This is a genomic window from Vibrio rotiferianus CAIM 577 = LMG 21460 (genome assembly GCF_002741985.1).
Lineage (GTDB): Bacteria > Pseudomonadota > Gammaproteobacteria > Enterobacterales > Vibrionaceae > Vibrio > Vibrio rotiferianus.
The window spans coordinates 1-57,671 of record NZ_APHW01000028.1 but is presented as its reverse complement, the minus strand read 5'-3'; the positions used below and the strand labels follow the sequence as shown (position 1 = coordinate 57,671).

Below are 57,671 nucleotides of genomic sequence, written 5' to 3'. Positions count from 1 at the left end.
ATTGCGTGGAGTGTAGTGACAATTTTGGTGTCGTTGGCCATTATTGTCACCACATTACGTATAGCGCTGCCACAACTTAATCACTTTCAAGATGAAATCAAAACCTGGGTCAAGCAGGGCACAGGTTTTGATTTTTCTATCGCTAGCGTGAGTGGCGCATGGCGAAACAGCCACCCTTCAATCGCTCTGCAAGGTCTTCAGGCTAATCTGCCAAACAACCAAGATGCAAGTTTCGCTGTTGATGAGATTCAAATTGAGTTTGACCTTATCCAATCACTCTTGTCACTTAAGCCAGTTGTCGCTGACCTAACTATTCGAGATTTGGCGTTAGATATCCGAAATATTGACTTTCTATCAATAGAAGAGCGTCCAACGGTACCTACAAAACCTGAATTAAGAAGTAATGAGTCGACTCTTATTGATAAGTTAGATTCGTTACTATTACGCCAATTTGAAGATTTTACTATTACCACATCTCAAGTTTGGTATAAGTCCATCTCAGGTGAAACTCGTCGTTTAGATATCGAACAACTCCGCTGGAGTAACCAAGGTAAGCATCACTTAGCCGAAGGTACAGTGAGCATTGCCGACGCGAGTCTCAACTCATTGTTAGTGCGCGCTAACTTCACAGATCACGGATCGTTGCGTGATGTCTCCGGCGAGTTTTATGTGAGTGCTCAAGAGGTTTCTGTGACACCTTGGCTAACGACTTACATGCAAAATGAATCTGGCGTGGAGTCAGGTAAAGTCAGCCTCAACACTTGGCTCACACTCAGACATAGTCAACCGAGTTACGCTTACGTCGATCTGCAGCCATCTGAGCTGGTGTGGAATGAGAAAGGTCGCCACGAATTGCTCCTAGAGTCGGGTATTTTCAAGCTTTCACCAGATAAAAAGGGTTGGAAAGTAAATGGTCACTCACTAAAAGTCCGCACGGATGACAGGCCATGGCCTGAATTGGATGTGGCTTTTGATTGGCAGCCAGATGGTTGGTTACTCAACCTTTCTCAATTGGATATTGAAGCGCTAACACCTTTGGTGAAATTGGCGCCAAAGTCTGAATCTACTACCGATTTCCTCGATAAGCTCGCGCCAAAGGGGCGAGTGGAAGACATTCGTCTAGCAATGAATGGTGGTTTAGATACGCTGCGTTACTCTGCTGAAGTGGATGAGCTAGGTTTAACCCAATGGGAACTGCTTCCGGGTTTCAATCATGTGCAAGGTAAGGTGGCGGGTAACCTAGATCAAGCAAAAGCAAAAGTCACGGTGATAGATGATGTTTTCCCGTATGGTGATGTGTTTCAAGCCCCTTTGAATATTAAGCAAGGTGAAGTGGACATCATTTGGCAGCAAGATGAAGAGGGCTGGCGTCTGTGGTCGGACAAAGTGACCGCGGCGACACCGGATCTACAGGTGCTTGGCGCGTTCCGTTTGGATTTTCCAAAAGAGCAAAGTCCATTCCTGTCGTTTTATGCCGAAGCGGACCTCTATAATGCGGGCGAAACTTGGCGTTATCTACCGACGCTGGCACTTGGACAAGATCTGACAGATTATCTATCTACCGCGATTCAAGGTGGTAAGGTCAATACCGCAAAGCTACTTTGGTATGGCGAACTGGGTGATTTTCCATACAAAGAGCACAATGGCATGTTCCAAGCTTGGGTTGGGCTAAAGGATGCAAAGTTCAGTTTTGATACTGCGTGGCCAACCATTACCAACTTACAACTGGATCTGCTATTTGAAAATGATGCGATGTATTTGGATTCCAAATCGGCGACATTGAATGGTGTTAAAGCCAAACGTATCACAGGGCGCATTCCCGAATTGGCTGAAGGTGGTCACATCGAAATTGAAGCCAAAGCAAGCGCGTCAGGTAATGAAGTTCGCGATTACATGATGGCAACCCCATTGGTTGACTCTGTTGGGGCTGCATTGACGGCATTGCAAGTGAGTGGTCCGGTTTATTCAGAGTTTCAGTTAAATATTCCATTTGATATGGAAAAAGATGCGCGAGCTTGGGGGTACGCGGATCTTAAAAATAATCGTGTTGATATTGATGCGCCACCAATGCGACTAGAAAGTGCGACAGGGCGAATCAAGTTTGATAACGATGTTGTGACGACATCGGGCTTATCTGCCAAGTTGTTAAACCAACCCATCTCTCTCGATTTTCGTGGGGAGAATGCTGAGCAAGGCTATAACGTGACTATTAACACCTTGGGGGATTGGGAAGTCGACCCGCTAAAACCTTACTTAGGTGAACGTTGGCTAAATTTAGTTTCTGGTCATGCGCCTTGGCAGATGGATGTTGAGCTTCAACTCAATGATGTTGGTTTTACTTACCAAGTGGATGTCATTGCGAAGCTGAACCAATTAGCAAGCGAATACCCATATCCATTAGCTAAGGCGACTGGAGAAGCAGGCACAGCAAAGTTACAAGCTTCAGGTAATCAAGAAGTAATTTCTGCTCGTTTGCAATTACCAAGTGCGAAATATCAAACTGAAATCGATATTACTGGTAACGTTCCTGAGCTTACTGCGACCAATCTTGTGATCGGGAATGGCGGCTTTAGAATGAATCCAATTGTTGGTCACCATGCTTCAATTCGCTTGGATGAACTGAGCATCGACCGCTGGGCTGAACTGATGCATGTTCCTGTAAGTGACCAGCCATCTGTGCTCTCTGAGATGGCGACGCCGGCTATCCCTAAACCAACTAATATAGATTTAGACGTACAAACACTTCAATTGGCTGGTATTGAATTTCACGATGTCGATCTAACTGCTCGTAAGAAGAACTTAAGCTGGCTATTGGATGTGGATAGCCAGGAGGTAAAAGGGAAAGCGAACTACTTCAAGCCTTATGATTTATCGGTTTCACTTGAACACTTGCACCTTTATATTCCTGGCTTCGATGAGATGACAAAAGAGCGCAACTCGCTGTTTGCCAGTGAAGATCAAGCTGCACCGCTTATCTCAAATTTTGATCGCAAGTTCCATGCTGAGATGCCGAACTTGACCTTGAATATTGATGACTTCTGGTTGCAAGGTTACAAGGTCGGTAAGGTTAACGTAGATCTTGAACGTCGTGATAACCGCCTTGAGTGGAAAAATGTTACCTTCAGTAGTGGCCAGAACCGAGTCGATATGAATGGCTGGTGGGAGCTAACCAAAGAGCGCAGTCACTCGAATCTGACCATGAAGGTTCAAGGTGAAAATAACAGTGACTTAATGGAGCGTTTTGGTATTACTTCTGGCATACAACAGGCTCCATTCGAAATTGATGCACAATTAGATTGGGATGGTGCTCCGTGGGCAATGAAAACGCAGAGCTTGCAAGGAGAGGTTTCTAGTGAGTTTGGCAAAGGCGTGATCTCTGAAGTCAGCGGTGCTGCGCGATTGTTAGGTCTGTTTAGTCTCGATTCTATCATTCGTAAGATGCAGCTCGACTTTACCGATGTATTCGACAAAGGCATGGCTTTTAACTCAATTACGGGCACAGGCAAAATCCAAGACGGTGTGTTTATCACCAACGATATTGTGATGGATGCCTTGGCTGGTGAAATGCAGATCCGCGGTATTGCTGATATGAACACACGTTTGGTTGATGCGGAAGTGAAGTTCACTCCAGACATTACATCAGGTATTCCAATGCTGACAGCATTTGCAGTCGCCCCTCAAACAGCGCTGTATGTACTGGCGATTTCGACGGTGATTTCTCCTGTAGTAGAGGTCTTCACGCAAGTAAACTATGAAGTGAAAGGTCCACTGGATTCACCTACTGTAAAAGAGATTTCACGAAGCAAAGGCGAATACAAGTTGCCAGAAAAGCTGCGCGAACAAGCGAAATAATCGCGCAGTTACTCTTCTTACGTACAAGGAATAGAGAACATGGAACGTGTTGGCATCATTCAAATGACATCCGGCCCAGATGTCGAGGAGAATCTGGACTTCATTGCCAAGCAATGTTCATTAGCTGCTGAGCAAGGTGTTAAGTTGGTTGTGACGCCAGAAAATGCTACGCAGTTTGCCAACCGAGAGGCGTATCATCAGAAGGCGGAAGGTTTGGCTGATGGTCCGATTCAGCAGCGTTTATCTGATATCGCACAGCACAACCAACTGACTTTGATCGTGGGCAGTATGCCGATTCGTACTGAGCAAGGTGTTACCACTACAACGTTGGTTTTCTCACCGCAAGGCGAGTGTATTGCTCACTACGATAAGCTGCATATGTTTGATGTGGATGTCGCCGATGGACATGGCAGTTATCGTGAGTCGGATACCTTTACCGCTGGCAATCGCATCGTGACGGCAGAGACCAATATTGGTACGGTAGGCTTAAGTATTTGCTACGACGTACGCTTTCCTGAATTGTTTAAAGCGCTACGCTTAGCAGGCGCTCAAGTGATCATTGTGCCGGCAGCTTTTACCGCTGTCACGGGTGAAGCGCATTGGGAAATACTGCTAAGAGCACGAGCGATAGAAACCCAGTGCTGGGTTCTTGCCTGTGGGCAAACGGGGACGCATCCTTGTGGTCGCCAAACTTGGGGGCACTCCATGGTGATTGACCCTTGGGGAAGCGTTCACCAACAATTGAATGACCAAGTAGGATTGCTGGTGGCGGAGATAGATTTGTCACACAACCAGCAAGTAAGGCAGAATATGCCGCTGACTCAACACAGTCGCTTTCAAAATGAATTGAAACGGAAATAAAAGAGCTAACTATGAGCATAAACCAAATAGAACAGGCACTCCTTGCCCCAAACGGTCTGACAGAGCAAGACATCGCTGACACACTAGCGAGCATTGCGACGCGCCAGATCGATTATGCGGACATTTACTTTCAGTCCAGCTGGCACGAGTCTCTGGTTCTAGAAGACAGCATCATTAAAGATGGCTCTTTCAATATTGACTGTGGTGTCGGTGTACGAGCAGTCACAGGCGAGAAAACCGGTTTCGCCTATTCAGACCAAATTCAACTAGAAGGTTTGAAGCAAAGTGCAATTGCAGCGCGTGGTATTGCGCAGCAAGGTCAAAACGGCAAAGTGCACGCGTTCAAGCGTTCTGATAACCAAGCTTACTACGATGCGGTAAACCCACTAGCAAGCTGGGAAAAGCAACAAAAAACCGAACTGTTGTTGTCTCTGGATGCATACATCCGTACCAAAGAGCCAATGATCAAAGAAGTGTCGATCAGCATCAGTGGTGTGCATGAGCAAATGCTAGTGGCAGCAACCGACGGTACCTACGCTGGTGATATTCGTCCGCTTGTCCGTCTATCAATCAGTGTTCTTGCTGAAAAAGGCGATCGCCGTGAACGCGGCAGTGCTGGTGGCGGTGGTCGTTTCGGTTACGACTTCTTCCTGTCTGAAGCAGACGGCGTGAAACAAGCCTTCCAATTTGCTGATGAAGCGGTTCGTATGGCGCTGGTGAACCTAGAAGCGGAAGCCGCTCCTGCAGGCATGATGCCTGTAGTACTTGGCTCTGGCTGGCCGGGCGTATTGCTGCACGAAGCGGTAGGCCACGGTTTAGAGGGAGACTTCAACCGTAAAGAGTCGTCAGTGTTCTCTGGCAAAATGGGTGAGCAAGTGACGTCTCCACTCTGTACGATCGTGGATGATGGCACACTGAAAGATCTTCGCGGTTCATTGAACGTCGATGATGAAGGTGTGAACGGCCAATACAACACACTGATCGAAAATGGTGTGCTTAAGGGCTACATGCAAGATAAGTTGAATGCACGCCTAATGGGTGTAAACCCAACAGGTAACGGTCGTCGTGAGTCTTACGCGCATTTGCCAATGCCACGTATGACTAACACTTACATGCTACCGGGTGAGCACACGCCAGAAGAGATCATCTCTACGGTGAAGAAAGGTCTGTACGCACCAAACTTTGGTGGCGGTCAGGTGGACATCACTTCTGGTAAATTCGTGTTCTCTGCATCGGAAGCGTACTTGATTGAAGATGGCAAAATTACACGTCCAGTGAAAGGCGCAACGCTTATCGGCTCTGGCATTGAGGCGATGCAGCAAGTTTCTATGGTGGGCAACGACCTAAGCATCGACAGAGGTGTTGGTGTGTGTGGTAAGGCGGGTCAAAGCGTACCGGTTGGTGTTGGTCAGCCAACATTGAAGCTAGATTCCATTACCGTTGGTGGTACTGAGTAAGCTTTATCTGAAGCAATATTAAAAAGAGCGCTCATTGAGCGCTCTTTTGGTTTTAGGTGACCTGTCCTAAGTGAAGAGTCCTAAGCGAACGGCTTTAGATGACTAGGTAGATCGCTACAAGTTCTCTTCCGCAAACTCTGCCAAGCGACTGCGCACCACACCGTTGAGGTGAATGTTGGCGCTGCCTTCAAAGTTCTTGAAGCGTTCAACCATATAAGTCAAACCAGACGTCACAGGTGTGAGGTAATGGGAGTCAATTTGTGCCAAGTTACCCGAACACACAATCTTAGTGCCTTCACCACAACGGGTGATGATGGTTTTGATTTGTGAAGCGGTTAAGTTCTGACACTCATCGAGCAGAACAAATGCATTCTGGATCGAGCGACCACGCATAAAGTTAATTGACTTAAACTGAATGTTGGCTTTATCACAGATGTACTTCATGGATCCTTCGGTGCAGTGGTCGTTCTTATGCAGAGCTTCCAAAGTATCGGTCACCGCTGCCAACCACGGCATCATTTTCTCTTCTTCCGAGCCTGGCAAGAAACCAATCGACTCACCAATGTCTGGCGTGTTGCGCGTTACGATGATCTTATCGAACATGCCTTTTTCAATGGTTTGTTCCAGTGCAGCTGCCATAGCAAGGAGCGTTTTACCACTACCTGCGGCACCAGTCAGAATCACCAAATCAATGTCTGGATCGAGTAGGGCATCCATTGCCATGCCTTGATAGATATTTTTCGGTGTAATGTCCCAAGCACGTCGATGCATCATGCGCTCACGACTGAGATCGAGTAGCGTGACTTTATCTTCATTTATGGTTTCTACTCGCCCTACAAAATCACTTTCTTCATCAATCATATATTGATTAATAAAGGTCGGTTCGAACGGTTCGCGGCTGAGTTTATGGAACGTTTTTCCACCCAGTGCGTAGCTCTCAACTTCATCCACACCGCTCCAAAAATTGCCTTCACGTTGCTGAAAGCCTTTGGTTAGGTATTGGATATCATCAATCAGTTGATCCGTTCGATAGTCTTCAACAAAACGAACGCCAGCGCCTTTGGCACGCAAACGCATATTAATGTCTTTGGTTACGAGCACAACTTCTCGCGGTGCGCGTTTATTTTGCAGGTAAAGCACTGCATTGAGAATGCGATTGTCACCGGCTTTGTCGGCGAAGGCTTTGACGGTTTCCTGCAATTCGAAGTCCGCCAAAATAGAAATGGTGCCTTGGTTAGGCTTGTCTTTGGATACTGGAATACCTTCTGAGATTTCATCCGGTGTCGCGTCTTTAAACAGATCTTCCAAGGCACGAATGGCAACGCGTGCGTCCCTTGCTACATCGCGTTTACTGTCTTTGATTCGGTCGAGTTCTTCTAAAACGGTCATTGGAATGACGACATCGTGTTCTTGGAAAGAGAAGATGGCGAAGGGTTCATGAAGAAGAATGTTGGTATCGAGTACAAACAGTTTCCGATCGGTATCGCCCATAGCGTCTCCTTGCCGCAGCGCGGCTTTGCTGGCTAAAAGTTAAGAAGGAAAACTCTTCCTAACCCTAATTGCTTGCAATAGAGGTTGTCGGGCAATGTCGGTTAGTGTGCAACCGAGTAGCAAGACAACTTACTAGCAAACCCGTGTTGATCCTAATCGTGTACTTAATGCGCTCAAATCATATTTAATGACTCTAAGCGCCCCTCAATAGAAGTATACGTAATATTTACTTCCTACAAGTCAATAATTGTCATGAGTTTTTTACAATTTGATTGCATTCCTAATTCAGGAAAAAAAGTTTGCCCTTAAAGCCGTTTCGACGTGACCTAAATCACAGCTTCAAGTAAGATTAGCGACCTTTTTCTGGGCATAGGCTATGAGAGAATTATTATGCTTAGCTGGCTTAAAAATGTTCAGCAATAGTGGCATGACAAGCTCGATTGGCATAGCAGAAGCCAGAATCAGATCTAAACTATTACCCATGCCTTCGGGTGTGAGTAGACCAACAAGAAATACGAATCAAGAACTAATAACGAGGTAGTCAATTCATGACATTTGCTTTGGGGCAGCGCTGGATTAGCGATACGGAAAGCGATTTAGGTTTAGGTACCGTAGTAGCAATGGATGCTCGTACTGTGACATTGATGTTTGCAGCATCAGAGGAAAACCGAGTTTACGCACGTAACGATGCACCAGTTACCCGAGTAACGTTCAACGTCGGTGATGTCATCGATTGCCAAGAAGGTTGGTCATTAAAAGTTGAAGAAGTACTGGAAGATGAAGGTCTATACACCTATTTCGGTACTCGTGAAGACACGCAAGAAACGGCGATCGTGTTGCGTGAAATCTTCCTAAGCAACCACATTCGTTTTAACAAACCGCAAGACAAGTTGTACGCAGGTCAAATCGACCGCATGGACAACTTCGTACTTCGCTACCGTGCGCTACAAAACCAATTTGAACAACACAAGAGCCCAATGCGTGGTCTGTGTGGTATGCGCGCAGGTTTGATCCCTCATCAGCTTTACATCGCGCACGAAGTCGGTCGTCGTCACGCGCCTCGCGTTTTGCTTGCGGACGAAGTAGGTCTAGGTAAAACCATCGAAGCGGGCATGATCATCCATCAGCAAGTGCTGTCAGGTCGTGCTGAACGTATTCTGATCGTGGTACCAGAGACACTGCAACACCAGTGGCTAGTAGAGATGATGCGTCGTTTTAACCTGCACTTCTCTATCTTCGATGAAGAGCGCTGTATTGAAGCATTCGCAGAAGCAGAAAACCCATTTGATACGCAGCAATACGTGCTGTGTTCACTGGATTTTCTACGCAAGAGCCGCAAGCGTTTCGAACAAGCGCTAGAAGGCGAGTGGGATCTATTGGTTGTCGATGAAGCGCACCACCTTGAGTGGAGCCAAGACAAACCAAGCCGTGAATACCAAGTGGTCGAAGGCTTGGCAGAACGCACTGCAGGTGTACTACTGCTAACCGCAACACCAGAGCAGTTAGGTCGCGAGAGTCACTTTGCTCGTCTACGTCTTCTAGACCCAGATCGTTTCTACGATTACGACGCATTCGTTGAAGAAGAGGAGCAATACGCACCAGTTGCGGATGCTATCACGTCGCTGTTCTCAGGTGAGAAACTGCCTGACGAAGCGAAAAACCAAATTACAGAACTGCTTTCTGAACAAGATGTTGAGCCGCTATTCCGCATTATCGAAAGCGACAGCGATGAAGAAGCGAAAGCGTCAGCGCGCCAAGAGCTGATCGATAACCTGATGGACCGTCACGGTACAGGCCGCGTTCTGTTCCGTAACACGCGTGCTGCAATCAAAGGCTTCCCGAAGCGTAACGTACATCTAATGCCAATGGACATTCCACAGCAGTACACCACTTCAATGCGTGTATCAGGCATGATCGGCGGCAAGATGACACCAGAAGCGCGCGCGGTGAAGAACCTTTACCCAGAAGAAATTTTCCAAGAGTTTGAAGGTGAAGAGTCAAGCTGGTGGCAATTCGACTCACGTGTTAACTGGCTACTTGAGAAAGTAAAAGAGAAACGCAGCGACAAAGTACTGGTTATTGCCTCTCGTGCAAGCACCGCGCTGCAACTTGAGCAAGCATTACGTGAGCGTGAAGGTATCCGTGCCACCGTATTCCACGAAGGTATGTCGATCCTTGAGCGTGACAAAGCCGCTGCGTACTTCGCGCAAGAAGAGGGCGGTGCACAGGTACTAATCTGTAGCGAAATCGGCTCAGAAGGTCGTAACTTCCAGTTTGCTAACCAGCTTGTGATGTTCGATTTGCCGTTTAACCCAGACTTACTAGAGCAGCGTATTGGTCGCCTAGACCGTATCGGTCAAAACCGTGATATTGACATCCATGTGCCTTACCTTAAAGGTACATCGCAAGCGATCCTTGCTCGTTGGTTTGATGAAGGTCTGAACGCGTTCTCTGAAACCTGTCCGACAGGTCGTGCGGTTTACGACAAGTACTCTGATGCACTGATTGAAATGTTGGCATCTGGCGATACTTCAAACCTTGATGAAGTGATTGAAGAATCTGCGAAGATGAACAAAGAGCTGAAATCACAACTTGAGCAAGGCCGTGACCGTCTACTAGAGATGCATTCAAACGGTGGCGAGAAAGCGCAGCAAATTGTTGAAAAGATTTCATCGACAGATGGCGACACAAACCTAGTAACGTTTGCACTGTCTCTGTTTGACACCATTGGCTTAAACCAAGACGACAAAGGCGAGAACGCACTTGTGGTAACGCCGTCTGAACACATGATGGTACCAAGCTACCCAGGTTTGCCATACGAAGGTGCCACCATCACGTTTGACCGTGATACGGCGCTCTCTCGTGAAGATATGAACTTTATCAGCTGGGAACACCCAATGATTCAAGGTGGTATCGATTTGCTGATGAGTGAAGGTGTCGGTACGTCTGCGGTTTCTCTATTGAAGAACAAAGCGCTACCAGTAGGAACTATCTTACTTGAGTTGGTTTACGCGGTGGATGCTCAAGCGCCAAAACGCAGCGGTATTACTCGCTTCCTTCCAAAGACGCCAATTCGCATGATGATGGATGCTCGTGGCAACGATCTGTCTTCTCAGGTTGAGTTTGAAGGCTTTAACCGTCAGCTTAGCCCGGTAAACCGTCACCTTGGTAGTAAGCTTGTTACTTCAGTACAGAAAGATGTTCATCATCTGATTGAGGCGGGCGACGCATTGGTTGAGCAGAAAGTGGAAGAGGTACGTCAGCAAGCGCATCAAGACATGCAGCAAAGCTTGAATGCCGAGCTTGAGCGTCTACAAGCACTGAAAGCGGTTAACCCGAACATCCGTGACGAAGAGATTGAATCGATTGAAGAACAAATCAAAGAGCTAACAGGTTACATCAACCAAGCTCAGGTTCAGCTAGATTCGCTACGTCTGATTGTGGTTAGCCACAACTAGTCAGCGTTCAAACACACAAAAAAAGGTCTTCAATTGAAGACCTTTTTCTTTATCTGAGGGTTGTTTACCTCAGTGGCTCAGTAAATAGCTAATTACATTAGCCACTTCCACCAAATAAACAGTGCTAAGAAGCCGAATAAGTAAATCAAGCCAGCAATCGACAGCCACTTCAATTTACGACCCAGCGCTAATGGCTTAGGTAAGTCTGTTTTGCTTACCAGAATGTAGTTCAATAGCGCGAAAAACGGTGTCGTCATAAACGCCAGCACCATAGCAAAGTTCAGCATTGGTAGCAGTGCTGAAGCCCAGAACACCACAATGCCTAATGCTAATACCGATACCGTTAGCATGATCGCCGACGTCGCTTTTGGATCGGTCTCTGGTTGTGAACGCAGTAAGCGTTGAGAGTCTGAGATCACGCGAGAGTAACCGTCGATCACGGTGATTGTACTGCCGAAGATGCAGAAGAATGCAATCACCGCAATTAGGTAGCGTGACCACTCACCAATAGTCGCAGCGTACAAGCCGACAAGCTGGTGGGAGAAGCCCACGCCAGAGCTCTTAAGCTCAATTCCGGAACCATGCAGCATCAATGCACCTAGCGATACAAATACCAACGCCAATACTGCCGTACCAATGTAGCCTACGTTGAAATCAAACAGGGCTGATTTCGCTGTCACTTCTTGTTGGCTGGTTTGGCGTTTGAGCCACGCAGACGTCAAACAAGAGATCTCGATTGGTGCTGGCATCCAGCCCATGGTTACAACGATAAAGCCGATAGCTGCAATTGACCAAGGAGAGGGGGATTCAAAGTTCGCAACGGGCTCTACCGGATTACCAAATGCAATCGCCACTGCTAGTAATGTCGCAATAGTCAGTACTGTCATGATGACTTTCGAGAGCGTATCCAGCGCTTTGTAATGACCAGCGAATAGGATCACCAAGCACGTGACCAATACAATGATACTGAGTGATGCCATCGACAATGAAAATGGAATGAAGTAGCCCAACAAGCTAGCACTGAACATCAAAAGTGCTGCTGTGTTGATCACCGCAGAAACCGAGCTGAGGAATAAGAACAGCCACAGGTAGGGACGACCAAGCTTAGCGTAGCCTTCAACCAAGGTTTTGCCAGTGCCCATAGTGTATTGTACGCCGGCTCGGAAAAATGGGTACTTAAAAAGGTTCACCAGCAGGATAAGCACGGTGAGTTGCCAGCCATAAATGGCACCAGCTTTCGTTGAAGCAACGAGGTGAGAGCCACCCACCGCCGCAGAAGCCATTAGAATACCGGGACCCAACGAGCGTACAAATTGGGAGATTTTGGATTGGGGTTGATCTGGTACTGCCGATTCCATTTGTTATTGTCCTTGTTCATCAACGATAAACTATAAGTAACATGCCCAGAATGGTTGTCAATTTAAATTTACATCTTGGTTTGAGTTTATTTTTATTGGTAGTTTGACTTGTTGATTTTTGTTATTTCAAAAAGTTATATCGACTCTGATTCGCGATAAAATTAAACGTGTTTTGTGCATGCATCTTGAGGGCTCTTGGGTATAATCAGCGCGTTTTTATTCTGTAGAGATCCTGCCCATGGCAATGCTTGAGTACAATCCACCAACCGATCCTTGGATTGATGTCGTTTTTGAAGATGAGCAAATATTGGCTGTGAATAAGCCATCCGGTCTGCTCTCTGTGCCGGGCCGTCTCGCTGAGCACTATGACAGTATGTGGAGCCGCCTCACTGAGCAGTATCCAGACATTCAAGTGGTACACCGTTTGGATATGTCGACTTCCGGTTTGATGGTTCTGGCGAAGAACAAACATGCAGAAAGTGCTTTAAAGAAGCAGTTTCAATATCGATTGACGCATAAGATCTACTATGCACGAGTTTGGGGGCACGTAGAGCAAGAAGAAGGTGAGATTGACCTACCGCTGATTTGCGATTGGCCTAACCGTCCACTGCAGAAAGTGTGTTTTGAAGATGGCAAACCTTCTAAGACGCTATTCCAAGTGGCGAAGCGAGAAGAGCACCCTGATGGAGCGAAGACGACGATTGTACGTTTACTGCCTATCACTGGTCGCTCACACCAATTGCGTGTCCACATGCAAGCATTAGGTCATCCGATTGTAGGCGATGAATTTTACGCAACTGAAGAGGCGAAAGCTTTCTCCGAACGCCTAGAACTGCACGCTGCTGAGCTGAGCTTCTACCATCCGAAAACCGATTGGGTGCTTAGCATTTTCGTTCCTTGTGATTTTTACCCGGAAGCGGAAGCGATGATCTTTGACTATTTCAACCCAGCGCGTAAATTACCAGATTACAAAACACTGCCACGTCCATAAATTCATCTTTAGGCAGTGAACAAGGAGTTGTTATGTCACTGCCTAAAGTGGTCTTCCTCGACCGCGCGACCATCCCCGTTCAAATTCAGGTGCCCCGCCCGAGCTTTGCCCATGATTGGGTGGAATACGAGCTGACTTCTCCAGAACAAGTGATTGAGCGTCTCACTGATGCGGATATCGTTATCAGTAACAAAGTGGTGCTCGACCAAGCTGTTCTATCTCAGCTTCCTAATCTCAAGATGATTGCCGTGGCGGCCACGGGGTTCAACAACGTCGATATCAACTATTGCGCTGAGCACTACATTGCGGTCGCGAACGTACGTGGTTATGCGACTCGTTCTGTGCCAGAACACGTTATCGCGATGCTGTTTACTTTGCGTCGTAACTTGTTTGGTTATCACCAAGATATCGCAGCGGGCGAGTGGCAACGCAATAAACAGTTCTGTTTCTTTACGCATCCGATTGGAGACGTTGCAGGTAGCACTTTGGGTGTGGTTGGCAGCGGCGCATTAGGTCAAGCAACAGCAAAAATGGCACAAGCGTTAGGGATGAACGTGGTGTTTTCGGAGCGCAAAGGCGTAATGGAGTGCCGAGAAGGTTATGTTTCTTTTGCTGAGGTTCTTGAGCAAGCGGACGCCATCACACTGCATTGTCCACTGAATGATGAAACACGTAATTTGATTGGTGAGGCAGAACTCAAGTTGATGAAGCCTACATCGATCTTGATTAATACCGGACGTGGTGGCTTGGTGGATGAAAAAGCTTTAGTGGACGGCTTAAAGCAAGGTGAGATTGCTGGTGCTGGGGTTGATGTCTTTACCCAAGAGCCCGCCAATGAGAGTAATCCGCTGATTGCCAATATGCACTTGCCGAACCTATTGCTGACGCCACACGTAGCATGGGGCAGTGATTCATCGATTCAACGTTTAGCAGAGATCTTGATTGAGAATATTAACGCCTTTGAGCGCGGTGAAAGTCTCAATCGCTTGGCGTAATAGCAGAAAATAGGCATGAAAAAAGCAGACACAAAGGTCTGCTTTTTACGTTCTTAAGCGTTGAATTACATTTCTTCTTCAAACGCTTTAAGAATTTGGAAGATTTCACGGTAAGATTTTGCTGGTTTACCGGCTTTCTTCTCTTTCGCTGCTTGGCGAGCAAGTTGACGTAGACGTTGACGATCCGCTTCTGGGTACAGTTCCATTACGTCATCAATCGCTTTATCGCCTTCTTCCACAACGCGATCACGCAGTGCTTCGAGCTTGTGCAGAGCGGCTGTCGCTTGTGAGTGCTTGTTGCGGATTTTATCCAGTGCCGCTTGGATTGGTTCTGGATCTTCGTAACGCATTAGTTTACCAATACGTTGTAGCTGACGACGACGCGCTTCGTTTTTAAAGCGTTGTGCATCAGCAACCGCTTCTCGTAGGTCTTCGCTCAATGGAAACTTATCTAGAACAGCTGGCTTTAGGCCTACAAGCTCTTCACCTAGCTTTTGCAGCTCTTCCATGTCTCGCTTCATCTCGGATTTACTTACCCAGATGATCTCTTCTTCTGGTTCCCATGGCGCTTTTTGATTCTTACGTGCCATTTCAGTTGCCTGTGTTTTGATTAATATTATGACTATTTTAACAAGAATCGTGGGGAGAAAGCGAAATTCTTGTTATTCTATTGTACATCGAATACAAGATGTGAAAGACAATGGATATTAAACAGCAGGTTGCTGAGCAACGTACCGAGCTAGAACAAGCCGTTTCACGTGCACTAGAAATCGCTGCGGCGAAGTCTGATGCCGCTGAAGTCGCAATCACCAAGAGCACAGGTTTGAGTGTTTCCACTCGCATGGGTGACGTGGAAAACGTTGAATTCAATAGCGATGGCGCACTGGGTATCACCGTCTACCGTGGTCAACGCAAAGGCAGTGCTTCCACATCTGACTTGAGTGAAGCTGCTATCGAGCAAACGGTCTTAGCAGCACTAGACATTGCTCAATACACATCAGAAGACCCATTCGCAGGTCCTGCTCCAAAAGAATACATGGTGAAAGAGGTACCAGACTTAGACCTTTTCCACCCAGATGCACCCGATCCAGACTACGCAGCGCAAGTCGCGATTGCTGCTGAAAAAGAAGCATTGAACTACAGCGATGCGATTAAGCAAAGCGATGGTGCAAGCTACGATAGCCACTACGGCGTAAAAGTGTACGGTAACAGTCACGGTTTGTTAGCAAGCTACGCATCCAGCCGTCATAGTACCAGCTGTTGTGTGATTGGTGTGGGTCAAAACGGCGAGATGGAACGTGATTACAGCTACACCGTTGCGCGTCATCGTGATGATCTTTGGACACCAGAAACTGTTGGTCGCAACGCTGCAGAGAAAACCATCAGCCGACTTGATGCGCAAAAGCTTAAGACAGGCAAATACCCGGTGATGTTTGCTGCGGATGTAGCAACAGGCTTGATTGGTCACCTAGTGATGGCAATCAGCGGTGGCAACCTATACCGTAAGTCTTCTTTCCTATTGGATCATCTTGGTAAGCAAGTATTGCCTGAGTGGTTCAACATTTCTGAGCGTCCACACGTATTACGTGGTTTGGCTTCAAGTCCATTTGATAGTGAAGGTGTATACACGCAAGATCGTGAAATCATCACCGATGGTGTTTTAGCAACTTACTTGCTAACCAGCTATGCCGCTCGCAAGATGAAGATGGACCCAACGGGTCACGCTGGTGGAATCCACAACTGGTACGTGAAGTCGACAGGTCAAAACTTCGAGCAAATGCTGAAAGAGCTGGGCACTGGTCTACTGGTAACAGAGACCATGGGTCAAGGCGTGAACGTTGTGACTGGCGATTACTCTCGTGGTGCTGCAGGTTTCTGGGTAGAAAACGGTGAAATCCAATACCCAGTATCTGAAATTACTATCGCGGGTAACTTGAAAGACATGTTCAATCAGATTGTGGCTGTGGGTAGCGATGTAGAAACACGCTCACAAATCCAAACGGGTTCTATCTTGTTGGATACCATGAAGGTTGCTGGTGAATAAGCTTGCTAACCGCTAGATACGAAAAAGCCTGATGTGTTCATCAGGCTTTTTTATTGCTTGTTATCAGCGGCTCACTAGAAAGACTAAATCATCAAGGTTGCGAGACCGAGGAAGACCGACAGACCAATCACATCAGTCACTGTGGTTAGCGCCATACCGCCAGCAAGGGCTGGGTCGATGTTCATTTTCTTCAGTAGTATTGGGATAGTTACACCCGCAACACCCGCAACCAGTAGGTTGGTCAGCATGGCGGCGGAGATTATCCCACCAAGCATCCAGTTACCTTTCCAAGCAACCACAATACCACCGATGATCAGTGCCCACATGATGCCGTTCAGCAAGCCGATGGCGGCTTCTTTCATCAAGAGTTCGCGTTTGTTCGAGTCACCGATATGACCGAGCGCTAAGCCACGGATAACAAGCGCTACGGTTTGGTTACCGGCCACACCACCCATTGAAGGTACGATGGTCATCAAAACTGCAATCGCTGCCATTTGGTCTAGAGTCGCTTCAAACATGTTGGAGACAGAAGCAGCGGCTAGTGCAGCAAGTACGTTGGCACCAAGCCAAATACTACGTTTACGAGCAGACTTTACTACAGGCGCGAAGGTATCTTCGTCGTCATCCATACCCGCCATACTCATCATTGAGTGCTCAGCATCTTCGCGGATAACGTCGACCACGTCATCGATGGTGATACGACCAACGAGGTGCTGGTTTTCATCCACAACCGGAGCAGATACCCAGTTACGACGCTCAAACAGGCTTGCTACGTCAGAGTCACTAGTATCAACAGTAATCGCATCATCCGCATCTTCCATCACTTCACTGACTTTGACATCAGGTTGCGTGGTGATCAGCGTCGTGATCGGTAGTTCACCAATCAGTTTGCTCTCATCATCAATGACGTACAGCGCGTCAGTTGCTTCAGGCAGCTCGCCTTTCATACGCAGATAACGCAGGACAACATCCACATCAACGTCACCACGAATGGTGATTACGTCGGTGTTCATCAGTCCACCCGCGGTATCCTCAGGGTAGGATAGGGCGGTTTCCACGCGCAGACGATCGGCAGAGTCCATCTGGGACAGAACTTCACGTGAGACGTCGTCAGGCAAGCTACGCAGTACGTAAGCCACGTCATCGGTGTCCATGCCTTCCGTCGCTTCTGCAAGCGCTTCAGGAGCCATTTTAGACACAAGACTGTCTTTAACGTCTTCGTTCAGCTCGTCAAGAATCTCACCGTAATCTTCTGGATCGGTGAGCTGCCAAAGAACTTCACGGCTCTTACGTGGCGAGGCTTCTAAAAGGTGGGCGATATCCTCAGGTTCCATGTCCTGCAGTTGGCGACGAACATGGACAAAGCGACCGTTTTCTAGTGCTTCTGTGACTTCTTGGAGGGCTTGGTGAGCTTGGTCGAATTCTATTTGCTCTGCCATTCATTCCTCCCAATTCCTGATATTTACAATGCTTTGAATAATAACTTAATTCTAGGCACCTTTTAATAACAACTTATGAAAGTCGACAAAATTATTTATCGGAATTTAAGCAGGAGGTGAAAGTTATACCCAAGTGACTTCAAGATGCAGGATTCAGAGCGTTGTCATTGATTCGAGAGCAAGGAAAACAACGCAGTGTAATAGCCAGCTCTTTCCAAGTTGTTTGACGCAGCAATCGGGTCAATGACACGCTCCCAAAGGGCGAGCTGCCTTGGCTTGTATACTTTGTTGTCGATTCTTGATTTAGACCCACTAAACCTTTAAATCGCCGCCGCGTCTACAAACCAAGTCAGTCTCGCTGAACCTAGCATCTCGAGGTTACTTGGGTATATGTGGGATATCTGGCTAGAGATAATAAAAAAGCGAGTGAATCACTCGCCTTCGTCAAACTTATCTTCAATCAAGTAGCAAACCGCATCAAGAGCTTGCTCGGATTGGTCCCCAGTGGCGTGGATGGTCACGTATTGTCCTTGGGCGGATTCCAACATCAGCAAGCCCATGACGCTGTCTGCAGTTGCAGTTTTGTCTTCTTCGTTATCGATGGTGATCACCGCATCGAAGCTCTGTGCCAGTTCGACCAATTTTACTGCCGCACGAGCGTGCAAGCCTAAGCGGTTTTGGATCAATACTTTACGACTTAGTTCCACCGTTATTCCTTAACATTCTTTTCCAGTGAAGTGTGGCGAATTTGTACTTGGTGTCCTTTATCCGCAAAGTACTCACCGATTTTTTGAGTGAGATAAACCGAGCGATGTTTGCCACCAGTACAACCAATCGCAACGGTCAGGTAGCTGCGGTTGTTTTTCTCTAATAGAGGCAGCCAAGTCTCAATGAAGCTTTCAATCTGGTATTTTAGGTCAAGTACTGACTGATGCTGCTCTAGGAACGCACCGATCGGAGCATCCAAACCAGTAAGAGGGCGCAACGCAGGCTCCCAATGTGGGTTTGGTAAGAAGCGCACATCAAACACGTAATCTGCATCTGATGGCAAGCCGTACTTGAAACCAAATGATTCAAACACCATCACCAAGTCTTTACGCTCGCGCCCTTCAACACGCATACGTACCGTTTCGCTGAGATCATGCAGAGATTGACCGCTACTGTTCAGGACTAAGTCAGCATGCGCTTTTAGTGGCATCAGTATTTCATGCTCAAGCTCAATGGCTTGATCCAGTGATAAAGACTGGCTTCCCAATGATAAGGGATGAATTCGGCGGGTTTCGCTGTAGCGTTTAAGTAGCGTTTCTTTGTTCGCATCTAAGAACAGTACCGTAACGTCCAGCTCAGCCTTTAGCTTTTCTAGCGTGGTGTTTAGTTCTTTGAGTTTCTTAGGGATATTTCGAATATCGATGCTTACTGCAACGTTTTGTTTGCTCTCAGAGACTGATTGAACAAACGCGTCGAGTAAGTTGACTGGTAGGTTGTCTACACAGTAATAACCTAAATCCTCAAGTACGCGTAAGGCAACACTCTTCCCGGCACCAGAGTGCCCGCTAACAACGATTAATCGCATGGTGATTGCCTCGATTACTGATGAATCATAATGTCGTAGAGTTCTTCGTCACTCTGAGCTTTACGCAGCATTTTGAGTACTTGCTTATCACTCAAGCGCTCTGCCATAGAGGAAAGTGTTTTGAGGTGCTCTTTGCACTGTTCTTCGGGAACAAGAAGAGCAAAAAGAAGGTCGACAGGTCGGTTGTCGATAGCGTCAAACTCAATTGCTTCGTCGCATTGTAGTAAAACGGCGATAGCTTTGTCGCTGGATTGCATTCTTGCGTGAGGAATAGCAATACCATTACCGATACCAGTACTCCCCATTTTTTCTCTGCTGAGCATACACTCAAACAGTTGTGTAGAATCTTGGCCCGTGTTTTCAGCGACAATCTGACTGATCATCTCTAGGGCACGTTTCTTACTTGTACAATGGACTGCACTTTTGGTGCAGTCCAGTGACAGTATCTCGCTCAATTGCATGATTAATGACTGTTTAGTTTTTCTTTGTGCTTGTTAAGTTGACGAACTAATTTATCCACCAGCGAATCAATTGCTGCATACATATTTTCGTCATTCGATGACGCATGGATTTCGCCCTGATTTATGTGGAGCGTAGCTTCCGCTATTTGGTTGAGTTTTTCAACTTTTAGTACGACTTGTACTTGATTGATGTGGTCGAAGAACCTTTCGAGCTTCTGAAACTTAGATTGAACATAGTCTTGCATTGAATCGGTAAGATCAACGTGATGGCCTTGAATATTGATTTGCATAGACTTTCCTTTTCAGTTGGTGCCTTAAAGTAGGCGTTTACGCTGACTTGAAGGGGCGATACCCAAGGATTCACGATACTTCGCGATCGTTCGTCTTGCGACTTGAATCCCTTGGTCAGCCAGAAGAGCAGCAATTTTGCTGTCACTCAATGGTTTAGCGGTATTTTCCGCTGCGACCAGTTTTTTTATGAGAGCGCGAATTGCTGTGGACGAACATTCTCCACCATTGTCTGTACTAACATGACTAGAGAAGAAGTACTTCAATTCAAAAATGCCACGTGGGGTATGCATAAACTTCTGTGTAGTCACACGAGAGATCGTTGACTCATGCATGTCCACATCCAATGCTACATCGTTAAGTACCATTGGTTTCATGGCTTCTTCACCATACTCGAAGAAATCTTGTTGATGTTCAACAATACATCTTGCAACTTTGAGAAGCGTCTCGTTTCTGCTTTCTAGGCTCTTGATTAGCCATTTTGCCTCTTGCAAATTGCTGCGAATGTACTGGCTATCCGCACTGTTGCCTTTGCCTAGTTGCGCATATTGTTGATTTACTTTTAGTTTCGGAATGCTGTCAGGGTTTATGGAGACGGTCCATTTACCATGATCTTTAAATACGGACACATCCGGAATGACGTATTCAGTGTCATCGGGTGTGATACGACTACCTGGGCGCGGATCAAGTTGTTGAATCAACTTCAATACTTCACGCAAGTCCGCTTCTTTAAGCTTAGTTTCTTTGATGACCAGCTTGTAGTCGCGATTACCAAGGTGGTCGATATGATCGCTTAACACCATTTTTGCTTCAGCGAGCCACGGCGTGTCTTCAGGGAAGGTCGCCAGTTGCAGTAGCAAGCATTCTTGCAGGTTGCGAGAGGCTACACCAAGTGGGTCAAATTGTTGGATACGCTTACGTACCGCTTCTACTTCATCTAATTCCACTTCTTCGTTATCGAAGCTTTCGTGGATTTCTTCAGGAGAAAGGGTTAGGTAGCCGTAGTCGTCGATGGCATCGATGATCGCGAGGGCGATGGTGCGGTCGGTTTCACTGAAAGGTGTTAAGTCTAACTGCCACATGAGGTAATCGTGCAGCGACTCAGTGGTCTCACCTTGGTAGACTGGCATGTCGTCATCCAGCGCTAGGCCAGTGCTGCCCGTGTTTGCGCTGTATACGTCATCCCAAGTGGTATCAATTTCTAGCTCAGAGCTGATTTCCGATTTTTCAATCACGTCTGAGCTGTCTGGAAGGTCGGGCTCTGAGGCATCGTTGGCTTCGTTCGCACTGTTATCAGCAGATTCAGACGCTGATTTGTCTTCACCGTTTGCTTGAGGCTCTTCGTGGCCTTCTTCAACTTCCAGTAACGGGTTGGAGTCCAACGCTTCTTGGATTTCTTGTTGAAGATCGAGCGTCGACAATTGCAACAAACGAATCGCTTGTTGCAGCTGTGGCGTCATGGCTAACTGTTGACCTAGCTTGAGTTGTAATGAAGGTTTCATTCAGTGTTACTTACCTTGTAATGCTCAGAATCTTACCGTTCCTAATGTAATCATAGACGGAATTGTTCGCCGAGATAAACTTGTTTCACTTGTTCGTTGTTGAGAACTTCGTCCGGAGTCCCAGAAGCGATGAGGTGACCTTGGCTTACGATATAGGCTTTTTCACACACGTCCAAGGTTTCACGTACGTTGTGGTCAGTGATTAATACACCAAGACCGCGATCGCGCAAGTGTTCGATGATTTTCTTGATGTCGTTAACCGAAATTGGGTCAACACCCGCGAACGGTTCATCCAACAAAATGAACTGAGGGTTTGCTGCCAATGCACGAGCAATTTCTACACGGCGGCGTTCACCACCTGATAGTGCCATACCTGCACTGTTTCGTATGTGCTGTATGTGGAATTCTTCCAATAAATCTTCCAGTTTATCTTGGCGCTCTTCTCGTGTTAACTCTTGGCGAGTCTCAAGAACGGCCATGATATTGTCTTCAACAGATAGCTTACGGAAGATTGATGCTTCTTGTGGTAAGTAGCCGATCCCCATACGAGAACGGCTATGCATAGGTAGAATACTAATATCTTGGTCGTCGATAGTGATGATACCTTCATCACGAGGCACCAAGCCTACAATCATGTAAAATGATGTGGTTTTACCTGCACCGTTTGGCCCGAGCAGACCAACAATTTGGCCAGATTCGACTTCTAGACTCACATCAGTCACAACCTTGCGCTTTTTGTAACTTTTCGCAAGGTTCTTTGCGCGTAAAATTGACATTTTATTTTACCTGATTAGGTTGTAAGACCGTTGTTACTCGTTCTGTCTTTGAGCTATCGGCAACTAACTTCTGTTGTTGGATGTGATAGCGAATCGTTGAACCTCGAATAGTATTTCCTTCTTGCTCGAGTTCAGCATTTTTACGCATAACAAGCTGATCTGTTTTGATTATGTAATCAAGTTCGTTTGCTTGGCCATTAAGCGTCTTTCCATCATCCATTAGTTGAGAAAAAGTAGCGGGTTTTCCGTATGCCTCAATTTGGGATATTTCTTGAGTATTCGCATCTCTCGTAACAATTACTTTGTCAGCATTTATGTTAATACTCCCTTGCTTCAGGGATACATCCCCCTGAAAAACAACCTTGTTACTTTTCATATCAACTTGTTGTGTATCAGAGTTAATGTAAACAGGTTGCTCGGTATCTGATTTTAGAGCTAGTGCTGTTGGGGCTGCTAAAATCAATGTTAGTAAGCTAAGGTGTAACAGTTTCATATCGACCTTGAACATCATTTGTTAGAGTTGCAATGTGACTATTTAAGTTTCCGTGCATTGCGCCTCCAGTATTTTCAAACTGTGGTCCAACTAGAATAACTTTCTGATTGGCGTAAAAATCTCGATTATTTAGATTGATTGTCATTTTATCTGTCGCCATGGTGTCGAAGCTAGCGCCAGGTAATAGATTGTGCATTAGAACATCATCGTACAGAGTTAATACTTGGTCATCATCCAAGACTGCTGTTTTAGATGTTACTTTCCACTCTACAATTTCACCACCTTTGTATACGAACAAAATAGGCTGCTCAAAAAGAGTGCTTCCACTTTTAGCAAAGTAGTCTAAATGGTTTGCGACAATGACATAACTTCTAATGCCATCATCTCCGTATGTTGTATTTTCTAACTTGTTACCACTAAACATTGGCAACTCGGTGTTAGGTGCTATCTGGACATCTGAATTTCTTTCAGATGAAAAGATATAATAGCTACACCACGTGATGGAGACTATCAGCATCAAATATATGAAACGAGTAAAACTCATATAATAAAGGCCTTTATTTTAGCTCAGTACTTCCCTGACTATTGCCTTATTTAAATTGGGTGCAGTGCGCAGTACAGTGAGTACTGATCACATTACACCTGCTTTTAACAAATCATGCATATTCAGTGCACCAACAATTTTGTTGTCTTTGCATAAAACTAAAGCGTTGATGTTCTTATCTTGCATTAAATTTAAACCTTCCACTGCAAGCATTTCTGGGTGCGCTGTGGTTGGATTTCTAGTCATTACGTCACCAATCGCAGTCGTGTGGATATCAATACGTTTATCTAGCGTGCGACGCAAATCACCATCGGTGAATATTCCAAGCATAGCATCGTGTTCATCGACGATAGCCGTCATCCCCAAGCCTTTTTCTGAAATCTCGAGTAAGGCGTCACGAATCAGTGCATCCGGTGAAACTTTTGGTAGTGAGTTTCCAAAGTGCATAATATCAGACAGCTTCAACAACAGTTTTCTTCCCAGCGCACCGCCGGGATGAGATAAAGCGAAGTCTTCTGCGGAAAATCCACGTGCCTGAAGTAAAGCTACCGCCAATGCGTCACCCATAACCAAAGTTGCAGTGGTACTACTGGTTGGCGCGAGACCAAGAGGGCAAGCTTCTTTTGGCACGGTGATTTGTAGATGCAGATCAGACAGCTTCGCCATGTTCGACTCTGGCTTGCCTGTCATGCTGATGATTTTGATGTTCAGGCGTTTCAACACAGGGAATAGAGATAGAATCTCATGAGATTCACCCGAGTTTGAAATCGCGATAACGATGTCACCCGCGCTGATCATACCAAGGTCACCATGCGCTGCCTCACCTGGGTGGACAAAAAATGCAGAGGTTCCAGTACTTGCTAGTGTCGCAGCAATCTTATTGCCAATATGACCTGATTTGCCCATCCCCATCACGACAACTTTACCGCTATTGGAAAGAATCAACTTACAAGCTTGTTCAAACTGCTCATTAAAGTATTGGTCTAGCTGTTGTAGAGCTGAAACTTCAATATCAAGAACTTGTTTAGCAGCTGCGCGAAAATCAAATTGAGTGGGCATATCAGAGCTCCAATTCGTGTTTACTTATTTTGTTATTAAGCGGCCATGTTTGCGAATAGGTATACTTGGTAAGCCAAGAAACACACAAACAGAATGGAACCTTCTAGTCGGTTGATACTTCGAGATTTACCAAGACACATCGCTACGAGTAGCAGAGACACGCCTAGCATTACCCAGAAATCACGACCCATTGCATATTCGCTAAGCATCGATGGGTTGATAATGCCTGGTAGGCCCATTACCGCAAGAATATTGAATACGTTTGAACCGATGATGTTACCTACAGCCATGTCGTCTTCGCCTTTAAGAACACCTGCAAGAGAAGCGGCTAGCTCTGGAAGGCTAGTACCAATGGCAATGATAGTTAGACCGATCACAAGGTCGCTCATACCAAAGTATTTAGCGATGATAACAGCATTGTCTACCAGCATGCTCGCTGCTAAGGGAAGCAGTATCAAGCCAATCACGACCCACATAATTGCTTTAGGGTTAGTTACGCCTTCTGGAACTTCAGATTCTTGTTCATCAACAAACGCGTCACCGGCTTTCTGCTCTTTACGGCTGATTTGCAGCATGGCAAATAAGAAACCAGCGAACAGAATGAATAACAAGATGCCTTCATAGAAACCTAAGTGGCTATCCCATAGCAAAATACCGGCAAGCACAGTAACTGCTATCATCAAAGGCAGTTCACGGCGAATCACGGCAGAGCTTATAGAAAGTGGTTTGATAATCGCAGTAATACCTAGGATCAAAGCAATGTTAGCGATGTTTGAACCCAGTACGTTACCAACCGCTGTATCGGTTTTGCCATCCCATGCTGCGGTTGCTGAAACCATCATTTCTGGTGCAGATGAGCCCATTGCTAGAATGGTCATGCCGATCACTAGTGGTGAAATACCGACGTTGCGGGCTAGAGCAGCGGAGCCAAAAACTAACTTATCTGCACTCCAAACAAGTAAAACAAGACCGACGATAAGCAACGCAACGGCTTCGAGCATGATGATTCCTAGGTAATAAATAAGCAAAATGAGTAACCGCTAATTTTGACCTTTTGCGACCAAAAATGGAAGATAAACAATGCATAAATTAAAAGTTAGTAACGAATTTGTGTTTAATTGTTGCTCAATCGCGAATGAAGATAATGCAACCGAGTGTAGGTCAACTCTAAACCGCTCTACACCTTAAAATGTGTGCTCTTTTGAGAATTCTTTGAAATTTTATGGTTTTCTTTAATTGAACAGTGCTTTTAATTCACTTTTAATCCACCGCCGATCTGCTTATGATGACAAGCTTGAGTCGTACTCAAATGATTTTTATTGCCAAGTCAGTTGGCTGAAATGAGTAGCTATTGGAGCAATGGGTATACTTTACTGATTGTCTTTACCTATGAGTAAGAGAAAAATGCTATGCCAAACGATGATTTAGTTACAGTGAACAATCTTACTTTCTCGCGAGGAGAACGTAGGATTTTCGATGGCATTGAGTTACATATCCCGAGAGGGAAAATTACCGCAATTATGGGGCCATCTGGAATAGGTAAAACGACTCTATTGCGCTTAATTGGTGGCCAATTATATCCAGAGCAGGGCGAGATTTGGTTTGACGGTGACAACATCCCTAGATTATCTCGAAAGCACTTATACCATGCTCGTAAAAAGATGAGTATGTTGTTCCAATCAGGCGCTCTGTTTACTGATTTGAACGTTTTCGATAATGTCGCGTTTCCTTTGCGTGAACATACAGATCTCCCCGAAGAATTAATCCGAACCATGGTGCTGCTAAAGCTTGAAGCTGTAGGGTTACGAGGGGCTGCGGAGTTAAAACCAAGCGAGCTCTCTGGTGGTATGGCTCGCCGTGCTGCATTAGCCCGCGCGATAGCGCTCGACCCTGACCTTATCATGTACGACGAACCTTTTGTTGGTCAGGATCCAATAACCATGGGTGTGCTTGTTGAGCTGATCAGTAATTTGAATCGAGCGCTAGGTGTGACCTCCATTATCGTTTCTCATGATGTGCCCGAAGTGATGAGCATTGCCGATTGGGTTTACTTGATGGCTGATGGCAAAGTGATTGCGTTTGGCACACCACAAGAGTTGAGAGACAATCCTGACCCTCGCGTGCAGCAGTTTTTACAAGGCGAAGCGGATGGGCCAGTACCATTCCGCTTCCCAGCTCAAAGTATCGAAAAGGATTTATTTGATGGTCGATAGCTTTATTCAATTTGTCGCTTCTTTAGGAAGACGCACATTAGCCATCTGCGAAGCATTCGGTCGTGCAACCTTGATGCTTGTTGGTGCATTATTGACTCGACCTCAGCCAATTAAAAATTTGCCTTTGCTGGTCAAGCAGCTTTATTCCGTAGGCGTTCAATCGTTGGCTATCATCGTGGTATCTGGTTTGTTCATCGGCATGGTACTTAGCTTGCAAGGCTACGTGGTGTTGGTGGATTACGGTGCAGAGGGCAGCCTTGGTCAAATGGTGGCCTTGTCATTGCTACGTGAACTTGGGCCCGTAGTAACTGCGCTGTTGTTTGCAGGTCGTGCTGGTTCAGCATTAACGGCAGAAATCGGTCTGATGAAAGCTACTGAGCAGTTGTCTAGCTTGGAAATGATGGCGGTTGACCCGCTGAAACGAGTGATAGCGCCACGCTTTTGGGCGGGGGCGATCTCAATGCCTCTACTTGCTATGATCTTTATGGCTGTGGGGATTTGGGGCGCTCAGCTTGTTGGCGTCGATTGGAAAGGCGTAGACCATGGTAGTTTCTGGGCTGCAATGCAGTCTTCGGTCGAATTAGGTCAAGACATCGGTAACAGCATGATCAAGTGTATCGTGTTTGCTATTACCGTTACTTGGATTGCTTTGTTTAATGGCTATGACGCTATTCCGACGTCTGAAGGGATCAGCCGAGCAACGACGCGCACTGTAGTGCATTCTTCTTTAGCAGTACTGGGCTTAGACTTCGTACTGACCGCATTGATGTTTGGGAATTAATCATGCAACAAACACGTAAAACAGAATTATGGGTTGGCAGCTTTGTATTAGCGGGAATTTGCGCGATTCTTGTGATGATTTTTCAGGTTGCTGACGTAAAAAGCATTGGCTCTGGCAATACTTACACCTTGAAAGCCGAGTTCGATAATATTGGTAGTTTAAAAGTTCGCTCACCTGTGAAGGTTGGTGGTGTGGTTATCGGTCGAGTGAGTGATATTACGCTAAATGCGGATAATCTACTGCCAGTAGTGAGCTTGTCGATTAACAGTCAATACAACCAGTTCCCAGAAACCTCGAGTGTGCAAATATTGACATCGGGATTGATTGGTGAACAGTACATAGGCTTAGTGCCTGGTTTTGTTTTTGACGATGAAGAAATGCTTGTAGATGGCGATACCATCGAAGACACCAAGTCAGCATTGGTCTTGGAAGACCTAATCGGGCAGGTTCTATATAGCATTGGTGGCTCAGGCGATACGAGTAAGGAATAACCCATGTTTTCTAGATTATTACTTTCTTTTTTAGCAACGTTCGCAGCATTTGGTGTTGTTGCTGATGAAGTCGATAAAACACAGCCATACCAAATGATGAAGCAAGTTGCGGAAGTGACGTTTGACCGCCTCAAGGCTGAACAGCCGAAGATCAAACAAGACCCTAATTTGTTAAAAACCATCGTTGAAGAAGAGCTGATGCCTTACGTTAACGATCGCTACGCTGCATTGAAATTGCTTGGACCTAACTTAAAAGGGGCAAAGCGTGAAGATGTAGGGGAGTTTATCAAAGCATTTCGGGCTTACTTAGTGACATCTTATGCGCAAGTATTAACGCAATATTCTGATCAACAAATCGCTTTTGGCCCAGAACCAAAATTGGATTCATCTAAACGTATTACGAGCATTAAGGTAGATATTATTGATGCTCCGCGTCCTAACATTAGGCTTGAATTCAAACTGCGCAAAGACAAGAAAACAGGCGAGTGGTTGGCATTTGATATGGTTGCTGAAGGTATTAGCTTACTGTCGAGCAAACAATCTGAATGGAACACGAAAATCCGTCAAGATGGTATTCTTGCGGTAGCAAAAGATCTAGAAAAGCTGGCGGAACAACCGATTCGCTTTGAGGCGGAAAAGTAATGGAACAGTGGCATTTACAGGCTGGTATTCTTAAACTTACAGGAGCGCTGGATCGTGAAACCGTTCCGGCTCTTTGGGTTGAGGCACAGAAGTGGCAACCATCACAAACCGAATTAGAGTGCTCTTTATTGGATATTGAGCGTGTTGACTCTGCAGGAATGGTGATGTTAATCCACTTATTAGAGCATGCAAAAAAGCAAAACTGTCATATAATGCTGAGTTTCGTGCCAGCGCAACTGCGCACTTTGTTTCAACTTAGTAATGTTGAATCCTTAGTGGCAAAACACATACAGAATTATCAGGGGTAAATTGTGGATAGCGCAAAAGTACAACAGCTATTAGAAGAAGCACTAAACCTTCAAGAAGTGCATGTAAAAGGTGAAGGTAGCCATTATGAGGTGGTTGCTGTTGATGCTTGTTTCGATGGAATGAGCCGCGTTAAGAAGCAGCAGTTAATTTACGGTCCTCTGATGGATTACATCCAGCGTAACGACATTCACGCACTATCGATTAAAGCGTTCACTCCAGATGAGTGGGCTCGTGATAAAAAGCTAATGTCGCTATAAGGTTTATAATGGAAAAGTTTCGAGTTATTGGGTCAGATCAGCCGTTGGTTGGTGAAGTGACCATTTCAGGTGCAAAAAACGCAGCACTGCCGATTTTATTTGCGTCAATTTTGGCTGAAGAGCCAGTAGAAGTAGCAAACGTACCACACCTTCGTGATATCGACACAACCATGGAACTGCTAAAGCGCTTGGGCGCTAAAGTCAGCCGCAATGGTTCTGTTCATGTCGATCCAAGCAGTATTAATGAGTACTGTGCGCCTTACGACTTGGTGAAAACCATGCGAGCATCAATTTGGGCACTTGGCCCATTAGTGGCTCGTTTTGGTAAAGGTCAAGTTTCTCTACCTGGCGGTTGTGCGATTGGTGCTCGTCCTGTTGATCTACATATCACAGGTCTAGAGCAGCTTGGTGCAACCATCACACTAGAAGATGGTTACGTTAAAGCGGAAGTAGATGGTCGCCTAAAAGGTGCACACATCGTGATGGACAAAGTAAGTGTTGGTGCAACCATCACTATCATGTGTGCAGCAGCACTTGCTGAGGGCACAACAACGCTAGACAACGCAGCGCGTGAACCTGAAATCGTTGATACGGCAGACTTCCTAAACACGCTAGGCGCGAAAATCTCTGGTGCAGGTACTGATACCATCACTATCGAGGGCGTTGAGCGTCTAGGTGGCGGTAAGCACAACGTTGTGGCTGACCGTATCGAAACCGGTACTTTCCTAGTAGCGGCAGCGGTTTCTGGCGGCAAAGTGGTATGTCGTAATACCAATGCACACCTTCTAGAAGCGGTACTGGCTAAGCTAGAAGAAGCAGGCGCATTGGTAGAAACTGGCGATGACTGGATTTCTGTTGATATGACTGACCGTGAGCTGAAAGCAGTAAGCATCCGCACGGCTCCGCACCCAGGTTTCCCTACTGACATGCAGGCGCAATTCACGCTATTGAACATGATGGCGAAAGGCGGCGGCGTAATCACAGAAACGATCTTTGAAAACCGTTTCATGCACGTACCTGAACTGATGCGTATGGGCGCGAAAGCGGAAATTGAAGGCAATACGGTTATCTGTGGCGATGTAGATTCACTAAGTGGTGCACAAGTAATGGCAACTGACCTACGAGCTTCGGCAAGTTTGGTCATTGCGGGTTGTATTGCGAAAGGTGAAACCATCGTTGATCGTATTTACCACATTGACCGCGGTTACGACAAAATCGAAAATAAACTGGCTGCACTTGGCGCAAATATTGAGCGAGTGAGCGAGGCAAGTTAAACTGCGGTGCAGGTGACTTGGATATGAAGAGAGCCGAAACGTTGGTTTCGGCTTTTTTGTATCGCGCTTTCTTGCATAGTTCATGACTATGTCAAAAGAGACAATAATAGCTGTAGCTGGCGTAAAGCTGGTTCTTGGAGAACAACAATGATTGCACTGTTACGTGTATTTGCTGTCGCAATTTTCGCAATTGTGATGTTTATTGGTGGTTGTGGTTACTGCCTACTAAGCCCTAGAAACCCTAAGCATGTTTTCACTTTCGGCCGTCTATTCGGCAAGATGTCGCGTGTATTTGGTATCAAGCTTGAGCTACGAATTCCAGAAGATGCGTATTCGCGTGGTCAGCATGTTTATATTGCAAACCACCAAAACAACTGGGACCTTTTCACCGTGTCTTCAGCGGTTACACCAAAAGTGGTTACCGTAGGTAAAAAGAGTTTGGCGTGGATGCCTCTATTTGGTCAGCTTTATTGGCTAACTGGCAATATTCTGATCGACCGTGCGAATCGTTCTAAAGCGAAAGGTACCATTGACCAAGTTGTGGATAGCATCAAGAACAGTGATGTTTCAATATGGATGTTCCCAGAAGGTACTCGCTCTCGTGGCCGTGGTTTGCTGCCATTTAAGACTGGTGCGTTTCATGCGGCTATTGGTGCAGAAGTGCCAATCATTCCAATCGTATGCAGTTCGACTGATCATATTAAATTAAATCGTTGGAACAACGGACATGTAATCATTGAGATGCTGCCGCCAGTAAGCTCTGAGGGCTACGGTAAAGAGAGTGTCCGTGAGCTGGCGAACAGCTGTCGTGAGCAAATGAAAGAGAAGCTAGAAGCGTTGGATGAAGAAGTGAAACAGCGCAACGCAGCTTAAGCCTTACTGCGATACAGCAGCAAAAAGACAATAAAAAACGGGTAGCCTGAGCTACCCGTTTTTTTATGCTTGTTAGCAAGTGCAATTATTTGCGAACTGCGATTGCTTCAATCTCGATGCCAACATCTTTAGGCAGACGAGCGACTTCTACACAAGAACGTGCAGGGTAGTTTGCTACTTCGTGTTCATCGAAGAATTTACCGTAAACTTCATTTACTGTACCGAAGTCGTTTAGGTCTTTCACGAATACTGTCATTTTAACGATGTCTGTTACTTTAAGGCCTGACGCTTCAACTACAGCTTTTACGTTTTCTAGAGATTGACGAGCTTGCTCTGCGATGTCGGCAGACACTTCACCTGTCGCTGGGTTTACCGGGATTTGGCCAGAAGTAAGAACCATGTTGCCTAGATCTACGCCTTGAACGTAAGGACCGATTGCTGCTGGTGCAGACTCAGTGTGAAGTACTTTCGTCATTTGAATTGTTCCATCTGTTTAGGGGAATAAAGAGTTTACTCAAGCATTTTGAGTGTTCTTAAGAATAAGCAGTTTGCCTTTAAACATGAAGCACGTAAAGAGCAAAATACCCCGCATGAGCGGGGTATTGGTCAATTTATCGTTAGCAAGAATCGAAGCGAGAAATTAACGCTCAGTGACGATCTCACGTGCGAATACTTTCTCACAGTATTTACACTTTAGACGGATTTCTTCCTTCTTCTCGAACACTTGGAAGCTGCTCGCAACAGGCTCGTTGTGTGTAATACAGTTGCTGTTCGGACACTCAAACACGTTGTTAATTCGCTCAGGCAGTTCTAGTGCAAGCTTCTTAACTACTTCGTAGTTTTCGATTTGGTTTACGGTTGCATGTGGTGCGTAAAGTGCTAGCTTGCTTGCCTGCTCTTCATTGATAAACACGTTTTCAATCTTCAGTAGGTCTTTGTGACCCAGAGCAGAAGAAGGCAAGTTCAGACCGATAGTTACGCGCTGAGAAGAATTATGCATGTCGAACAGTTTCAGCACTTTGATACCAATTTGTGCAGGAATATGGTCGATTACTGTGCCGTTTTTGATTGCCTCTACCTGCAATTGAGTTTCTTTAGTCATGTTTTTTCTCCCTCGATTACAGTGTTTCGTTAAGAACCAATGCCAACAACGCTTGACGAGCGTATACACCGTTCTGTGCTTGTTGGAAGTAGTAGGCGTGTTGAGTTGCATCCACATCCGTGGTGATTTCATCCACGCGAGGTAGTGGGTGGAGTACTTTTAGGTTGTCACGCGCACCCTCCAATAGTGCTGCTGTTAGGATATAAGCGGACTTGATATGTGCGTATTCAGACTCGTCAAAACGCTCTTTTTGTACGCGCGTCATGTAAAGAATATCTAGCTCAGGGACGACACTTTCCATATCAGTGTGCAGGCTGTATTGAATGCCTGCTTCGTCAAGCTCCTCACAGATGTAATCTGGCATTGCCAGTGCGTCTGGTGCGACGAAGAAGAAACGAATGTTGCTGAACTTTGCCAGTGCTTGCGTCAAAGAGTGCACCGTGCGACCGTACTTTAGGTCACCAACAAACGCGACGTTAAGGTTATCCAGACGGCCTTGCGTTTCGGCGATTGTGTATAGATCGAGTAGGGTTTGCGTAGGGTGTTGGTTTGCGCCGTCACCTGCGTTGATGACTGGTACACCGTTAGAGAACTCAGATGCAAGGCGAGCCGCGCCTTCCTGAGGGTGGCGCATCACGAATGCATCAACGTAAGAGGAGATAACTTGTACCGAGTCAGACAGTGTCTCGCCTTTTTTTGCCAGGGAGGTGTTTCCATCATTGTCAAAACCAATCACATCGCCACCGATACGTTGAATCGCAGTCTCGAATGACAAGCGAGTACGTGTGGATGGTTCAAAGAAACAGCTAGCTACGACCTTGTTTTTAATCAGTTCTGGACGAGGTTCTTTTTTTAGTTGACCTGCAGTTTCAACAATCAGTTCCAGTTCTTCACGTGAAAGCTCTGGAATAGAGATGATGTGCTTCTGGTAAAGCGAGTTCGCCATGATCTTCTTCCCTATAACAGTAGTGACTATCTCCAAAATTCACCACGATTGAATTTTGGACATAAAAAAACCTCCCCAAATGGGGAGGTTTTAAAATTCAATAGAATTAACAAAAATAACCGCACGTAAGCGTAGTCGCTTAGCTAGAGCAAATCGCGTTTTTACGTCAGCAATTAGCTTGGTCATTTCGTAATCCTCAGACAAATTGCCGAGCATTATACGCTTAACTTTCGTGAGCGCAAGCGATTACATCATGGTTTTTGTTACCATTTCTAATGCTTTGGTTTAGCTACCTAGTGTCGCTACCATCACGGCTTTAATGGTATGCATTCGGTTCTCAGCTTCATCAAACACGATTGAGTATTCTGATTCAAACACTTCTTCTGTTACCTCTAAACCATTCATGCCGTATTTCTCTGCCACCTCTTTGCCCACCGTTGTTTCGTCGTTGTGGAAAGCTGGCAGGCAGTGCATGAATTTCACGTGAGGATTGCCTGTTTGCTTAATCACGTCCATGTTAATTTGGTATGGCGTCATAAGTGCAACACGCTCGTCCCAAGCATTGGCGGACTCGCCCATGGAAACCCAAACATCGGTGTAGAGGAAGTCGCAACCTTTTACGCCTTCTTCGACACTTTCAGTTAAAGTGATTTTCGCACCGGTTTGTTGAGCAATCGCTTGGCAAGTCGCGACTAATTCTTCTTCTGGCCAGAATGCTTTTGGCGCCACGAGACGAATGTCCATGCCGACTTTGGCGGCTCCGACCATGAGAGAGTTACCCATGTTGTTACGTGCATCACCCAGATAGGCAAAGGTCATCTCATGCAGTTGTTTACCACGTCCGTGTTCTTGCATGGTGAGGAAATCCGCCAGTATTTGTGTAGGGTGAAACTCATCAGTCAAGCCATTCCATACCGGAACACCTGCGTAAGCCCCTAGCTCTTCCACAATAGACTGACCAAATCCGCGGTATTCGATGCCATCATACATGCGACCAAGAACTCGAGCCGTGTCTTTCATTGATTCCTTATGACCGATCTGCGAGCCAGAAGGGCCGATGTAAGAGACTTGAGCGCCTTGATCAAAAGCAGCGACTTCAAACGCACATCGGGTACGAGTAGAAGATTTCTCAAAGATTAGTGCAATGTTTTTGCCTTGAAGTTTCTTCTGCTCTGTCCCTGCATATTTAGCTTTTTTTAGCTCAGCAGACAGTTCGAGCAAAAAGAGAATTTCTTTTGTGGAGAAATCCAATAGCTTCAAAAAGTTGCGATGATGTAGATTGAAAGCCATAGCTCGTCCCTTAGGTCGTTTGGTTGATAAGTAATAAAACCATTAAAGCATGAAAATGCTATATATGTGAATAATTATTTTAAAGTAAGGCAAAAAAAGGTTGATGCATTCACATCAACCTTAGTCTTTATTGGTTTTATTTGGTGAGAGAGATTTCTCAAATATCGTCACGTTCGATTGGGCAACTCATACAACGTGCACCACCACGACCGCGACCAAGCTCGTTACCCGGAATGGTCAGGACTTCAATGCCAGCTTTGTCGTACTTCTCGTTAGTGTAGACGTTACGCTCGTAGCCAATCACAACACCAGGTTTCACCGTCAGTACGTTGTTGGCATCGTTCCATTGCTCTCGCTCAGCTTCGTAGCTGTCACCACCGGTTGTGATGATCTTCAATTGGTCTAAGCCAAGTGCCGATTCAATTGCGTGCAGATAGTTGTGCGATGCTTCGACATGCATTTCCCCATTGCCTTTTGGTGTTAGGCGCCATGTGTCTAAGTCTTTACGCATGATCTCTGGGTATACCGAGAAAGTATCGACATCCATATGCGTCATTACCGTATCAAGGTGCATGCATGAACGGTGTTTCGGTAGGTCGATGGCAATGACTTCTTTCGCCTGACCGGATTTGAATAGGCTCGCCGCTAGGTTTTCTACACCCTGTGGAGTTGTACGCTCAGACATGCCAATCAGAACCGCACCCTTACCGATAACCAGAACATCACCGCCTTCAACGTTGGCATTGTCGTAGTGTTGGTCTTCATCGCCAAAGTAGTTTATGAAGTTTTGCCCAGCAAAGGTTGGGTGCCAACGGTAAATCGCGCGCAGGTGGTTGGTTTCGCGCTGACGTGCAGGCATCATCATTGGGTTGAGTGATACACCACCGTAAACCCAGCATGAAGTATCGCGAGTGAATAGGTGGTTAGGTAAAGGTTCGATAACGAAGTCTAGAGAACGCTTCATTTTCGGTAGCATCGATGAAGATTTGATTGGCAGTTCCGAGTAAGCCAATCCGCCAAGAAGAATGCTGGCCAGGTGTTCATCGTCCATCTCTGCGAAGTACTGGCGCAGGTCGCGAGCGAAAGTCGGACCGTAACGAAAGTCAGAAATCTGAGTGTTTAACAACCATTGTTTTGCTTCTGGAACCGCAAGGGTTTCGACTAGTAGATCATGAAGCAGTAACACCTCAACACCTTGCTCACTTAGAGTTCGAGCGAATGCATCGTGTTCTTCACCTGCAGCTTCGACTGCCAATACGTCATCAAATAGTAATTCATGGCAGTTTGATGGTGTTAAGTGGGTGAGGGCACGCTCTGGGCGATTTAATAGAACTCGTCTAAGTTGACCTACTTCTGATCCAACGTACAGCTTGCTCATTTTGTATCCTTACAAATATTCCAGCCATTAGTTATGACAAGCTTGGTGCTAAGATGCAAGTTCCTTTTGTTGGTTTATATTTTGTAAAAATATCATTTTTTAGCTTTATATTTCGTAAATTTCAATTGGGTGTATTTTAATTCTATATTTTGCAGTTCATTCATAGCTTTTAGAAAGTGCGTTTTTATTCTTTTTAGTTTGGGGAAGAGAGGGTACATCAATAGTGCATAAAACGTGCATAACCATTCTGAAATATGCAGTTTTTAGCTTTTCTTTATTCGTTAGGCCAGAGTAACCGAGCTGTCACTGTATTCACTCCAAGATCATAAACACGCAAACAAGTCTAAAATTACTCGTTTAAGGCTCAATTAGGATCTTCTGAATATTAAAGATTACCCGTTTTTGTTAATTTTTTGTTTCTGTGAGCGGGGTTTAGATTTGCGAGTCAAAATTATCATCAAGAATCACCGTAGTTTGGTGTTTGTTTGTGGCTTTTCATCGCAATCCGTGCCATATTTCACCGCATTAACGTACTCAGTTTAGAGTATAGTGTTTCCATCAAGTAACTAATCTGGAGCCAAAACATGTCTCACGAAGATGAATATCTATCAGTAGAAGAATTAATTGAGATTCAAAAGGAAGAGACTCGCGATATCATTGCAGCATTGCTAGAAGATGGCAGCGATCCAGATTCACTATACGAAATCGAGCACCACCTATTTGCTGAAGACTTTGACACACTAGAGAAAGCGGTTGTTGAAGCGTTTAAGATGGGCTTTGAAGTTCTTGAAGCTGAAGAAACAGAAGATGAAGATGGCAACAAACTACTTTGCTGTGATGCAACAATGGAATCTGCACTAAACGCAGAAGCAATTGATGCACAGGTTGAGAAATTGGTTCATCTTGCAGAAAAATACGACATCATCTACGACGGTTGGGGTACTTACTACGAAGGCGAAGATGCGCTTTACCCTGAAGAAGATGATGAAGACGAAGAGTAATCAGCTCATTTATATTAAGAAGCCAGCGTTTATCGCTGGTTTTTTTGTGCCCTGAAAATGATAACTGCAGGTAACGATAAATAATTCTCATTGAGTTTGTGTGCTTATTATCTCTATAATGCGTGAAAATTGATCTAGCTCAAGGTAACTATGCAACTCTCACTCGCCGGCTTATGGCAAGTCTCTCCACTGACGGACCTTTCTATCCCACAGGATGACATCACTTTCCCTGCGCCTTTGAGTCAGGTATTGCCTGCTGAGCTGACAGAAGAAGCAATTCGTCAGCAAGAGTGGCACCTGATGCATGACATCGAAGTGGATGAATCCATGATGGCATTCCCAGCGGTAGAAATGGTGTTGGGTGGTGTGGATTACCATGCTGAAGTGCGTTTAAACGGAGTTGCATTGTTCGACTGTGATGGCTCACAAAGCGTGTACAAAAAAGATATTCGCCCATTTATGCAGATGGGGCGTAACCGTTTTGAGATTCTATTCCTTGAGGAAGAAGAAGATCTTCTACTCGATGAAGATAAGCCAGAGTTGTGCTCACTTGCGGATCATGAATACCAAAAGAGTGATGAGCGCTTAGGGGTATGGCAAGAGCCTTATCTCCAGTTCATTCGCAATGTGCGTTTAGACCGTGTGGCAACCGAACAGATTTGGCACCACGGTGGTGGTTGTGAGTTTAAAGTAGACTTGTACTATCAAACTTTTGCGCCGGGTCTAGTATCGGCATCGGTTAAGTTTAATGGCATGACTTACCATATTCCTATTGATGTCCGAGCGGATCATGCGAGTGCTTTATTCCAGATCGAAGCGCCAAAGTATGCCGATCTTAACGATCCCGATCCAAAAGATCTCTACGAACTCGTGGTGGAGTTGGATGGGCAACGCCAAGCATTTACAGTGGCGCTTAGCCAAGAGCTCTGTGTTACCCATCTTGTACTTTAAGTTTGGGGATAAAATTCTATAACGTTTTAAGCATCACGACTTCACATGCATCATGCCCTGTTTGTCCTAGCGGGGCATCTAGATGCTCAAAGCCCAGCTTTTCGTACAAACCTACCGCCTCTCTTAGACATTCGGTCGTTTCCAAATAGCACTGCTGATATCCAAACTGTTTCGCCAGTTGTAAGCTCAATGCGACAATGCGCTTGGCTAAACCGTGTCCTCGCGTTTGAGGTAAGAAGTACATCTTTTGCAGCTCACACACATTTGGCTCACCAGCTAAAGGTGCAAAGCCGCCGCCACCCACAATCTCGCCTTGGTATTCGACCACCCAATAAGCCGCACCTTGTTGGTCGTAAACCGAGTACATGTCATCCAGTGTTGGATCAGCCACACCATAACCTTTGTCTGCGGTTAAACCGTATTCTGCAGAGACTTTACGAATTACGTCTGCAACTTGCGAGTTATCTGCTTTGGTAAGAGGTCGAAGAACGTATTCCTCTGCCTGACACACTTTTGTTAGCCCTTTTAGGTAGGCCTCTAGACCAAGTTTGAGTTGCTCTTGCTCGCTGTCATCGAGTTGGGTAAGCAGTTGTTCAAAGAAGCGGTTTTGTTGTTGGTCTAGTTGCGATAATGCCTGCTGACCTTGTTCTGTAAGCCCTGCGAGTTGGCTGCGTTTGTCTTTTGGGTTTTCGATACTCTCAACCAGACCTAATTTGATCAGCCCGGTAACGGTTCGGCTTGCATTGGATTTGTCGACATTAAGCTGCTGTGCCAGTTGATTGATGGTCAACGGCTGCAATTGGATTTCACCTAACGCGTGCGCTTGCACTGGAGTGAGCGCGACATCGCCGCATTGTTTATCGAGCAGACCAAGCAATCGGACGGCTTGGCGGGAATAGTGTCGGAGTTGACGAGCGTTCATTATCACTTACCCTTAAAAATAAAGTTGCGCACCGCAATTAAATTAATTGCGGTGCGCAACTTTGTCAATGGTAAATGTCATTTTGCTTGTTAGGAGGCGTATTGAGCTTCCATGTTTAAGCGTGTTGGTGTAGGCAAAATTGTGGGGCTTGACTATCTGATTTACGCATCCACACTTTCTCGTGGAAGTAGTAAGCCACAGTGTTCAAGCTAGGCTCTAGCATCGCCATAATACCGCCGACAAACGCATCACCTGTTAGCAAGTAAACCACGGTAAAAGCAACACTGAAGTGGATAGTGGCAAAGCTTGCGGTTTTTAATTTGGTCATCCACTGACGAGCTTTAAGCGCTGGGACTTTTGCCCATGCCTTTTCATGAAAGTAGAAAGCGACGGTGTTCACTGAAGGCTCAATCATGGCAATTAAACTACCAATTAGAATGTCGCCAGTAAGCACGTAAGCGACACTAAACGCGATAGTAAAATGGAGTGCTGCAAAGGTTAGTGTCTTTTTCATGATAATTACTCAATCGTTGTGTTGTTTCGATAGGTCTATTATTGAGAATTATTATCATTAAATCTAATGGGCAGTTAAGATTAGTTTGATAGGTAAAAACTATTAAATAGGAGGGAGACTAGGGGAGAAGAGTGAATATCTTTGAAAGCTTTCCGAGTGATAAAATGCAAAAAGGGTTGATGCTTTCACACCAACCCTTTGATTCTTTTATTCTAGCCTTTAGCGATTAAAGTGCAGCGATCGTTGTCTTCTGCTCTTCTAGCTTAGCTAGTGTCTCTTTGTAGCCTTCAAGCTTCTCACGCTCTTTAGCAACAACCGCTTCAGGCGCTTTCGCTACGAAGCCTTCGTTACCTAGTTTGCCTTCGATACGCTTGATTTCGCCGTGAGTCTTCTTGATTTCGCCATCTAGACGAGCAAGCTCTGCATCTTTGTCGATCAGACCTGCCATTGGGATCATCAGCTCAGACTTAGCAACCAATGCTGTCGCACACGCTGGCGTTTCTTCGTCAGCAGCAAGTACGCGTACAGATTCTAGTTTCGCTAGAGACATCAGTACTTGTTTGTTTGCTTCTAGACGAGCTGCGTCTTCTGCGTTTGCAGCTTTCAGCATAACGTCAAGCGGCTTACCTGGGTTGATGTCGTATTCAGCACGTAGGTTACGGATACTTGTAATGAACGCTTTCACCCATTCAATATCGTCTAGCGCTTCTTGGTTGAAGTTTGCTTCGTCGAATTGAGGCAGTGCTTGAAGCATGATTGTCTCACCTTCTACACCTTCAACTAGTGGCTTGATGCTTTGCCAGATAGTTTCAGTGATGTAAGGAATCACTGGGTGAGCTAGACGTAGAGTCTTCTCAAGAACCGTGATTAGTGTACGGCGAGTACCACGCTGTTGCGCTTCTGTACCTTTCCATAGAACTGGTTTAGTTAGCTCTAGGTACCAGTCACAGAATTGGTTCCAGATGAATTCGTAAAGCGTGTTAGACGCCATATCTAGACGGAAGTTGTCGATATGGTTGTTGAACGCTTTCGCCGCTAGTTCAAACTGAGACTCGATCCACTTGTCCGCTAGTGAGTATTCAATCTCACCACCGTTGAAGCCACAATCTTGCTCTTCTGTGTTCATCATTACGTAACGGCTTGCGTTCCATAGTTTGTTACAGAAGTTACGGTAACCTTCAAGACGCTTCATATCCCAGTTGATATCGCGACCTGTTGATGCCATTGCTGCAAGAGTGAAACGTAGTGCGTCTGTACCGTATGCTTCGATACCGTTTTCAAACGTCTTGCGAGTGTTCTTCTCGATCTTCTTCGCTAGCTGAGGCTGCATCATGTTGCCACAACGCTTCTCTACTAGAGACTCTAGGTCGATACCATCGATCATGTCGATTGGGTCAAGTACGTTACCTTTCGACTTAGACATCTTGTCGCCGTTTTCGTCACGGATTAGACCAGTAACGTAAACCGTCTTAAATGGTACTTGTGGTTTGCCGTTTTCGTCTTTCACGAAGTGCATGGTCATCATGATCATGCGTGCAACCCAGAAGAAGATGATGTCGAAACCAGTCACTAGTACGTCTGAAGGGTGGAATACTTTCAGATCGTCAGTTTGCTCTGGCCAACCTTGAGTACCGAACGTCCATAGTGCAGAAGAGAACCATGTATCCAGTACGTCTTCGTCTTGGTGAAGTTCAATAACTGACTCTAGGTTGTTGTTCTTACGAACTTCTTCTTCGTCACGACCTACGTAAACATTACCTTGGTTGTCGTACCAAGCTGGGATGCGGTGACCCCACCATAGCTGACGAGAGATACACCAGTCTTGAACGTCACGCATCCAAGAGAAGTACATGTTTTCGTATTGCTTAGGAACGAATTGGATGTCGCCGTTTTCTACTGCTTCAACCGCTGTTTTCGCTAGAGGTGCAGTACGTACGTACCATTGGTCAGTTAGCATTGGTTCGATAACCACGCCACCACGGTCGCCGTAAGGAACTTGTAGATCGTGATCTTTCACTTCTTCAAGTAGACCTAGCTCGTCGAATTCAGCAACGATAGCTTTACGAGCAGCAAAACGCTCCATACCGTGGTACTTAGCTGGTAGCTCAGTGCTGTATGCGTCGCTTGCTTCGCCGTTAGTGTTGAATACTTCAGAAGCGTCACGGATGTTCGCGTCGAAAGTCAGAATGTTGATCATTGGTAGCTGGTGGCGCTTACCAACTTCGTAGTCGTTGAAGTCGTGCGCAGGTGTGATTTTCACACAGCCAGTACCTTTTTCCATATCTGCGTGCTCATCGCCCACGATTGGGATGCGACGATCAACAATAGGAAGGATGATTTCTTTACCGATAAGATCTTTGTAACGTGGATCTTCTGGGTTAACCGCAACACCAGTATCGCCTAGCATGGTCTCTGGACGAGTGGTTGCAACAACGATGTAGTCTTTGCCATCCGCTGTTTTAACGCCATCCGCTAGTGGGTAGCGGAAGTGCACATGTTGCCTTTGGTGTCTTTGTTCTCTACTTCTAGATCTGAAATCGCTGTGTGTAATTTTGGATCCCAGTTAACTAGACGCTTACCGCGGTAGATTAGGTCGTCTTCGTATAGACGTACGAACACTTCTTGAACCGCGTTAGATAGACCATCGTCCATCGTAAAGCGCTCACGATCCCAGTCTACAGATGCGCCAAGACGACGAAGCTGCTTAGTGATAGTACCGCCAGATTCGCCTTTCCATTCCCAGATTTTGTCGATGAAAGCTTCACGACCGTAATCGTGTTTTGTTTTGCCTTCTTCTGCAGCGATCTTACGCTCAACAACCATCTGAGTTGCGATACCTGCGTGGTCAGTACCTACTTGCCAAAGAGTGTTCTTGCCCTTCATGCGCTCACAACGGATAAGAGTATCCATGATCGTGTCTTGGAACGCGTGGCCCATATGTAGGCTACCAGTGACGTTCGGTGGCGGGATCATGATGCTGTAAGCTTCTTTAGTAGTGTCACCGTGTGGCTTGAAGTAGCCTTTTTCTTCCCAAGTCTGATACAGAGCTTGTTCGATTGAAGTTGGGTTGTATGTCTTTTCCATAGCGCTCTTTTAATGGATACGTTGATGGTTGAATCTAAGTCAATCTTTATAAGTGAACTCTCTGAGTGGAGAGCTTAACTATAAGGATTGACCGTTAAGGATATTGAATTTCGATCGTTTGCAGTTGATAACCTGCCTGACGGTAAATTTTATACCTTTCTCTTGCGAGCTGTTTAGCTTTTTCTTCGCAAGGCACGAAGTCTACCACTTGAGCAAACTTGTTCGCAAAGGTTGTCTCATTTTCCGCCAAATTAATTACTAACTGACGATTCCAATTCGGCTTTACGCCGTTATGGCCGATCTCAATATTGGTGGCGTATTTCGGTCCTTCGCCTACGAGATTATGTGCCATGAACTTATCTGCATCAATTTGCCAAAAGGTTTCGGCGAGTTGTTCAGCGTGCGGTTTATCTTCGCAATTCAAGTACACTTTTGCGCCTTGGCGAGCAAAGTGCTGAGCCAAAAACACGATGTATTCTTCAAAGCCAGCCACGGTTGCTTGCGGGCTATCTTCTTTAATGATGTAGAAAGTTGCAGTTTGCATCATTCTCTCACTTGCCGTTGGTCTCATCCTAAGACCATCATAAGTCCCATTTTCAATTAAGAAAATCGAGGTAATAAAAAAGGGCCTTGCGGCCCTTTGAGATTTTGTTCAGAAATTACTCTTCTGTCTCTTGGCCGCTGCGGTTCAAAAGGAATTGGACAAGCATTGAGACAGGACGGCCCGTTGAGCCTTTCGCTGCGCCTGATTTCCACGCAGTACCTGCGATATCGACGTGTGCCCAGTTGTACTTCTTAGCAAACTTAGACAGGAAGCAACCCGCAGTGATAGTGCCAGCAGGACGACCACCGATATTTGCCATGTCAGCAAATGGGCTCTTCAACTGCTCGTGGTATTCGTCTGCCATTGGTAGACGCCAAGCACGGTCACTCGCTTGCTCAGAAGCGTTTACTAGCTCATGAGAAAGTGGGTTGTGGTTAGAGATTACGCCGCTGATATGGTGGCCTAGTGCGATAACACAAGCACCAGTTAGCGTTGCAACGTCAACTACGCAGTCTGGTTCGAAACGCTCTACGTAAGTCAGTGCGTCACAAAGAACAAGACGACCTTCCGCATCCGTGTTCAGTACTTCTACGGTTTGACCAGACATGGTTGTTAGGATGTCACCAGGACGGTAAGCGTTGCTGCCAGGCATGTTTTCACAGCCTGCTAGGACACCAATAACGTTGATTGGTAGGTTTAGCTTCGCTAGCGCTTTCATTGTACCGAATACAGATGCCGCACCACACATGTCGTACTTCATCTCATCCATACCTTCACCAGGTTTGAGAGAGATACCGCCTGAATCGAACGTCAGACCTTTACCAACTAGTACGATAGGTTTTGCTTCTGACTCTGGGTTACCTTTGTATTCGATGATAGACATCATTGATTCGTTTTTCGAACCACGACCTACTGCTAGGTAAGATGTCATGCCCAGTTTTTCCATCTCTTGTTCACCAATGATCTTGGTGGTTACTGTTTCGTAGTCGTCAGCAAGGCGACGAGCTTGAGATGCAAGGTAAGCTGGGTTTGCAACGTTTGGTGGCATGTTGCCAAGATCTTTTGATGCTTTTACACCAGAAGAAATGGCTAGACCGTGAGTGATTGCTTTCTCACCTAGGTTCAGTTCACGACGTGTCGGTACGTTGAACACTAACTTACGTAGTGGACGACGAGTTTCCGGCTTAACGCTCTTGAACTGGTTAAATGTGTAAAGACCATCTTTAGTCGCTTCAACAGCTTGACGTACTTTCCAGTACGTATCGCGACCTTTAACGTGCAGTTCAGTTAGGAAACATACTGCTTCCATAGAACCTGTTTCATTAAGTGTGCTGATCGTCTTTTGAATGATTTCCTTGTACTGGCGCTCGCCTAGCTCACGTTCTTTACCACAACCTACGAGTAGAACGCGCTCTGACAAAACACCTGGTACTTGATGCAGTAGCAGCATCTGACCAGGTTTACCCTCTAGATCACCACGGCGAAGTAGTGAACTGATGTAACCGTCACTGATTTTATCAAGTTGCTCGGCTACTGGAGAAAGGCGACGTGGTTCAAACACACCAACAACGATACATGCGCTACGTTGTTTCTCTGGACTGCCACTTTTAACACTGAACTCCATGCGTACTCCTACATCCTGAAGACAAATTGCTCTAAATGTTAGATAATGATCGCTTACTTGTTGAATTTAAGCTCAGGTCTTACCAATAGAGCTGATTTAAGCGCTAACATCTAGTTTATAATTTTTAAAAAAATAAATGGTTCAACGGGAAACTATAGTGATTCGACCAAAAAAACAAGTTTTGTATAGGTAATTTGAGCGTGATTATTGTTAGATATTTGATCCGCGAAACACTCAAGAGTCAATTTGCGATCTTTTTCGTACTTTTTTTGGTGTTTGTGAGCCAGAAGTTTATCAGTGTTCTTGCCGATGCTTCAGACGGAGACATCCCAGCAGGATTAATTTTTTCTATTGTTGGCTTAAACATGCCAGCGATGGGGTTATTAATGCTGCCTTTGAGTTTGTATATCGGCATATTGATCACTTTTGGCCGCTTATACGCAGAGAGTGAAATTGTGGTAATGAATGCGACGGGGATTGGGAATAAATTTTTGATCCAGGCCGCCTTGTCTTTAGCTGTCATTACGTCAAGCGTTGCTGCTTTTAACTCGTTGTGGTTGTCCCCTTGGTCTCAAGACAAAGTAGAGTCTCTCCTAGAACAAGTTGCTTCTGAAAATAGCGTTGATTTGCTCAAGAAAGGACAATTCCAAGGTACACCTGATGGGTCTTCAGTTGTTTTTATTGATGATATAAGAGACAACGAGCTTAAGCATGTGTTCGTGGCTCAAATGCGTCCAAGAGACTCGATCTTACCAAGCGTGATTTTTTCGACCTCAGGGGTTGTGAAAGAGCTATCAGATGGCCGTCAGGTTATTACAATGCAAGATGGGACGCGTTATGAAGGCGTGCCAACTCGTGTTGAGTATATGGTAACAAAGTTTGATGAGTACGAAGGCCTAATCGGTCAGAGGGAAGTAAAACACAAAGGTCGAGATTGGGAGGCCTTTGCTACAGTAGATTTGATTGGTCATCCTAGTCGCCATGCCCAAGCCGAATTGCAATGGCGTATTTCGCTATTTGTATGTATTCCACTTTTGACCATGTTAGTCATTCCCTTGTCTGCGGTGAACCCACGTCAGGGGCGATTTGCCAAAATGGGTCCAGCTATATTGATTTACCTAGCTTACTTCTTAGCTATGAGTGCAACAAAGTCGGCAATTGAGGATGGCTCTTTACCTACATATGTTGGTATGTGGCCCATTAATATAATGCTACTTATAGTCGCTGTTATGGCAAACATGATGGACAGTGTGCCTGTCAGAAAAGTTAAAGATAAATTCCGCAAGAAGAGGCTCGTGTAAGCTGTGTTTAAAATTCTAGACCTTTACATAGGTAGAACAATTATTTCTACAACAGCCTTGGTTTTAGCGACCTTCGTTGGCCTCTCAGGGATAATCAAATACGTAGAACAATTGCGAAAAGTAGGAAAGGGTGCTTATGACTTACTTCATGCATTGTATTTTGTCCTACTAAGTGTGCCTAGAGACATTGAAATGTTTTTCCCTATGGCAGCTTTATTGGGGGCATTGATTGGTTTAGGTATGCTGGCATCAAGTTCTGAACTGGTTGTTATGCAAGCATCGGGTTTCTCTAAGTTGGATATCGGTCTATCGGTGCTTAAAACTGCGGTGCCATTGATGCTTATCGTGATGACGCTCGGTCAGTGGGGAGCCCCTGAAGCTCAGAAAATGGCACGAGACTTACGCTCATTTGCGCTGTCTGGAGGGAGTATTGTCTCTGTACGAGCCGGCGTATGGGCAAAAGATGCGAATGACTTCATCTTTATCGGTAAAGTCGAAGATGAAAAGCTGTACGGCTTGAATATGTGGCGTTTTGATGACGATAAGAATCTTGAAAAAGTGATCTTTTCTGAAGAAGTTGATTATCAAAATAACAATAATTGGCTAATGCACAATGTTCAAGTTACTGATATGCAGAATGAAAATGTCATTTCTAAGCGTCAAGTGGAACAGATGGAGTGGCATACCTCATTGGCGCCAGACAAACTGGCAGTCGTAACGGTGAAGCCCGAAGAGCTCTCTCTAAGTGGTTTGTATGATTACGTAACGTATTTGAAAGCCTCAGAGCAGGACGCCTCGCGGTATGAGTTGGCATTTTGGCGTAAGTTATCTCAGCCGCTGTCTATTGCAGTTATGATGCTGATGGCGTTGTCGTTTGTCTTTGGACCGTTACGTAGTGTTACCATGGGCGCAAGGGTACTCTCAGGCGTGGTAGCGGGTTTTACTTTCTATATATCCAGTGAGTTCTTTGGACCACTTACCTTGGTATATGGCATACCGCCTGTATTCGGCGCACTAGCGCCAAGCTTGGTGTTCCTAGCCATTGCAGTATCTTTGCTAAGAAGAAAACTGTAGGTTTTCAAAAGCGATAAATATGAAAAAGGAAGGCACCGTGCCTTCCTTTTTTTATTCTACTTTTGCCACTAAGCTATTTTGCTTTAGGCAAGACCACGACTTCCGTTTTTGCCCAAATATCGTGGAAACCACGTTTTTGAGGGTCAATTGGCACCGTTAGGTTAGCCAGACCAAAACCAGATGTCGCTATACGAATAAGAGCCTGTGTCACTGTAATTGGTGCACCATCTTTGCTATTACGTACTTGTATCTTCCAAGCTCGCATACCTAAGGTTTGCCCCGCACGAGTCCAGAAGAACACAAAAAAGTAGATCCATACCACAGCAAGATACAGCGTGAACAATGGGCTTAATACCGGATGCTTTCCTAGCATATCTGCTGCATCCACATATTCTCCATAGCTCAGCAATCCTGCCGCGTTCAGCGCAAAGACAATCGCCATTACTACACCTGCCGCCATCATCTCAATCGCAAGGATAATCAGCGTGTCGTAAAACAACGCTGCGAGTCGACGGAAAAAAAACGCTGGTGGAAGAGTTGTAGAAGTAGTCATAATTCCATTACTTACCTTTAAAATCGTGCGTCAGAATATAGATTCCGTCCGCCGGTGAAAAGAGAGCTAACGCACAGAGTCTCTAATTGTAAACAAATCACGTGTTCAAAATGACTTTATCGTGACTCACAAAGTAACCCAGTTCAAAGTTCGTATCATACAAACTGTGAAACCGTCAAACATGCGTTACCTTGCTTAGTAAAGAAGATTACGAATGACATAGTTAGAGGTGCAAGATGATCGTAATTACAGGCGCAAGCAGTGGCTTAGGAGCTCAACTGGCCAAATTGTATGATGCTCAAGGTAAAGAAACCCTGCTAACAGGTCGTAGTGAAGAGAAGTTAGATACGCTGGCTCAACATCTCTCAAACAAAGCTCAGACGAGAAGCTGTGATCTTATCGACGCATATCAAGTTGAGCGTTTGTTTGATGAGTTACCTCAAACGCCCTCGACTCTGATTCATTGTGCTGGAAGTGGTTATTTTGGTTTGTTAGCAGAGCAAGACCCGCAAGAGATTAAAAAGCTAATTGAAAATAATCTCACTTCGGCGATTCATGTCCTGAGAGAGTTAGTAAAGCGCTATCAAGATCAACCAATCAGCGTCGTGATGGTGATGTCTACAGCTGCACAGTTACCAAAGGCACAAGAATCGACTTATTGCGCAGTGAAGTGGGCAGTAAAAGGTTTAATTGAGTCCGTTCGTATGGAGCTAAAAGGCAAACCGATGAAGATTATCGCCGTTTATCCTGGCGGTATGGCAACGGAGTTTTGGGAGACTAGTGGCAAATCACTAGATACTAGCGGTTTTATGAGTGCAGGTGATGCAGCGACGATGATTCATGATGCACTCTCTAGCGTTGGCAATGGTTATGTTTCGGATATTACCGTTAACCGCTTATAAGGGCTGAGCAGTTTGTAGGGTTAGCTAAGCTAAGATCTTCTTTGTCACACTTTGTGGCGAAATTATCAGCAAACGATAGTTATTAAAGGTTTTTCTGCTTGCGTAGGTCAAAAGCTTCCGTATAATGCCAACCATCAAAGGGCGATAGCCTAGAGATGCCGGTGTGGTGAAATTGGTATACACGACGGATTCAAAATCCGTTGCCTTCGGGCGTGGCGGTTCAAGTCCGCCCACCGGTACCATATTCCAAGACAGAGCCTCGACGAAAGTCGGGGCTTTGTTGTATCTGGAGTTTGTGAATTCAAACCCAGTGTGACGTCAGGAGTGCCTGCCCAGTTAAGTCACCCGCTGATACCATACGTAGAAAGGTCGCTCTTGTAGCGGCCTTTCGTCGTTTTAGGCGTTTGGAAATGGTGGAAGAAAGGATAGCGTTGCCTTCGCGGTGACAGCAGGCGCCTTGTTCGGTTGAATGCCCCCTAATTGTTCGTCCATCAGAACCATATTGCAAAGGTGACTTTTGTGTTAGTACTGGTATTTGTTGATTCGAATCATATTACTTTATAAATCATACAATTATCATTAAAGAATAAATAAAAAGTATAGTTAACTAATAAATGTGGTTGTTTTATGAATGGTAAGTATTTAGCAGTGTTTGCGTCTGGCGTTGTTGTATTGGCTGGTTGTGGAGGAGGAGATGGTGGATCAGCACCAACGACTGTTGGTGGGGATGAGTTTGCTAGCCTTGTTAAGGAAACAAACTTTGTGCAAGGTTTCCCTAGTTTATACAGTGATTATCTAGATGGCCAAAAATTGGTTCAGAATGGAACGGTAAGGTTTGATACGACTAACCAGATACCGCTTTACTATGTTTCTTTAGAAGGAACACAGCCACCAACTGCCGTCGTTGAAGCCGTAAACCAAATCGAAAGCCGCTTGGGGAATATTTTTACTGATTTTCACCTTCTGACAGATGATCTCAGTGGCTACAGAGATCTCTCTTTTCCCACTGAGAACCGCGGGAATTATACGTATAGCGAAGCAAGCTTTAAAAACGCTCATGGGATTATTGGGGGCTTAGTTTTTTCCCAAGGAACCGCATACTATAGTACTGAGTGGGCGAACGATCCGCAGGAAATGTGTGGGAATGCATCGATAGGGCCATATACCGGTAATTTGAGTTTGGTGGTTAATCCTGCAACACATACTTATAGTGCTAGTTCTTTATTGTGGGTGAATATGGGAAATGGGCAGTGCAGCTGGGATTACCAAATGGCCAAGCATGAGATGGCGCACGCAATGGGGATGTTCTCCCACCTTGATGGTTACTTTGGGCTTTGGAGTGAAACCGCAATGGACATTCTAGCAACGCTATACAGCAACTCTGCTGGTACGCCTTTTAATGAATTACAGAAAGCGAACTAAATTTACCCATAGTAAAATCTGCTAGGACTATCATAGTCAGTAATGTAGAGCCAAAGGTCATAGAGTTAATTCTGTCATCTTTGGCTTTTTTTATCACATAACTAAATCATTCTTTAGCTTAAAGTTTATTGGCAGTTTAAATAAAAATCTAATGATGATTAATTCCTTTTTATACTCCGATATAAATTACTATTTAATAGATAATCTTTGCCAAAATTCTTATTGAACTCAGTTTTCTTACTCGATAAAGATGAAGTTGAATTTCGTTAAATAATGAAATGATACTCTTTTTATATTGAAAATGGGATCTTGTTCATACTCAATGCAACCGGTTGCGCTTTTTTGTGTTGGTTATTTTTGCTACAGTTTTTGTAGGTTGAAATTTACACAACGGGAGTAAGGCCATGAAAAAAATTCTTTTATGCTGCAGCGCAGGGATGTCGACCAGTATGCTTGTAAAGAAAATGGAGCAAGCTGCTGAAGAGCAAGGGCTTGAGTGCAAGATTGATGCGTTATCGGTAAATGCATTTGATGAAGCGATCAAAGAGTACGATGTGTGTTTGCTTGGTCCTCAAGTGCGATTCCAACTAGAAGAATTGCGTAAAACTGCACAAGAGCACGGCAAAAATATTGATGCTATTTCTCCACAAGCTTATGGAATGATGAAAGGGGAAGAAGTATTACAACAAGCATTAGAACTGATTAACTAATTCAATAACTTTAAATAGAAATAAGAATACCCACTAAATATAAATATTTGGTGCGGGATTCTTTTGTCTAAAAATAAGGATGGACTCTATGAAGCTTTATGATGCGATTATAGGAATAGTCGAAAAGCATATAGCCCCTATTGCGGCAAAAGTGGGAAATCAACCCCATGTTAGAGCAATGAGAGACGGATTTATTGTGGCAATGCCGTTTATTATTGTTGGTAGTTTTATCTTAATTTTTGCTTTCCCACCATTTGCTGAAGACACCACATTTACACTCGGGCGAGTTTGGTTAGACTTCGCCACCACACATTTCGACACCATTATGATGCCCTTTAATATGTCGATGGGGATCATGACTATATTTGTCTCGCTTGGGGTCGCCTATAGCTTGGCCAAAGCGTACAAAATGGATGGGATCACCAGCGCGGTATTATCACTGATGAGCTTCCTTTTGGTTGCTGCTCCAGCTAAAGATGGAGCACTAGCGATGAAGCACATGGGCGGTACCGGAATCTTTACCGCGGTAATGTGTGCTTTCTTTGCGGTTGAGCTTTACCGCTTTATGAAAAAGCACAACATTACGATCCGCATGCCAGAGCAAGTACCACCTGCAATCGCTCGTTCTTTCGAGGTCCTTTTGCCAGTACTCGCTATATTCCTAACCTTGTATCCACTAAGTATTTTTGTTCAAACTCAATATGACATGCTGATCCCTGATGCGGTTATGGCGATGTTCAAACCACTGATCAGTGCATCGAATACCTTACCTGCAATCATTGGTGCATTGCTGGTGTGTCAGCTACTTTGGTTTGCTGGTATTCACGGTGCGGCGATTGTAGTTGGTCTTCTATCGCCAATCTTCCTTACCAACATCAGCGCTAACATCGATGCGTTTGTTGCGGGTCAGCCAATTCCAAACGTATTCACCCAACCATTCTGGGATTTCTATATCTTTATTGGTGGTTCGGGCGCAACACTTGCGCTAGTGATGCTGATGTCATTTAGCCGTTCCGCGCACCTTAAGAGTATCGGCCGAATGAGTGCTGTGCCGGGTTTCTTCCAAATCAATGAACCTGTGATTTTTGGTAGCCCAGTAGTAATGAACCCAATCCTGTTTATTCCCTTTGTATTTGCGCCAATCGTTAACGCAACTATTGCTTACTTTGCAGTACAGCTTGGCTTTGTGGGAATGGGGGTTGCGACCACACCTTGGACAACACCTGCATTGATTGGTGCTTCATGGGGTAGTGGTTGGACGTTCTCACCAGTGCTGTTGGTGATTGGCCTACTGATTCTTGACCTCTTTATTTATCTGCCGTTCTTCAAGATGTTTGAGAAGCAGGTGATGGAACAAGAGTTACCTACGAGCAAAGAAAATAAGGATGCTGAACAGCCATCTGGCGAAGGCGTGACTGCTTAATAGTAATTGGGCTGTCACATGGCAGCCCATGTTTCTGGAGAGAAGAGATGGAACAAGAATTAGTCGTAATGGAAATTATCTGTAATGCAGGTGAAGCCAGAAGTTTGAGCTATGAGGCATTGCGTTTATCGAGAGAGAAGGATTTTGTTGCCGCAGAGGAAAAGCTTTCTCAAGCAAGAGAGTGCATCAACAAAGCCCACCTGATTCAAACCCAACTAATTGAAGAAGATCAGGGTGAAGGAAAAGTGCCAATGACCTTGGTGATGGTACACGCTCAAGATCATTTGATGACGACAATCTTAGCGCAAGAAATGGCAGTGGAAATTGTCGCGTTGAATAAGCAGTTAGCAGAAAAATAAGGACGTCGCTATGCCAAGAAATGCAATCAAACTCGCCATTATCGGTGGTGGTAGTAGTTATACCCCAGAGCTTGTTGAAGGCGTAATAAAACGTTTAGAGTTCTTGCCTGTAAAGCAGATGCATTTTGTTGATATTGAATCGGGGGCGGAGAAGTTAGAGATCATTAAAGGCTTGGCACAACGCATGGTTGACAAGGCGGGAGCAGATATTGAAATCAAAGCGAGCTTCGATCGCCGAGATGCGATTAAAGACGCCGATTTTGTCATGACCCAATTCCGTGTTGGTGGCTTGGCTGCACGAGCGAATGATGAGCGCATTCCGATTAAATATGACGTTATAGGCCAAGAAACAACAGGGCCTGGTGGTTTTGCCAAAGCGCTGCGTACCATCCCGGTTATTCTTGATATTTGTAAAGACATTGAAGAGCTAGCGCCTAATGCGTGGATGCTCAACTTTACTAACCCTGCGGGTTTGGTATCAGAAGCTGTCAGTAAACACACCAACGTAAAGAACATTGGATTGTGTAACGTTCCGGTGTCTATGGAAATGATGATTGCTGAAATGATGGATTGCGAGCCGAAAGAGCTTCAACTTGAGTTTGCAGGTTTAAATCATCTTGTTTGGGTATTGAAAGCGTGGCTTAAAGGCGAAGATATTACTCAAACCGTTCTGGAAAAAGTTGGGGATGGCGCCAACTTCAGTATGAAGAATATCTGGGAAGAGCCGTGGGATCCGGCATTTCTTAAAGCGCTTGGAGCCATTCCTTGTCCTTATCATCGCTATTTCTATCAAACCGATGCGATGCTAGCAGAAGAAAAGCAGAGTGCAGGGGAGCAAGGCACGCGAGCAGAGCAAGTAATGGAGACGGAGAGTGCGTTATTTAAGCTGTATCAAGACCCGAACCTAGACCACAAACCAAAAGAGTTGGAAGAGCGAGGCGGTGCCTATTACTCAGATGCGTCATTAAACCTCGTCGACTCAATTTATAACAACCGTAACAGCATTCATGTAGTGAACGTGTTAAACAATGGGGCTATCAATGGTTTACCAGATGACGCTGTGATTGAGTGTAGTGCTGTGATCGGCAGTTGGGGAGCGAAGCCGCTTGCGGTTGGTGAACTATCAAGCAATGTCAAAGGCCTGCTTCATCAAGTTAAAGCTTATGAGCAACTCGCTATCGAAGCTGCAGTTGAAGGAAGCTACGACAAAGCATTAATGGCGTTAACCAATAACCCACTTGTTCCAGATATTGGTCGAGCCAAATCCATATTGGATGAGATCTTAGCAGTGAATGCTCCTTATCTGCCTCAATTCAAATTAACAACGTTGTAGAGCGAGGAGACACGCCAATGAAAGTAATTTTTAATGCCGATGATTTTGGTTTAACACCCGGTGTGAATAAAGGCATTGTCAAAGCCCACCAACAAGGTGTAGTTCGTTCAACCACTATGATGGTGGGAATGGATGCTGAAGAACATGCTGTGGAATTGGCAAAGCAAAATCCGAACTTAAAGATTGGCGTGCACCTTCGTTTTACCACAGGCTCTCCGTTAACAGGGAATCCAAACCTGACCAATGGCCAGGCGCGATTTGTTAGTTATGATGAATTGTGGAAGAAACAGGACTTAGAAGAAGAGGTGGTCTACCAAGAGGCAATCGCTCAAGTCGAGGCATTTCTAAAATTGGGATTGTCTCTGAGTCATTTAGATAGCCATCATCATGCGCATACGCACCCACAACTGCTTCCGGTGATTCGAAAGGTTGCTCAGAAATACAAAGTCCCTTTGCGTGGTAGCGGTTTGTGCCACATAGAGAACAGAGTGAATTATTACTTTACTGATGAATTCTATGATCAAGGGGTTAGTTTAGAAGGCATCATGAAGCATTTGTTGAGTTTGAAAGCCCAATATGATGTGGTTGAAGTTATGTGCCATCCAGCTGAAGCTGATCAGCCTCTTCTGCTGAAAAGCGGTTACGCCTTGCAGCGTGAGTTGGAACTTCAAGTGCTGACTTCTTCGATTCTTCAACAAGAGCTCACTAAGCATGGTATGACTGTCACGGATTACTCGGCTCTTATTTCTCCAAGCAAAGTCGCCAGTGTATGATTAAGGCTGTCAGCATCGCCCCCTAAGCACCTTACGATTTGCTGGCAGCCACTTTTCGTATTGTCACCATTATTAAAACAAGCTGTTGGGATATATAAGCATTATGGCAAGGATTAAAGACGTCGCCGAACTAGCAGGAGTAAACCGTTCAACCGTTTCTCGCATTATTAATGGGGAGGGGAAGTTTCGTGAGGAAACAAGGAAGAAAGTTGAAGCTGCTATGGCGGAGCTAAACTATCGTCCTAGTGCAATCGCTCGCTCACTTGCCACCTCTTCTAGCAATATGGTCGGTCTTCTTGTGACCTACTACACCGGGGGATTCTTTGGTGAGATGATGGAACAAGTTCAGACTGAACTGGACACTCACAAGAAGTTCCTCATTACAGCGCAAGGACATCATTCAGCCGAAGGTGAGCGAGAGGCTATTCAACGATTTAGTGACCTTCGCTGCGATGGGTATGTTCTCCATAGCCGTTATCTTTCTGATGATGACTTACGTGAACTGGCTAAATTACCGACCCCCTTTGTGCTTTTAGATCGTCAAGTTGATGGTTTGGAAGATAGGTGTGTTACGTTCGATCATTTGAATGCAAGTCAAGTAGCGACTGAGCATCTGATAAAGCAAGGGCACAAGAAGATTGGTTGCATATCTGGTCCTTCAAGTCGTCACAATAGTCTATTGCGTAGATTCGGTTACATAAACGCAATGAAAACGGCGGGTATAAGCGTGGATGACAGCTGGTGGGTCGAGGGTAATTATGGCCGTCAAAGTGGCTTTGATGCAATGGAACAACTTATCTATCGTCATCCTGATATTACCGCAGTGTTTTCTTGCAGTGAGGAAATGACCTTTGGCGCAATGCAATACTTAAATAAAGAAGGGATAAAAGTACCAGATCAAATTTCATTGGTTAGTTTTGATAGCGTAGATCTTTGTGCAGGTTTGTATCCACCAGTATCAGCAGTTCACTTTCCTATCAGTGAAATGGCCCGCTCGGCAGTGCAGGCTCTTATGACTCAAATCACCCAACAAGCGAAAACGCGTTGCTGCCACTTTTCCGGTGAACTTAAATTAAGACAAGCAGATAGAGCATTCTTATAGATATTTTCTTACACAAAGCGCTCCAATCAGTGGCAGCTATGGATGATTTAATTTACAAAATCCACTACTATTAAAAATCCTAGTTAGGTTAATTCGTTGTTTTAAAAGTGGCTAGTATCAAAATTACAGTGGATCGTATTCAACCTGGCTTCATATTCGCCTTCCTTTAAAGTGGAATGAGCATCCATTTCTTCTTAATAGCTTTAAGATCAAAGACCAAGAACAAGTCGAAATGATTCGTCATTTGGGCGTAAAGTTTGTATATCTCAATCTCTCACAAAGTGATGCAGAGCCTCTTCCTGTAAACAGTGAAATAAAACAAGAAGTGGTCAATGAGAGCTCTATTGATGAGGAAACAAAAAAGCTATGGCAAGAAAAGCAAAAGCGAATTGAAAAGCTGAGTGCTTACCGTCGTAGAGTTATCCAATGTGAAAAAGAGTTTGAGCGCTCGCTGGCAAGAATGCGATCAGTGATGACGAAAATACGTAACCGACCAATAGACGCTGTCGATGAAGCTGTGTTGTTGGTGGATGATATCGTCGAGAAACTGATGTGCGACGATAACGTAACTTTGCATCTTATGAATGGCAAAAATGAGTTTGAGGATATTTACTTTCATTCTCTTAACGTAGCAGTTATCTCAATGATGATCGGTAAAGCAAAAGGTTTTAATGCTCAACAGCTGAAGGAGTTATCTTTTGCTGCACTGTTTCATGACATGGGGAAAATCAAAATCCCCACTGCTATTTTGAGAAAACAAACACCGTTGACAGAACCAGAGTGTAACTATTTAAAGCTGCATACTAAATATGGAGTTGACTTAGCTAAGAACATTGCAGCATTCCCAGAAAGCGCAAAGCGTGTAATCGCGCAGCACCATGAGGTAGCAGATGGTTCAGGTTACCCTGAAGGGCTAAAGGGGAGCGAAATAGATCCTTATACCCAAGTAGTATCTGTCGCAAATGCGTTTGACAATTTGTGTCATAACCCGATTGCGTCAGAGCAAAAGATTCCTTACACCGCACTCTCTCATCTATATAAGAATTGCAAGCACCTTTATGATAACGATAACTTGAATATCTTAATCAAGTTCATGGGTGTTTTCCCTCCTGGAACAGTTGTGCAGCTATCTAACAACATGGTCGGGTTAGTTATCTCGGTTAATAGTTCGAACTTACTTTGCCCAAATGTTCTCATTTATGATCCCGAAGTGCCAAGAACGCAAGCACCCATAATTGACTTGGCGGCTAAAGACTTAAAAATTGTTAATGCAATTCATCCATCGAAGTTACCTGATAAAATCAAAGAGTACCTTAACCCAAGATCTCGTATTTCATATTTCTTCGATAGTGATGATTAACCAATTATCCACAGAAAATTGTGGATAAGATGTACAAAAGATGAGTCGTTCCTTGGGGTAATGTGGGTTCTGGGCGAAAAGCATCCAGTTGGCATGTTTTTTAGAAAAAAATGCGCTTTTGCTATTGCCAAAAATGTCCGCTTCTCTATAATGCGCATCCATCGACACGGCAGAAGCGATAAGGCTTCAGCAGGGTCGAAGAGGTAAATAGCTTCTGAGAAAATAAATTGAAAAAGTGTTTGACACTCTCAATTATCTCTTTAGAATTCACCTCCGCTTTGAGAGAAAAACTTCTCGATAAGCAAGCTCTTTAAAAATATAGACCTATCAATCTGTGTGGGCACTCGTTGATGATAATCCAATTAGATACTTCGGTATCAAATTAGGTTTCAATGAAACGAAGTGACCATTGAATCGAAAGATTCAGCACAGTCAATTCAAACATTACTTATGTAATGTTCAGTATTCATTGAGCCGAACAAAATCTTAAATTGAAGAGTTTGATCATGGCTCAGATTGAA

52 protein-coding genes, 1 tRNA gene and 2 pseudogenes (1 of these 55 running past the window's edge) are annotated in these 57,671 nt (G+C 45.1%); 29 read left to right on the top strand and 26 right to left on the bottom strand.

What is annotated here, in order from left to right; translation table 11 throughout:
• The 3 genes in view from B853_RS13225 to tldD are tightly spaced (at most 39 nt apart) and all read left to right on the top strand, a layout consistent with a single transcriptional unit that may run on beyond the window.
• Positions 1-3,852: the 3' portion of a YhdP family protein gene (locus tag B853_RS13225; protein WP_038884592.1), read on the top strand. Its footprint begins 33 nt before the window's first position; the window shows 3,852 of its 3,885 coding nt (coding positions 34-3,885); the start codon falls outside the window, past its left edge; the stop codon is at positions 3,850-3,852.
• Positions 3,853-3,891: 39 nt separating this feature from the next.
• On the top strand, positions 3,892-4,713 hold the full coding sequence (locus tag B853_RS13220; protein ID WP_038884589.1) for a carbon-nitrogen hydrolase family protein: 822 nt from the start codon (positions 3,892-3,894) through the stop codon (positions 4,711-4,713).
• An 11-nt stretch (positions 4,714-4,724) separates the two neighbouring features.
• Positions 4,725-6,170 (top strand): metalloprotease TldD, encoded by a 1,446-nt coding sequence (gene tldD / locus B853_RS13215; RefSeq protein ID WP_038884587.1) that lies wholly within the window; start codon positions 4,725-4,727, stop codon positions 6,168-6,170.
• 114 nt (positions 6,171-6,284) lie between these two features.
• On the opposite strand, the gene B853_RS13210 is transcribed toward tldD, so the two are convergent.
• Positions 6,285-7,661 carry a PhoH family protein gene (locus tag B853_RS13210; protein ID WP_038884586.1) on the bottom strand — a complete coding sequence of 459 codons (1,377 nt, stop codon included), beginning with the start codon at positions 7,659-7,661 and terminating at the stop codon, positions 6,285-6,287.
• 548 nt (positions 7,662-8,209) lie between these two features.
• Here B853_RS13210 and rapA point away from each other — a divergent pair.
• The gene (rapA, locus tag B853_RS13205) at positions 8,210-11,119 is read left to right on the top strand and encodes an RNA polymerase-associated protein RapA (RefSeq protein ID WP_010450456.1); all 2,910 of its coding nucleotides are present in this window, start codon (positions 8,210-8,212) and stop codon (positions 11,117-11,119) included.
• Positions 11,120-11,211: 92 nt separating this feature from the next.
• On the opposite strand, the gene B853_RS13200 is transcribed toward rapA, so the two are convergent.
• Entirely contained in the window at positions 11,212-12,477 is a 1,266-nt protein-coding gene (locus B853_RS13200; RefSeq protein ID WP_038884585.1) for an NRAMP family divalent metal transporter, read from the bottom strand.
• 238 nt (positions 12,478-12,715) lie between these two features.
• Here B853_RS13200 and rluA point away from each other — a divergent pair, with 238 nt between their 5' ends.
• Together rluA and B853_RS13190 are read left to right on the top strand one after the other, a co-directional pair.
• Positions 12,716-13,468: a bifunctional tRNA pseudouridine(32) synthase/23S rRNA pseudouridine(746) synthase RluA gene (gene rluA, locus B853_RS13195; protein WP_038884583.1), complete on the top strand. Its 753-nt coding sequence runs from the start codon at positions 12,716-12,718 to the stop codon at positions 13,466-13,468.
• A 32-nt stretch (positions 13,469-13,500) separates the two neighbouring features.
• Positions 13,501-14,463 (top strand): D-2-hydroxyacid dehydrogenase, encoded by a 963-nt coding sequence (locus tag B853_RS13190; protein WP_038884580.1) that lies wholly within the window; start codon positions 13,501-13,503, stop codon positions 14,461-14,463.
• 65 nt (positions 14,464-14,528) lie between these two features.
• Here the strand turns inward: B853_RS13190 and yjgA are convergent, their stop codons facing one another.
• The gene (gene yjgA / locus B853_RS13185) at positions 14,529-15,053 is read right to left on the bottom strand and encodes a ribosome biogenesis factor YjgA (RefSeq protein WP_010450448.1); all 525 of its coding nucleotides are present in this window, start codon (positions 15,051-15,053) and stop codon (positions 14,529-14,531) included.
• Between the two features lie 110 nt (positions 15,054-15,163).
• Between yjgA and pmbA the strand changes: the two genes are divergently transcribed.
• Complete coding sequence (gene pmbA / locus B853_RS13180; RefSeq protein WP_010450446.1) at positions 15,164-16,507, top strand: metalloprotease PmbA; 1,344 nt, start codon at positions 15,164-15,166, stop codon at positions 16,505-16,507.
• Positions 16,508-16,590: 83 nt separating this feature from the next.
• On the opposite strand, the gene mgtE is transcribed toward pmbA, so the two are convergent.
• The 11 genes from mgtE to B853_RS13125 all read right to left on the bottom strand — a co-directional run bounded on the left by mgtE (position 16,591) and on the right by B853_RS13125 (position 25,643).
• A complete protein-coding gene (mgtE, locus tag B853_RS13175; protein ID WP_010450444.1) occupies positions 16,591-17,946 on the bottom strand; it encodes a magnesium transporter in 1,356 nt (451 codons plus the stop codon).
• A gap of 431 nt (positions 17,947-18,377) precedes the next feature.
• Positions 18,378-18,653, bottom strand: a complete 276-nt coding sequence (locus B853_RS13170; protein WP_038884579.1) for an HPr family phosphocarrier protein — start codon at positions 18,651-18,653, stop codon at positions 18,378-18,380.
• Positions 18,654-18,655: 2 nt separating this feature from the next.
• A complete protein-coding gene (rapZ, locus tag B853_RS13165) occupies positions 18,656-19,519 on the bottom strand; it encodes an RNase adapter RapZ (protein WP_010450441.1) in 864 nt (287 codons plus the stop codon).
• Positions 19,520-19,533: 14 nt separating this feature from the next.
• Positions 19,534-19,980: a PTS IIA-like nitrogen regulatory protein PtsN gene (gene ptsN, locus B853_RS13160; protein WP_010450439.1), complete on the bottom strand. Its 447-nt coding sequence runs from the start codon at positions 19,978-19,980 to the stop codon at positions 19,534-19,536.
• A gap of 2 nt (positions 19,981-19,982) precedes the next feature.
• Positions 19,983-20,270 carry a ribosome hibernation promoting factor gene (gene hpf / locus B853_RS13155; protein WP_010450437.1) on the bottom strand — a complete coding sequence of 96 codons (288 nt, stop codon included), beginning with the start codon at positions 20,268-20,270 and terminating at the stop codon, positions 19,983-19,985.
• A 24-nt stretch (positions 20,271-20,294) separates the two neighbouring features.
• On the bottom strand, positions 20,295-21,770 hold the full coding sequence (locus tag B853_RS13150; RefSeq protein ID WP_038884578.1) for an RNA polymerase factor sigma-54: 1,476 nt from the start codon (positions 21,768-21,770) through the stop codon (positions 20,295-20,297).
• 50 nt (positions 21,771-21,820) lie between these two features.
• On the bottom strand, positions 21,821-22,546 hold the full coding sequence (gene lptB, locus B853_RS13145; protein ID WP_010450433.1) for an LPS export ABC transporter ATP-binding protein: 726 nt from the start codon (positions 22,544-22,546) through the stop codon (positions 21,821-21,823).
• Position 22,547: 1 nt separating this feature from the next.
• A complete protein-coding gene (lptA, locus tag B853_RS13140; protein WP_010450431.1) occupies positions 22,548-23,039 on the bottom strand; it encodes a lipopolysaccharide transport periplasmic protein LptA in 492 nt (163 codons plus the stop codon).
• Positions 23,020-23,583, bottom strand: a complete 564-nt coding sequence (gene lptC, locus B853_RS13135; protein ID WP_010450429.1) for an LPS export ABC transporter periplasmic protein LptC — start codon at positions 23,581-23,583, stop codon at positions 23,020-23,022. Before lptC ends, lptA begins: the two co-directional genes overlap by 20 nt.
• An 87-nt stretch (positions 23,584-23,670) precedes the next feature.
• Positions 23,671-24,642 carry an arabinose-5-phosphate isomerase KdsD gene (kdsD, locus tag B853_RS13130; RefSeq protein WP_038884576.1) on the bottom strand — a complete coding sequence of 324 codons (972 nt, stop codon included), beginning with the start codon at positions 24,640-24,642 and terminating at the stop codon, positions 23,671-23,673.
• Between the two features lie 35 nt (positions 24,643-24,677).
• Positions 24,678-25,643, bottom strand: coding sequence for a calcium/sodium antiporter (locus B853_RS13125; RefSeq protein ID WP_010450425.1), 966 nt, complete (start codon positions 25,641-25,643; stop codon positions 24,678-24,680).
• 408 nt (positions 25,644-26,051) lie between these two features.
• Here B853_RS13125 and mlaF point away from each other — a divergent pair, with 408 nt between their 5' ends.
• The 8 genes from mlaF (at position 26,052) to B853_RS13085 (ending at position 31,482) form a co-directional block, all read left to right on the top strand.
• The gene (mlaF, locus tag B853_RS13120) at positions 26,052-26,855 is read left to right on the top strand and encodes a phospholipid ABC transporter ATP-binding protein MlaF (RefSeq protein WP_010450424.1); all 804 of its coding nucleotides are present in this window, start codon (positions 26,052-26,054) and stop codon (positions 26,853-26,855) included.
• The gene (gene mlaE, locus B853_RS13115) at positions 26,845-27,636 is read left to right on the top strand and encodes a lipid asymmetry maintenance ABC transporter permease subunit MlaE (protein WP_010450422.1); all 792 of its coding nucleotides are present in this window, start codon (positions 26,845-26,847) and stop codon (positions 27,634-27,636) included. The genes mlaF and mlaE overlap by 11 nt, the downstream gene beginning before the upstream one ends.
• Positions 27,637-27,638: 2 nt before the next feature.
• The gene (gene mlaD / locus B853_RS13110; protein ID WP_010450419.1) at positions 27,639-28,127 is read left to right on the top strand and encodes an outer membrane lipid asymmetry maintenance protein MlaD; all 489 of its coding nucleotides are present in this window, start codon (positions 27,639-27,641) and stop codon (positions 28,125-28,127) included.
• A 3-nt stretch (positions 28,128-28,130) separates the two neighbouring features.
• The gene (gene mlaC, locus B853_RS13105; RefSeq protein ID WP_010450418.1) at positions 28,131-28,769 is read left to right on the top strand and encodes a phospholipid-binding protein MlaC; all 639 of its coding nucleotides are present in this window, start codon (positions 28,131-28,133) and stop codon (positions 28,767-28,769) included.
• A complete protein-coding gene (locus tag B853_RS13100; RefSeq protein ID WP_010450415.1) occupies positions 28,769-29,077 on the top strand; it encodes an STAS domain-containing protein in 309 nt (102 codons plus the stop codon). Before mlaC ends, B853_RS13100 begins: the two co-directional genes overlap by 1 nt.
• Positions 29,078-29,080: 3 nt before the next feature.
• Entirely contained in the window at positions 29,081-29,335 is a 255-nt protein-coding gene (ibaG, locus tag B853_RS13095) for a BolA family iron metabolism protein IbaG (RefSeq protein ID WP_010450413.1), read from the top strand.
• 8 nt (positions 29,336-29,343) lie between these two features.
• Entirely contained in the window at positions 29,344-30,609 is a 1,266-nt protein-coding gene (gene murA / locus B853_RS13090; RefSeq protein WP_010450411.1) for a UDP-N-acetylglucosamine 1-carboxyvinyltransferase, read from the top strand.
• A 147-nt stretch (positions 30,610-30,756) separates the two neighbouring features.
• Positions 30,757-31,482: a 1-acylglycerol-3-phosphate O-acyltransferase gene (locus B853_RS13085; RefSeq protein ID WP_038884575.1), complete on the top strand. Its 726-nt coding sequence runs from the start codon at positions 30,757-30,759 to the stop codon at positions 31,480-31,482.
• A gap of 85 nt (positions 31,483-31,567) precedes the next feature.
• On the opposite strand, the gene B853_RS13080 is transcribed toward B853_RS13085, so the two are convergent.
• The 6 genes from B853_RS13080 to arcA all read right to left on the bottom strand — a co-directional run bounded on the left by B853_RS13080 (position 31,568) and on the right by arcA (position 36,198).
• Positions 31,568-31,957, bottom strand: coding sequence for a RidA family protein (locus tag B853_RS13080; RefSeq protein WP_005432832.1), 390 nt, complete (start codon positions 31,955-31,957; stop codon positions 31,568-31,570).
• Positions 31,958-32,122: 165 nt separating this feature from the next.
• Positions 32,123-32,584: an aspartate carbamoyltransferase regulatory subunit gene (pyrI, locus tag B853_RS13075; RefSeq protein WP_010450405.1), complete on the bottom strand. Its 462-nt coding sequence runs from the start codon at positions 32,582-32,584 to the stop codon at positions 32,123-32,125.
• A 16-nt stretch (positions 32,585-32,600) separates the two neighbouring features.
• Entirely contained in the window at positions 32,601-33,530 is a 930-nt protein-coding gene (pyrB, locus tag B853_RS13070; RefSeq protein ID WP_038884573.1) for an aspartate carbamoyltransferase, read from the bottom strand.
• A gap of 90 nt (positions 33,531-33,620) precedes the next feature.
• Positions 33,621-33,716: a hypothetical protein gene (locus B853_RS13065; RefSeq protein WP_010450401.1), complete on the bottom strand. Its 96-nt coding sequence runs from the start codon at positions 33,714-33,716 to the stop codon at positions 33,621-33,623.
• A gap of 99 nt (positions 33,717-33,815) precedes the next feature.
• Positions 33,816-34,820, bottom strand: coding sequence for an ornithine carbamoyltransferase (gene argF, locus B853_RS13060; protein WP_010450399.1), 1,005 nt, complete (start codon positions 34,818-34,820; stop codon positions 33,816-33,818).
• Positions 34,821-34,977: 157 nt separating this feature from the next.
• Positions 34,978-36,198 carry an arginine deiminase gene (arcA, locus tag B853_RS13055; protein ID WP_010450398.1) on the bottom strand — a complete coding sequence of 407 codons (1,221 nt, stop codon included), beginning with the start codon at positions 36,196-36,198 and terminating at the stop codon, positions 34,978-34,980.
• A gap of 584 nt (positions 36,199-36,782) precedes the next feature.
• Between arcA and rraB the strand changes: the two genes are divergently transcribed.
• Positions 36,783-37,199 carry a ribonuclease E inhibitor RraB gene (gene rraB / locus B853_RS13050; RefSeq protein ID WP_005432867.1) on the top strand — a complete coding sequence of 139 codons (417 nt, stop codon included), beginning with the start codon at positions 36,783-36,785 and terminating at the stop codon, positions 37,197-37,199.
• Between the two features lie 150 nt (positions 37,200-37,349).
• Positions 37,350-38,150, top strand: a complete 801-nt coding sequence (locus tag B853_RS13045) for a glycosyl hydrolase 2 galactose-binding domain-containing protein (RefSeq protein ID WP_017187889.1) — start codon at positions 37,350-37,352, stop codon at positions 38,148-38,150.
• A 16-nt stretch (positions 38,151-38,166) separates the two neighbouring features.
• Here the strand turns inward: B853_RS13045 and B853_RS13040 are convergent, their stop codons facing one another.
• The 5 genes and pseudogenes from B853_RS13040 to pepA form a co-directional block, all read right to left on the bottom strand.
• Complete coding sequence (locus B853_RS13040; protein ID WP_081641177.1) at positions 38,167-39,072, bottom strand: bifunctional helix-turn-helix transcriptional regulator/GNAT family N-acetyltransferase; 906 nt, start codon at positions 39,070-39,072, stop codon at positions 38,167-38,169.
• A 115-nt stretch (positions 39,073-39,187) separates the two neighbouring features.
• Positions 39,188-39,586, bottom strand: coding sequence for a DUF2061 domain-containing protein (locus tag B853_RS13035; RefSeq protein ID WP_038884572.1), 399 nt, complete (start codon positions 39,584-39,586; stop codon positions 39,188-39,190).
• Positions 39,587-39,812: 226 nt separating this feature from the next.
• Positions 39,813-42,670: pseudogene (locus tag B853_RS13030) on the bottom strand (valine--tRNA ligase).
• 94 nt (positions 42,671-42,764) lie between these two features.
• A complete protein-coding gene (locus B853_RS13025; protein WP_010450386.1) occupies positions 42,765-43,214 on the bottom strand; it encodes a DNA polymerase III subunit chi in 450 nt (149 codons plus the stop codon).
• 115 nt (positions 43,215-43,329) lie between these two features.
• Positions 43,330-44,838, bottom strand: a complete 1,509-nt coding sequence (gene pepA / locus B853_RS13020) for a leucyl aminopeptidase (RefSeq protein ID WP_010450385.1) — start codon at positions 44,836-44,838, stop codon at positions 43,330-43,332.
• A gap of 200 nt (positions 44,839-45,038) precedes the next feature.
• Between pepA and lptF the strand changes: the two genes are divergently transcribed.
• Positions 45,039-46,139 (top strand): LPS export ABC transporter permease LptF, encoded by a 1,101-nt coding sequence (gene lptF / locus B853_RS13015; protein ID WP_038884569.1) that lies wholly within the window; start codon positions 45,039-45,041, stop codon positions 46,137-46,139.
• Positions 46,140-46,142: 3 nt separating this feature from the next.
• A complete protein-coding gene (gene lptG / locus B853_RS13010) occupies positions 46,143-47,213 on the top strand; it encodes an LPS export ABC transporter permease LptG (RefSeq protein WP_010450382.1) in 1,071 nt (356 codons plus the stop codon).
• Positions 47,214-47,286: 73 nt separating this feature from the next.
• Here lptG and B853_RS13005 read toward each other — a convergent pair whose 3' ends face one another.
• Positions 47,287-47,766, bottom strand: coding sequence for an RDD family protein (locus tag B853_RS13005; protein ID WP_038884568.1), 480 nt, complete (start codon positions 47,764-47,766; stop codon positions 47,287-47,289).
• 236 nt (positions 47,767-48,002) lie between these two features.
• Between B853_RS13005 and B853_RS13000 the strand changes: the two genes are divergently transcribed.
• From B853_RS13000 to B853_RS12955, 10 genes and pseudogenes are all read left to right on the top strand, one after another.
• Positions 48,003-48,668 (top strand): SDR family NAD(P)-dependent oxidoreductase, encoded by a 666-nt coding sequence (locus B853_RS13000; RefSeq protein ID WP_038884566.1) that lies wholly within the window; start codon positions 48,003-48,005, stop codon positions 48,666-48,668.
• Positions 48,669-48,825: 157 nt separating this feature from the next.
• Positions 48,826-48,910 (top strand) — tRNA-Leu (locus B853_RS12995).
• Positions 48,911-49,295: 385 nt separating this feature from the next.
• Entirely contained in the window at positions 49,296-50,090 is a 795-nt protein-coding gene (locus B853_RS12990) for a hypothetical protein (RefSeq protein WP_038884564.1), read from the top strand.
• Positions 50,091-50,494: 404 nt separating this feature from the next.
• Positions 50,495-50,800 (top strand): PTS sugar transporter subunit IIB, encoded by a 306-nt coding sequence (locus B853_RS12985; protein WP_038884563.1) that lies wholly within the window; start codon positions 50,495-50,497, stop codon positions 50,798-50,800.
• An 88-nt stretch (positions 50,801-50,888) separates the two neighbouring features.
• A complete protein-coding gene (locus B853_RS12980; protein ID WP_038884561.1) occupies positions 50,889-52,223 on the top strand; it encodes a PTS sugar transporter subunit IIC in 1,335 nt (444 codons plus the stop codon).
• Between the two features lie 47 nt (positions 52,224-52,270).
• Complete coding sequence (locus B853_RS12975; RefSeq protein WP_005441971.1) at positions 52,271-52,582, top strand: PTS lactose/cellobiose transporter subunit IIA; 312 nt, start codon at positions 52,271-52,273, stop codon at positions 52,580-52,582.
• A 10-nt stretch (positions 52,583-52,592) separates the two neighbouring features.
• Complete coding sequence (locus tag B853_RS12970; RefSeq protein WP_038884559.1) at positions 52,593-53,915, top strand: 6-phospho-beta-glucosidase; 1,323 nt, start codon at positions 52,593-52,595, stop codon at positions 53,913-53,915.
• Positions 53,916-53,932: 17 nt separating this feature from the next.
• The gene (gene chbG / locus B853_RS12965) at positions 53,933-54,688 is read left to right on the top strand and encodes a chitin disaccharide deacetylase (protein ID WP_038884556.1); all 756 of its coding nucleotides are present in this window, start codon (positions 53,933-53,935) and stop codon (positions 54,686-54,688) included.
• Positions 54,689-54,791: 103 nt separating this feature from the next.
• Entirely contained in the window at positions 54,792-55,790 is a 999-nt protein-coding gene (locus tag B853_RS12960) for a LacI family DNA-binding transcriptional regulator (protein WP_038884554.1), read from the top strand.
• 107 nt (positions 55,791-55,897) lie between these two features.
• Positions 55,898-57,150: pseudogene (locus tag B853_RS12955) on the top strand (cyclic di-GMP phosphodiesterase).
• Positions 57,151-57,671: the final 521 nt, after the last annotated feature.

What these genes read in the sequence shown, in the direction of transcription:
- B853_RS13220 (WP_038884589.1), top strand. Translation starts at nt 3,892, where the DNA reads ATGGAACGTGTTGGCATCATTCAAATGACATCCGGCCCAGATGTCGAG.
- tldD (WP_038884587.1), top strand. Translation starts at nt 4,725, where the DNA reads ATGAGCATAAACCAAATAGAACAGGCACTCCTTGCCCCAAACGGTCTG.
- B853_RS13210 (WP_038884586.1), bottom strand. Translation starts at nt 7,661, where the DNA reads ATGGGCGATACCGATCGGAAACTGTTTGTACTCGATACCAACATTCTT.
- rapA (WP_010450456.1), top strand. Translation starts at nt 8,210, where the DNA reads ATGACATTTGCTTTGGGGCAGCGCTGGATTAGCGATACGGAAAGCGAT.
- B853_RS13200 (WP_038884585.1), bottom strand. Translation starts at nt 12,477, where the DNA reads ATGGAATCGGCAGTACCAGATCAACCCCAATCCAAAATCTCCCAATTT.
- rluA (WP_038884583.1), top strand. Translation starts at nt 12,716, where the DNA reads ATGGCAATGCTTGAGTACAATCCACCAACCGATCCTTGGATTGATGTC.
- B853_RS13190 (WP_038884580.1), top strand. Translation starts at nt 13,501, where the DNA reads ATGTCACTGCCTAAAGTGGTCTTCCTCGACCGCGCGACCATCCCCGTT.
- yjgA (WP_010450448.1), bottom strand. Translation starts at nt 15,053, where the DNA reads ATGGCACGTAAGAATCAAAAAGCGCCATGGGAACCAGAAGAAGAGATC.
- pmbA (WP_010450446.1), top strand. Translation starts at nt 15,164, where the DNA reads ATGGATATTAAACAGCAGGTTGCTGAGCAACGTACCGAGCTAGAACAA.
- mgtE (WP_010450444.1), bottom strand. Translation starts at nt 17,946, where the DNA reads ATGGCAGAGCAAATAGAATTCGACCAAGCTCACCAAGCCCTCCAAGAA.
- rapZ (WP_010450441.1), bottom strand. Translation starts at nt 19,519, where the DNA reads ATGCGATTAATCGTTGTTAGCGGGCACTCTGGTGCCGGGAAGAGTGTT.
- ptsN (WP_010450439.1), bottom strand. Translation starts at nt 19,980, where the DNA reads ATGCAATTGAGCGAGATACTGTCACTGGACTGCACCAAAAGTGCAGTC.
- hpf (WP_010450437.1), bottom strand. Translation starts at nt 20,270, where the DNA reads ATGCAAATCAATATTCAAGGCCATCACGTTGATCTTACCGATTCAATG.
- B853_RS13150 (WP_038884578.1), bottom strand. Translation starts at nt 21,770, where the DNA reads ATGAAACCTTCATTACAACTCAAGCTAGGTCAACAGTTAGCCATGACG.
- lptB (WP_010450433.1), bottom strand. Translation starts at nt 22,546, where the DNA reads ATGTCAATTTTACGCGCAAAGAACCTTGCGAAAAGTTACAAAAAGCGC.
- lptA (WP_010450431.1), bottom strand. Translation starts at nt 23,039, where the DNA reads ATGAAACTGTTACACCTTAGCTTACTAACATTGATTTTAGCAGCCCCA.
- lptC (WP_010450429.1), bottom strand. Translation starts at nt 23,583, where the DNA reads ATGAGTTTTACTCGTTTCATATATTTGATGCTGATAGTCTCCATCACG.
- kdsD (WP_038884576.1), bottom strand. Translation starts at nt 24,642, where the DNA reads ATGCCCACTCAATTTGATTTTCGCGCAGCTGCTAAACAAGTTCTTGAT.
- B853_RS13125 (WP_010450425.1), bottom strand. Translation starts at nt 25,643, where the DNA reads ATGCTCGAAGCCGTTGCGTTGCTTATCGTCGGTCTTGTTTTACTTGTT.
- mlaF (WP_010450424.1), top strand. Translation starts at nt 26,052, where the DNA reads ATGCCAAACGATGATTTAGTTACAGTGAACAATCTTACTTTCTCGCGA.
- mlaE (WP_010450422.1), top strand. Translation starts at nt 26,845, where the DNA reads ATGGTCGATAGCTTTATTCAATTTGTCGCTTCTTTAGGAAGACGCACA.
- mlaD (WP_010450419.1), top strand. Translation starts at nt 27,639, where the DNA reads ATGCAACAAACACGTAAAACAGAATTATGGGTTGGCAGCTTTGTATTA.
- mlaC (WP_010450418.1), top strand. Translation starts at nt 28,131, where the DNA reads ATGTTTTCTAGATTATTACTTTCTTTTTTAGCAACGTTCGCAGCATTT.
- B853_RS13100 (WP_010450415.1), top strand. Translation starts at nt 28,769, where the DNA reads ATGGAACAGTGGCATTTACAGGCTGGTATTCTTAAACTTACAGGAGCG.
- murA (WP_010450411.1), top strand. Translation starts at nt 29,344, where the DNA reads ATGGAAAAGTTTCGAGTTATTGGGTCAGATCAGCCGTTGGTTGGTGAA.
- B853_RS13085 (WP_038884575.1), top strand. Translation starts at nt 30,757, where the DNA reads ATGATTGCACTGTTACGTGTATTTGCTGTCGCAATTTTCGCAATTGTG.
- B853_RS13080 (WP_005432832.1), bottom strand. Translation starts at nt 31,957, where the DNA reads ATGACGAAAGTACTTCACACTGAGTCTGCACCAGCAGCAATCGGTCCT.
- pyrI (WP_010450405.1), bottom strand. Translation starts at nt 32,584, where the DNA reads ATGACTAAAGAAACTCAATTGCAGGTAGAGGCAATCAAAAACGGCACA.
- pyrB (WP_038884573.1), bottom strand. Translation starts at nt 33,530, where the DNA reads ATGGCGAACTCGCTTTACCAGAAGCACATCATCTCTATTCCAGAGCTT.
- B853_RS13065 (WP_010450401.1), bottom strand. Translation starts at nt 33,716, where the DNA reads ATGACCAAGCTAATTGCTGACGTAAAAACGCGATTTGCTCTAGCTAAG.
- argF (WP_010450399.1), bottom strand. Translation starts at nt 34,820, where the DNA reads ATGGCTTTCAATCTACATCATCGCAACTTTTTGAAGCTATTGGATTTC.
- arcA (WP_010450398.1), bottom strand. Translation starts at nt 36,198, where the DNA reads ATGAGCAAGCTGTACGTTGGATCAGAAGTAGGTCAACTTAGACGAGTT.
- rraB (WP_005432867.1), top strand. Translation starts at nt 36,783, where the DNA reads ATGTCTCACGAAGATGAATATCTATCAGTAGAAGAATTAATTGAGATT.
- B853_RS13045 (WP_017187889.1), top strand. Translation starts at nt 37,350, where the DNA reads ATGCAACTCTCACTCGCCGGCTTATGGCAAGTCTCTCCACTGACGGAC.
- B853_RS13040 (WP_081641177.1), bottom strand. Translation starts at nt 39,072, where the DNA reads ATGAACGCTCGTCAACTCCGACACTATTCCCGCCAAGCCGTCCGATTG.
- B853_RS13035 (WP_038884572.1), bottom strand. Translation starts at nt 39,586, where the DNA reads ATGAAAAAGACACTAACCTTTGCAGCACTCCATTTTACTATCGCGTTT.
- B853_RS13025 (WP_010450386.1), bottom strand. Translation starts at nt 43,214, where the DNA reads ATGCAAACTGCAACTTTCTACATCATTAAAGAAGATAGCCCGCAAGCA.
- pepA (WP_010450385.1), bottom strand. Translation starts at nt 44,838, where the DNA reads ATGGAGTTCAGTGTTAAAAGTGGCAGTCCAGAGAAACAACGTAGCGCA.
- B853_RS13005 (WP_038884568.1), bottom strand. Translation starts at nt 47,766, where the DNA reads ATGACTACTTCTACAACTCTTCCACCAGCGTTTTTTTTCCGTCGACTC.
- B853_RS13000 (WP_038884566.1), top strand. Translation starts at nt 48,003, where the DNA reads ATGATCGTAATTACAGGCGCAAGCAGTGGCTTAGGAGCTCAACTGGCC.
- B853_RS12990 (WP_038884564.1), top strand. Translation starts at nt 49,296, where the DNA reads ATGAATGGTAAGTATTTAGCAGTGTTTGCGTCTGGCGTTGTTGTATTG.
- B853_RS12985 (WP_038884563.1), top strand. Translation starts at nt 50,495, where the DNA reads ATGAAAAAAATTCTTTTATGCTGCAGCGCAGGGATGTCGACCAGTATG.
- B853_RS12980 (WP_038884561.1), top strand. Translation starts at nt 50,889, where the DNA reads ATGAAGCTTTATGATGCGATTATAGGAATAGTCGAAAAGCATATAGCC.
- B853_RS12975 (WP_005441971.1), top strand. Translation starts at nt 52,271, where the DNA reads ATGGAACAAGAATTAGTCGTAATGGAAATTATCTGTAATGCAGGTGAA.
- B853_RS12970 (WP_038884559.1), top strand. Translation starts at nt 52,593, where the DNA reads ATGCCAAGAAATGCAATCAAACTCGCCATTATCGGTGGTGGTAGTAGT.
- chbG (WP_038884556.1), top strand. Translation starts at nt 53,933, where the DNA reads ATGAAAGTAATTTTTAATGCCGATGATTTTGGTTTAACACCCGGTGTG.
- B853_RS12960 (WP_038884554.1), top strand. Translation starts at nt 54,792, where the DNA reads ATGGCAAGGATTAAAGACGTCGCCGAACTAGCAGGAGTAAACCGTTCA.